The organism is Niallia sp. Marseille-Q9988 (genome assembly GCF_976954375.1).
In genome coordinates this window covers 346,028-403,698 of the sequence record NZ_CDRJSZ010000003.1, presented here as the reverse complement: position 1 = coordinate 403,698, position 57,671 = coordinate 346,028, and the positions used below count along the sequence as shown (strand labels likewise).

At 36.9% G+C, this 57,671-nt stretch carries 47 protein-coding genes and 2 pseudogenes (2 of these 49 running past the window's edge); 8 read left to right on the top strand and 41 right to left on the bottom strand.

Annotated elements, in window-relative coordinates; translation table 11 throughout:
* The 8 genes from ACWNMZ_RS06125 to ACWNMZ_RS06090 all read right to left on the bottom strand — a co-directional run.
* Positions 1-123, bottom strand: the 5' portion of a protein-coding gene (locus ACWNMZ_RS06125) for a hypothetical protein (protein ID WP_031537944.1). The gene continues 60 nt to the left of window position 1, outside the view; 123 of the gene's 183 nt are visible here — the first part of the coding sequence; its start codon is at positions 121-123; its stop codon lies beyond the left edge, outside the window.
* 32 nt (positions 124-155) lie between these two features.
* On the bottom strand, positions 156-782 hold the full coding sequence (locus tag ACWNMZ_RS06120) for a cysteine hydrolase family protein (RefSeq protein WP_031537945.1): 627 nt from the start codon (positions 780-782) through the stop codon (positions 156-158).
* A 31-nt stretch (positions 783-813) separates the two neighbouring features.
* Positions 814-1,812 (bottom strand): ABC transporter ATP-binding protein, encoded by a 999-nt coding sequence (locus ACWNMZ_RS06115; RefSeq protein ID WP_251629861.1) that lies wholly within the window; start codon positions 1,810-1,812, stop codon positions 814-816.
* Between the two features lie 5 nt (positions 1,813-1,817).
* Positions 1,818-2,720 (bottom strand): ABC transporter permease, encoded by a 903-nt coding sequence (locus ACWNMZ_RS06110; protein WP_031537947.1) that lies wholly within the window; start codon positions 2,718-2,720, stop codon positions 1,818-1,820.
* Positions 2,721-2,732: 12 nt separating this feature from the next.
* Positions 2,733-3,677, bottom strand: coding sequence for an ABC transporter permease (locus ACWNMZ_RS06105; protein ID WP_031537948.1), 945 nt, complete (start codon positions 3,675-3,677; stop codon positions 2,733-2,735).
* A 42-nt stretch (positions 3,678-3,719) separates the two neighbouring features.
* Positions 3,720-5,276, bottom strand: coding sequence for an ABC transporter substrate-binding protein (locus ACWNMZ_RS06100; RefSeq protein ID WP_449598389.1), 1,557 nt, complete (start codon positions 5,274-5,276; stop codon positions 3,720-3,722).
* Between the two features lie 76 nt (positions 5,277-5,352).
* A complete protein-coding gene (locus tag ACWNMZ_RS06095; protein WP_031537950.1) occupies positions 5,353-6,342 on the bottom strand; it encodes an ABC transporter ATP-binding protein in 990 nt (329 codons plus the stop codon).
* A gap of 23 nt (positions 6,343-6,365) precedes the next feature.
* A complete protein-coding gene (locus ACWNMZ_RS06090; protein ID WP_251629854.1) occupies positions 6,366-7,793 on the bottom strand; it encodes an amidase in 1,428 nt (475 codons plus the stop codon).
* Positions 7,794-7,981: 188 nt separating this feature from the next.
* Here ACWNMZ_RS06090 and ACWNMZ_RS06085 point away from each other — a divergent pair, with 188 nt between their 5' ends.
* A complete protein-coding gene (locus ACWNMZ_RS06085; protein ID WP_251629852.1) occupies positions 7,982-8,926 on the top strand; it encodes a LysR family transcriptional regulator in 945 nt (314 codons plus the stop codon).
* A 157-nt stretch (positions 8,927-9,083) separates the two neighbouring features.
* Here the strand turns inward: ACWNMZ_RS06085 and ACWNMZ_RS06080 are convergent, their stop codons facing one another.
* From ACWNMZ_RS06080 to ACWNMZ_RS06070, 3 genes are all read right to left on the bottom strand, one after another.
* Positions 9,084-10,043, bottom strand: a complete 960-nt coding sequence (locus ACWNMZ_RS06080) for a phosphoglycerate dehydrogenase (protein WP_251629850.1) — start codon at positions 10,041-10,043, stop codon at positions 9,084-9,086.
* 98 nt (positions 10,044-10,141) lie between these two features.
* Entirely contained in the window at positions 10,142-11,200 is a 1,059-nt protein-coding gene (locus ACWNMZ_RS06075) for an aminotransferase class I/II-fold pyridoxal phosphate-dependent enzyme (protein ID WP_441994219.1), read from the bottom strand.
* Positions 11,124-11,339, bottom strand: a complete 216-nt coding sequence (locus tag ACWNMZ_RS06070) for a hypothetical protein (protein ID WP_251629845.1) — start codon at positions 11,337-11,339, stop codon at positions 11,124-11,126. The genes ACWNMZ_RS06075 and ACWNMZ_RS06070 overlap by 77 nt, the downstream gene beginning before the upstream one ends.
* A gap of 552 nt (positions 11,340-11,891) precedes the next feature.
* On the opposite strand from ACWNMZ_RS06070, the gene ACWNMZ_RS06065 reads away from it, so the two are divergent.
* A complete protein-coding gene (locus tag ACWNMZ_RS06065; RefSeq protein WP_031537955.1) occupies positions 11,892-12,356 on the top strand; it encodes a hypothetical protein in 465 nt (154 codons plus the stop codon).
* 119 nt (positions 12,357-12,475) lie between these two features.
* Here ACWNMZ_RS06065 and ACWNMZ_RS06060 read toward each other — a convergent pair whose 3' ends face one another.
* Both ACWNMZ_RS06060 and ACWNMZ_RS06055 read right to left on the bottom strand, forming a co-directional pair.
* Entirely contained in the window at positions 12,476-13,774 is a 1,299-nt protein-coding gene (locus ACWNMZ_RS06060; protein WP_269320383.1) for an MFS transporter, read from the bottom strand.
* Positions 13,775-13,889: 115 nt separating this feature from the next.
* Entirely contained in the window at positions 13,890-15,233 is a 1,344-nt protein-coding gene (locus ACWNMZ_RS06055) for an ISLre2 family transposase (protein ID WP_251628168.1), read from the bottom strand.
* A gap of 321 nt (positions 15,234-15,554) precedes the next feature.
* Here ACWNMZ_RS06055 and ACWNMZ_RS06050 point away from each other — a divergent pair.
* Positions 15,555-16,169, top strand: a pseudogene (locus tag ACWNMZ_RS06050) (oxidoreductase); the annotation flags it as partial.
* A 36-nt stretch (positions 16,170-16,205) separates the two neighbouring features.
* On the opposite strand, the gene ACWNMZ_RS06045 reads toward ACWNMZ_RS06050, so the two are convergent.
* The 22 genes from ACWNMZ_RS06045 to ACWNMZ_RS05940 form a co-directional block, all read right to left on the bottom strand.
* Positions 16,206-16,466, bottom strand: a complete 261-nt coding sequence (locus ACWNMZ_RS06045) for an acyl carrier protein (RefSeq protein WP_031536442.1) — start codon at positions 16,464-16,466, stop codon at positions 16,206-16,208.
* Between the two features lie 211 nt (positions 16,467-16,677).
* The gene (locus ACWNMZ_RS06040; RefSeq protein ID WP_031536443.1) at positions 16,678-17,454 is read right to left on the bottom strand and encodes a polyketide synthase; all 777 of its coding nucleotides are present in this window, start codon (positions 17,452-17,454) and stop codon (positions 16,678-16,680) included.
* Positions 17,455-18,213: an enoyl-CoA hydratase/isomerase gene (locus ACWNMZ_RS06035; protein ID WP_031536444.1), complete on the bottom strand. Its 759-nt coding sequence runs from the start codon at positions 18,211-18,213 to the stop codon at positions 17,455-17,457.
* A gap of 44 nt (positions 18,214-18,257) precedes the next feature.
* A complete protein-coding gene (locus ACWNMZ_RS06030) occupies positions 18,258-19,151 on the bottom strand; it encodes a sensor histidine kinase (RefSeq protein WP_031536445.1) in 894 nt (297 codons plus the stop codon).
* Positions 19,152-19,169: 18 nt separating this feature from the next.
* Positions 19,170-19,970, bottom strand: a complete 801-nt coding sequence (locus ACWNMZ_RS06025; RefSeq protein WP_031536446.1) for an ABC transporter permease — start codon at positions 19,968-19,970, stop codon at positions 19,170-19,172.
* On the bottom strand, positions 19,963-20,886 hold the full coding sequence (locus ACWNMZ_RS06020; protein WP_031536447.1) for an ABC transporter ATP-binding protein: 924 nt from the start codon (positions 20,884-20,886) through the stop codon (positions 19,963-19,965). The genes ACWNMZ_RS06025 and ACWNMZ_RS06020 overlap by 8 nt, the downstream gene beginning before the upstream one ends.
* 82 nt (positions 20,887-20,968) lie before the next feature.
* On the bottom strand, positions 20,969-21,649 hold the full coding sequence (locus tag ACWNMZ_RS06015) for a response regulator transcription factor (RefSeq protein WP_031536448.1): 681 nt from the start codon (positions 21,647-21,649) through the stop codon (positions 20,969-20,971).
* Between the two features lie 435 nt (positions 21,650-22,084).
* A complete protein-coding gene (locus ACWNMZ_RS06010; RefSeq protein WP_449598382.1) occupies positions 22,085-24,997 on the bottom strand; it encodes a glycosyl hydrolase 115 family protein in 2,913 nt (970 codons plus the stop codon).
* A gap of 205 nt (positions 24,998-25,202) precedes the next feature.
* Positions 25,203-26,522, bottom strand: coding sequence for an amidohydrolase family protein (locus tag ACWNMZ_RS06005; protein WP_449598381.1), 1,320 nt, complete (start codon positions 26,520-26,522; stop codon positions 25,203-25,205).
* Between the two features lie 12 nt (positions 26,523-26,534).
* Positions 26,535-27,779, bottom strand: a complete 1,245-nt coding sequence (locus tag ACWNMZ_RS06000; RefSeq protein ID WP_449598379.1) for an allantoate amidohydrolase — start codon at positions 27,777-27,779, stop codon at positions 26,535-26,537.
* Between the two features lie 107 nt (positions 27,780-27,886).
* Positions 27,887-29,221: a YjiH family protein gene (locus ACWNMZ_RS05995; RefSeq protein WP_035416227.1), complete on the bottom strand. Its 1,335-nt coding sequence runs from the start codon at positions 29,219-29,221 to the stop codon at positions 27,887-27,889.
* A gap of 85 nt (positions 29,222-29,306) precedes the next feature.
* Positions 29,307-30,581: an imidazolonepropionase gene (gene hutI, locus ACWNMZ_RS05990; protein ID WP_251629256.1), complete on the bottom strand. Its 1,275-nt coding sequence runs from the start codon at positions 30,579-30,581 to the stop codon at positions 29,307-29,309.
* Between the two features lie 3 nt (positions 30,582-30,584).
* Positions 30,585-32,264: a urocanate hydratase gene (gene hutU, locus ACWNMZ_RS05985; protein ID WP_449598376.1), complete on the bottom strand. Its 1,680-nt coding sequence runs from the start codon at positions 32,262-32,264 to the stop codon at positions 30,585-30,587.
* 312 nt (positions 32,265-32,576) lie between these two features.
* On the bottom strand, positions 32,577-34,043 hold the full coding sequence (locus ACWNMZ_RS05980) for a helix-turn-helix domain-containing protein (RefSeq protein WP_251629258.1): 1,467 nt from the start codon (positions 34,041-34,043) through the stop codon (positions 32,577-32,579).
* 83 nt (positions 34,044-34,126) lie between these two features.
* Positions 34,127-35,626, bottom strand: coding sequence for a histidine ammonia-lyase (gene hutH, locus ACWNMZ_RS05975; RefSeq protein ID WP_031536456.1), 1,500 nt, complete (start codon positions 35,624-35,626; stop codon positions 34,127-34,129).
* Positions 35,627-36,479: 853 nt separating this feature from the next.
* Positions 36,480-37,445, bottom strand: coding sequence for a tRNA dihydrouridine synthase (locus ACWNMZ_RS05970; protein WP_235252012.1), 966 nt, complete (start codon positions 37,443-37,445; stop codon positions 36,480-36,482).
* Positions 37,446-37,662: 217 nt separating this feature from the next.
* Entirely contained in the window at positions 37,663-38,682 is a 1,020-nt protein-coding gene (gene fni / locus ACWNMZ_RS05965; RefSeq protein WP_235252011.1) for a type 2 isopentenyl-diphosphate Delta-isomerase, read from the bottom strand.
* Between the two features lie 16 nt (positions 38,683-38,698).
* Complete coding sequence (locus tag ACWNMZ_RS05960; protein ID WP_449598373.1) at positions 38,699-39,775, bottom strand: phosphomevalonate kinase; 1,077 nt, start codon at positions 39,773-39,775, stop codon at positions 38,699-38,701.
* 15 nt (positions 39,776-39,790) lie between these two features.
* Positions 39,791-40,780, bottom strand: a complete 990-nt coding sequence (mvaD, locus tag ACWNMZ_RS05955) for a diphosphomevalonate decarboxylase (RefSeq protein ID WP_031536460.1) — start codon at positions 40,778-40,780, stop codon at positions 39,791-39,793.
* Between the two features lie 24 nt (positions 40,781-40,804).
* A complete protein-coding gene (gene mvk, locus ACWNMZ_RS05950) occupies positions 40,805-41,755 on the bottom strand; it encodes a mevalonate kinase (RefSeq protein ID WP_031536461.1) in 951 nt (316 codons plus the stop codon).
* Positions 41,756-41,819: 64 nt separating this feature from the next.
* Entirely contained in the window at positions 41,820-43,169 is a 1,350-nt protein-coding gene (locus tag ACWNMZ_RS05945) for a tripartite tricarboxylate transporter permease (RefSeq protein ID WP_441994089.1), read from the bottom strand.
* Positions 43,169-43,414 (bottom strand): hypothetical protein, encoded by a 246-nt coding sequence (locus tag ACWNMZ_RS05940; RefSeq protein WP_441994090.1) that lies wholly within the window; start codon positions 43,412-43,414, stop codon positions 43,169-43,171. Before ACWNMZ_RS05940 ends, ACWNMZ_RS05945 begins: the two co-directional genes overlap by 1 nt.
* Positions 43,415-43,735: 321 nt before the next feature.
* Here ACWNMZ_RS05940 and ACWNMZ_RS05935 point away from each other — a divergent pair, with 321 nt between their 5' ends.
* Positions 43,736-44,056 (top strand): hypothetical protein, encoded by a 321-nt coding sequence (locus tag ACWNMZ_RS05935; protein ID WP_414630350.1) that lies wholly within the window; start codon positions 43,736-43,738, stop codon positions 44,054-44,056.
* A gap of 319 nt (positions 44,057-44,375) precedes the next feature.
* Here the strand turns inward: ACWNMZ_RS05935 and ACWNMZ_RS05930 are convergent, their stop codons facing one another.
* Both ACWNMZ_RS05930 and ACWNMZ_RS05925 read right to left on the bottom strand, forming a co-directional pair.
* Positions 44,376-45,086 (bottom strand): GNAT family N-acetyltransferase, encoded by a 711-nt coding sequence (locus tag ACWNMZ_RS05930; protein WP_048719076.1) that lies wholly within the window; start codon positions 45,084-45,086, stop codon positions 44,376-44,378.
* Between the two features lie 856 nt (positions 45,087-45,942).
* Positions 45,943-46,038, bottom strand: a pseudogene (locus tag ACWNMZ_RS05925) (dihydropteridine reductase); the annotation flags it as partial.
* 93 nt (positions 46,039-46,131) lie between these two features.
* Here ACWNMZ_RS05925 and ACWNMZ_RS05920 point away from each other — a divergent pair.
* Positions 46,132-47,709 carry an FAD-dependent oxidoreductase gene (locus ACWNMZ_RS05920; protein WP_449598369.1) on the top strand — a complete coding sequence of 526 codons (1,578 nt, stop codon included), beginning with the start codon at positions 46,132-46,134 and terminating at the stop codon, positions 47,707-47,709.
* Between the two features lie 94 nt (positions 47,710-47,803).
* On the opposite strand, the gene ACWNMZ_RS05915 is transcribed toward ACWNMZ_RS05920, so the two are convergent.
* Positions 47,804-49,240 carry an aminotransferase-like domain-containing protein gene (locus tag ACWNMZ_RS05915; protein WP_449598367.1) on the bottom strand — a complete coding sequence of 479 codons (1,437 nt, stop codon included), beginning with the start codon at positions 49,238-49,240 and terminating at the stop codon, positions 47,804-47,806.
* Positions 49,241-49,349: 109 nt separating this feature from the next.
* Between ACWNMZ_RS05915 and ACWNMZ_RS05910 the strand changes: the two genes are divergently transcribed.
* Positions 49,350-49,823, top strand: coding sequence for a DMT family transporter (locus ACWNMZ_RS05910; RefSeq protein WP_449598365.1), 474 nt, complete (start codon positions 49,350-49,352; stop codon positions 49,821-49,823).
* The gene (locus ACWNMZ_RS05905) at positions 49,735-50,259 is read left to right on the top strand and encodes a DMT family transporter (RefSeq protein ID WP_449598363.1); all 525 of its coding nucleotides are present in this window, start codon (positions 49,735-49,737) and stop codon (positions 50,257-50,259) included. Before ACWNMZ_RS05910 ends, ACWNMZ_RS05905 begins: the two co-directional genes overlap by 89 nt.
* Positions 50,260-50,332: 73 nt before the next feature.
* Here the strand turns inward: ACWNMZ_RS05905 and ACWNMZ_RS05900 are convergent, their stop codons facing one another.
* Together ACWNMZ_RS05900 and ACWNMZ_RS05895 are read right to left on the bottom strand one after the other, a co-directional pair.
* Positions 50,333-54,427 carry a carbohydrate-binding protein gene (locus tag ACWNMZ_RS05900; RefSeq protein ID WP_441994095.1) on the bottom strand — a complete coding sequence of 1,365 codons (4,095 nt, stop codon included), beginning with the start codon at positions 54,425-54,427 and terminating at the stop codon, positions 50,333-50,335.
* 399 nt (positions 54,428-54,826) lie between these two features.
* Positions 54,827-55,906, bottom strand: a complete 1,080-nt coding sequence (locus ACWNMZ_RS05895) for a GntR family transcriptional regulator (RefSeq protein WP_251629269.1) — start codon at positions 55,904-55,906, stop codon at positions 54,827-54,829.
* 273 nt (positions 55,907-56,179) lie between these two features.
* On the opposite strand from ACWNMZ_RS05895, the gene ACWNMZ_RS05890 reads away from it, so the two are divergent.
* Positions 56,180-56,914: a nuclease-related domain-containing protein gene (locus tag ACWNMZ_RS05890; protein ID WP_449598360.1), complete on the top strand. Its 735-nt coding sequence runs from the start codon at positions 56,180-56,182 to the stop codon at positions 56,912-56,914.
* Between the two features lie 408 nt (positions 56,915-57,322).
* On the opposite strand, the gene ACWNMZ_RS05885 is transcribed toward ACWNMZ_RS05890, so the two are convergent.
* Positions 57,323-57,671: the final stretch of a DUF2971 domain-containing protein gene (locus tag ACWNMZ_RS05885; protein ID WP_031536472.1), read on the bottom strand. 539 nt of this gene lie beyond the right edge of the window; the window shows 349 of its 888 coding nt (coding positions 540-888); its start codon lies beyond the right edge, outside the window; the stop codon is at positions 57,323-57,325.

Sequence of the window (57,671 nt, the reverse complement as noted above, 5' to 3'; positions counted from 1 at the left end):
TCTAAGACCATCAAGTACAGGTTGTAATCCTATTGCGTAAACTTCTAATTGTTTTTCTAAGGCTGGATCAAACGTTCTACCATTTATTTCAACACTGATATTCTTTAATAATTCTAGATTCATTTATAACACGCTCCCTATTTTTAAATAGACTATTAAACCATTGATTTTAACTTAGACCAGTAATTAATTATTTCAGTTGTCTCCAATGCCATTCCAAAATTATTTTGAATATTAGCAAATGTAGCTTCATGTAATGCCGGAATATACCCAGCACTAGCATCCTTAACTACTGTTACATGGTAATCGAGCATAAATCCGTCTCTTGCTGTAGATTCCACACAAACATTAGTAGCAACCCCAGTTAAGATAATAGATTTGCAATTTAAATTTCGTAAAATCATATCTAAATCTGTCCCTATGAATCCACTATACCGATGCTTTTCTACAATGATATCCTCTTCTCTTGGAGAGACTTTATAAAATTCTGTTCCCCAGGATCCCTTTTTGCAAATATCTAATGGGTCCGTATATCCTGCTGGTCTTGGACGATTAGTCCATGCATCTGATATCGTATGTTCATCTTGTGTCATTTGAATAAAAACAATGGGGATATTTATTTCTCTCGCATTCTCCATTAATAATTCTACCTGTGGAATAATTTCTTGAGCTCCCGTTACATCACGCCCCATTTTAGAACAGGCACCTTCTTCATGACAAAAATCATTTTGAATATCTACTAAAATTAGCACCGTTTCATTTGGATTTAGATATTGCTTCATAATTAATCCTCCTTATTATCTTTATTTCTACTTAAAGTAGTACTTTTTCTCTCGAGCTGCTTTCATATAAAATACATGATACTTTTTGTCCTGTTCTTATTTCTATTTCTGGTGGGTACATGTTTGAACATTGTTCAATCGCATGAGGACATCTTGTTCTAAATCTGCAACCCGATGGTGGATTCATCGGACTTGGTAACTCTCCTGTAATAGGTGAATTATTTAATGTAGACACTCCTACTTCCATAGATGGAACAGAATTTAATAATGCTCTTGTATAAGGATGATTTGGTGTTTCATATATTTGATTAGCAATACCTTTTTCTACTACTTTCCCTAAATACATGACCATTACTTCATCACTTATATATTCCACTACATTTAAATCATGTGAAATAAACACTAAAGATAAAGAAAATTCAGTCTTTAATTCTTGCAACAAATTCAGTACTTGTGCTTGTACAGACTTATCTAAAGCCGAAACCGCCTCATCTGCAATAATAATTTCTGGCTCTAAAACCAGAGCTCTTGCAATAGCTACACGTTGCCTTTGCCCACCACTTAAACTACTCGGATATCGCGTTGCGTATGATCTCGGTAATCCAACTGCCTCTAGATAATAATTTGCTTTTTTTCTCGCTTCCTGCTTAGAGACTCCATTTTCCCATAAACTAAATGCAACATTATCTATTATTGTTAACTTCGGATTTATGGAGGAATAAGGATTTTGAAACACCATTTGTATTTTTTTTCGAACACTTTGTAACTCCGCTCCAGATAAAGTCAGGATATCTTTTCCTCTAAAAAGGACTTTGCCTTGATCTGGTTCTATAAGCCGCATTATTAATCTAGCCAATGTTGATTTTCCACAACCCGATTCTCCTACTATTCCAATTGTTGATTGTTCTTTTAAGGAAAACGATACATCATGTACTGCTGATACAGCTCCCTTAGTCTTACCTAACCACCCCTTAATTGGAAATGTTTTCTTAAGTTCCACTGCTTCAAGTATTACTCCCAATATTCTCACCTCTATTATTCTTTGATTTCTAATGCATCCCTCAATCCATCTGACACTAAATTAATTGCTAAGGCCGTAATAAAAATAAATAACCCTGGGATGATAGTTAGTAGGGGATTTATAAATATTTGTTGTTTCAAATTATTTAACATAATTCCCCATTCAGGATTTGGTGGAGATACACCCAAACCTAAGAAACTTAGACCGGACGCAAGAACAAGACTTATACTAATCTGTGTTGTACAATACACAAATAATCTACTGAATACATTCATAATGATGTGATAACGGATTATGGAGAAATTTCTTGCTCCACTTGATTTTGCAGCTTCTATAAATTCTTCTTCCCTCACCCCCTTTACTGCTGATTCTGCTATTCTAGCTACTGGGGGAATAAAAACGATAGAAATAGCAATAATTATATTATTTATTCCTTGTCCTAGTGCGGCAGAAATACCAATTGCTAGCAATATAGCCGGAAAAGCATAAAATATATCGAGTGTTCGCATAATGATGGTATTTAAAACGCCCCCAAAGTATCCTGCTACAATACCGAGAAAACTACCAATGAAACCAGCAATTAGTACAGGAACAATACCAGCTAGCAAACTAAGCCTTCCTCCATATAGGATTCTCGTTAACATATCTCTTCCTTGTTCATCTGTTCCTAAAATATGACCTTCTGAACCTATCACTAGCAATCTATCCGTAATCTCTCCTTCAAGAGGATCATATTGTGCTATTAATGGAGCTAAAAGGCAGGAAAAAATTATAATCAGTAAAACTATAAATGAAACAAAAGCAATACGATTCTTACAAAAAACCCTTATTACTTTTTTTGTTGTAGAATCCTCTTTTTCTTTTCTCGTTAAAATTGTTGTAGCAGTATTAATACGTTCAGTATTTTCTGTTATCATTTTTCTCCCTCCTTATGCTTGGCGTATTCTTGGATCAACAACAGCATGTAAAATATCAACGATAAGATTGATTAATACAAATAAAATACTTATTACTAGTACTCCTGCCTGAATAATAGGAAAATCCCTTTGACTTATCCCTTGATAGATTAACTGTCCTACTCCTGGCCAGGAAAATACTGTTTCAACCAATACAGACCCACCTATCAAATACCCTACTTGTAATCCTGCTACAGTTAAAATCGTTGGCGTACAATTTTTCAATACATGCATTAAGATAATAAAAGAACCTGCTCCTTTTGCTTGTAAAGTAATGATAAAATCCTTTTGCAAGAGATCTACTACTGAACTTCTAATCATTCTTGTCATTACTCCTAAAGTAGTCATTCCTACTGCTATGGCAGGTAGTATTAAATGAGTGATTGTATCACTTATGCCTCCCCCTCCAATACCTTTCATTCCTGCTGAAGGGAGCCAACCCAACATAACAGAAAAAATTCCTATTAAAATAAGTGCTGCCCAAAAGTTTGGAATACTTACACCTGTAAGACCAATAATATTTCCGAGAGAAGCTATCCATGATTTAGGATGATAAGCACTATAAACTCCAATTATCAAACTCAAACTGAAAGCAAAAACTGCTGCTCCAAAGGCTAATATAAAGGTATTCCCCAATGCATCAAATAATAAATCATTAACCGCTAACTGTTTAATAATAGACCTCCCGAAATCTCCTTGTAGGGTATTACCTATCCAACTAAAATACTGAACGACCAAAGACTTATCTAACCCTAGTTCTTGTTCAATTCTCTGACGGTCCTCTTCAGTTGCATCAGGTGAAAGTAACGAGTTTACAGGATCTCCTGGAACTATTTGTAGCATTAGAAATACAATAACAGTAACACCTAATAAAGTAGGAATCATGAGCAAGCATCTTTTCAGAATAAAACCAGCCATCTATTCACCTTCTTTTTATTATCTTTATAAATGTATCTTCAGTTATTCAATAGAAATAGTTTTTAAATCTGCAAACCATGATTGTGGTTGCACAAATCCTTTTACATTTTCTGATAACACTCTTAAATTTAGATCATGTACAACAAATATCCAAGGTGCATCATCAGCGACTATCTTTCCAGCTTCTTTTAAGTATTGATCCCTTTCAACTGTATCAAAGGTTTCACGAGCTTTCTGAATAACTTCATCTAATTCTTCATTCGAATATTCCATAATATTTGATCCATTTGGTATAAATGAACTTGTTGCAAAATAGCGGTCAAATACCCAAGGAGCAATTGGTGCTAAGGAAATATTATAAGCCCCTACTTCTCTATCATCTGGGAATCCAGCACGATACTCTGTAATTAATGTCTGCCACTCAATCGCTTCAATTTCCACATTAATTCCTACTTCTTTAAGATTTTTTTGAACAAATTCATTCATTTCTAATGGCCACATATTACCAGAACCACTAGTTGGTACAACAAAAGTTGTATCAAAACCATTAGGATATCCTGCTTCTTTTAGCAGTTCTTTTGCTTTTTCTGGATCATAAGTATATTGTGTAGCTTCTTCGTTATACCAAGGATGCCCCTCGTATAAAACTTGGGTAGCAGGTTTAGCAACACCATTTAATAAAGAGTTTGCTAAAGCATCGCGATCAATAGCATAATTTGCTGCTTGTCTCACCCTTACATCATTCCATGGTTCTTCTTTCAGATTTAACAAATATGGCCAAATGTGTGGATAGTCATTTAATAAAACTTGGAATCCCGATGACTTTAATTGGTCTATAGATTCTGTTGGAGGTATTTCTGCCCAGTTTACTTGGCCTGATTGTAATCCTGCTAATCTAGAAGAAGCATCTGGCATCGGCTTTAAGATAACTTGATCTACTTTCGGTATCTCACCCCAATAGGATTCATTTTTTTCCATCACCAACTCTTCCCCTTGACTCATGCTTACGAATTTAAATGGACCAGTCCCAGATGGGTGACTTACATAATCTTCCCCATATTCTTTTACTGCTTCCGTGCTAGGAATTAAAATAAACGTTAAATCATAGGGTAAAAAACTGTAGGGTTCCGTTGTTTTAATTTGAAAAGTATAATCATCAATTTTTTCGTAACTTTCTACATACTTTAAATAAGATAAAACTCCACCAGCAACACTTGAATTATAAAACTCTGAATCTGGATTACTTATTCTATCAAAGGCAAACACAACAGAATCAGCATTAAACGGGCTTCCATCATGGAATGTTACATTCTCACGTAAATGAAAAGTCCAAATAGTAGGATCCTCTTCAGATGTTTCCCATGACTCTGCTAATCCTGCAGTTATGTCTGCTGGTTGTTCACCTTGTGTTAAATCCCAACCTACTAAACCATCATATAGTTGGTGACCAACAAAACGATAACCTTCATACCCTTCCGTAGGTGTAGTATCAGGGCTTGGTATATTAGAAGCAGACATTGCAATTACTAAGCTTTGAGTTTCATTAGAACTTGTTGATTTATTCCCATTACATGCTGTTAAAATTACTACTGCAATCATTACCAGTAAGATACATCTAAAGTATGATTTAGTATTATTAGGCCTCATATGATTTCCCCTTTATTGTTTGAATCAGTTAAACATGTACGATTTCTTTCGGTAACCCAGTATTTTCATATAATAAACAAGCGACTTCACTATCATTCGGCAATTTTTTCAAGTTTGGATTTAATGTTCTACAGGAATCCATTACATTAGGGCATCTATCAGCAAAAGCACATCCCTTAGGCATATTTGTTATTAATGGTGGCTTTCCATGAATAGCTGTTAGTGTACCTTTCTGACCTTGCCTAGGAGTTGCTGCAATTAATCCTTTCGTGTACGGATGGTTGGGTCTAGAAATCACTTGTTTCGCTTTTCCATACTCTACGATTTTGCCAGCATACATAACTGCTATATCATCAGCCATCTCTGCAGCTACACCGATATCATGTGTTACTAATACAATTGACATCCCATATTCAGCTTGTATTTGTTTAAAAAGGTTAAGGATTTGTGCTTGAATCGTTACATCCAAAGCAGTAGTTGGCTCATCTGCTAGTAATATTTCTGGCTGACAAGATAGAGCCATCGAAATAACAGCACGTTGTCTCATACCTCCACTCATTTCATGTGGATATGCTTTTACTCGTTGTTCTGGAGAAGGAATTCCTACTTTTCGGAAAAGCTCTATAACTTGTGCTTTCGCTTCACTTCGCTTTATTTTTTGGTGAGATAGAATAGTTTCTTCTATTTGCTTTCCTACTTTGTAAAGCGGATCAAACGCTGACAGAGAATCTTGAAAGATCATTGCTATTCTATTTCCTCTTATAGATTGAATGTCTTTTCTAGTCTTTTTTAACAAATCCTCCCCCTGATATTTAATGGAACCTTCTATAACTGCTCCAGGAGGAGTTAAGCGTAAGATGGAACGCAATGTTACACTTTTACCGGAACCAGATTCACCAAGTATTACCAGAGTCTTCCCTCTCTCAACAGAGAGGTTGACTCCTCTAACGGCAGGTACTAGACCCTCCTTGGTAGCAAAATTAGTAACTAACTGCTCCATTTCTAACACCTTTTCCATTATAAAATCGCTCCTTCCAATTTTTAAACGACTACTCCTCTATCAGATTTAGCAACTTCATATGCTTTCTCAAATGAATTGGCTGCTCTGAACACCAATAACTCTTCAAATGGTCGACCTTGTAATTGTAATCCTATTGGTAATCCTGATTCTGTAAAACCACACGGAACAGAGATTGATGGGTAACCATTAAAGTTACTTGGAGAAGTTCTAGCAAGTACTCCTAAATCTCTTGGATTTATTTCTTTGTTTCCAAAAGTAATCGTTTCACAATTAATTGGAAATGCTGGAATAGCAGTAGTTGGTGCGAGTAGTAAATCAATAGTTTTATATACTTCATTCCAATTCTCTTTCGTTTTTTGTCTTAATCTTTGTGCCTGTATGTAAGCCCACGCTGGAGTGTATTGTCCCATTTCTAATCTAGTACGTATATTTGTACCATATTCTTCATATCGTTCCTTTAAGAAACTAGAATGATAACTATATGCTTCAGCTGTAGTAAGGATACTTTGAAGTTGAACTGACTCAGATAAAAACGGAAGTTCTACTTTTACAATGGTTGCCCCCATTTTTTTAAATAATGCTATGGATTCACGAACATTCTTATCTACTTCTGGATCTAAATTTTCAAAATAATATTCTTCGCAAATTCCAATTGTTACACCTTCTAAGGAAAGGTTATCTTCTGTAAATGCTTCAAAGTAATTTGGAACTTCTTTTTTTGATGAACTAGCATCCTTTGAATCATAACCAGCCATTACAGAAAGAACGGCAGCAGTATCCCATGTTGTTTTTGCCAAAGGACCTGCATGATCGAGAGACGAACTTAACGGTAATACTCCATTCCTACTTACTCTCCCATAAGTTGCTTTGATTCCAACTACTCCACATAACGCTGCTGGTATCCTAATGGAACCACCTGTATCTGTACCTAATGAGAAAATAGAACTTGATGCTGCTACAGTTGCTCCTGACCCACCACTAGATCCACCAGGAATCATGGCCGGATTCCACGGGTTACCAGTTGGCCCAAAATGTTCATTTTCATTCGTTCCTCCGTAAGCAAACTCATGTAAATTATTTTTACCTACCAAGATAGCTCCTGCGTTATTCAATTTTGATACAGAGGTCGCATCAAAATCTGGTACATAATTTGAAAGGATTTTAGAGCCAGCTGTTGTTTTAACTCCTTTGGTTGTATACAAATCTTTGGCTGAATATGGTATACCATGCAGTACTCCTTTATAATTTCCTTTTAATATTTCCTTTTCTGCAATTTTGGCTTTTTCTTTTGCACTATCCTCTAAAACGGTAATAAAAGCATTAATATTAGGCTCTGTTATCTCAATTCTCTCGATGCATTGATTGACTAACTCAACTGGCGATACCTCCTTATTCCTAATTAAAGGGGCTAACTCCTGAATTGTTTTTTTCATTAGATTTTCTTTCATTACATTCCCTCCGTTTTTAGAATATTCTGTTTCTTGTAATTACTATAATAAATTTTATGGTAATAGTGGTAATAGAAAAAAACTATGGATAACAATATTGAAAAATACTAAATTTTCTGATAAGTTATATGATAAGTATGCATAAATATACAAAAATACAATTTAATATTAATGAGAGGTGAAATGGATTGGATTTAAATTCGCTAGATTCTTTTATAACTATTGTTAGAGAAAAAAGCATTACAAAAGCATCTCATATGCTTCATATCACCCAGCCAGCTTTAACTTCAAAATTAAAAAAATTAGAAACTGAGGTAGGGGTCCAACTAGTTGAGAGAAGTAAAAAAGGAGTGGAGCTTACCATACCTGGAACCTCCTTTTTAGTAAAAGCTCTCAAGATGGTTCGGGAGTTTGATTCAGGAAATATACTCGATCAAGACGGTGATTTTTTTCATTCTACGACTTTAAATAAAAATCTAAAAATAGGTATAACGAGACCACTTGCTACTTCCCTTTTGCCTGATATATTATCTAGTATTAATGAATTTGACCCAAACCTAAAATGCAATATCACTTCAGAATTAACAGATTTAGTATTGGATCTAGTCTTATTTGGCGAATTACATTTTGGAATTGTTTGTTATTGTAAGCCACAAGAAGAGCTTGAATTTATTCCTATTTATAAGGATGATATTGTCTTAATTGGTCCCAAAAGTGATTCAAATCCATTAGATAAAAAAAAATTAGTAAATAAACCTTTTATTCTTTTTAATAAATCTTTACCACTCAGACACGATGCAAATGAAATCCTACTAAATATGTTAGGTGAAATTCCTGAAAATATTCAAGAAGTAAATGATACCTATGCACTTATCAGCATGATTTCAAGTGGTCTAGGTTATAGTTTTCTCCCTTTATCCTTCATCTTAGATTTTGTTCAATTAAGAAATTTCAACAAAACAGATTCTTATGACATGCTTCCTTTCAAAATTACCAATCTAGGAAAATATTCACCACCAAGATATATACATATTGTTTATGCTAAAAATAGAAGTACTAATTTACCAATAGAAAGATTAGCCGAATATATCAAATCCTCTAGGGATAGACAGAAGAATATGTATATATCATAATAGTTATTGCTTTGTTCTCTAACAACATTAGAGAAAGATTTGCAGCTACCACAAACATAATTGCATTACGTCTTTGCTTATAAAACTCTATAAAAAAATAACAAATAGCCCTCCGTCTTAAGATGGAGGGGCTGATTTAAAATCATATAAAAGAAAGTTACGTTTTTTGCTTCGGAACCACAACAAATTCAAGCTCTTCCTTAAGAACAAATTTCTTTATATTAGCTATAGATAAGTCACCTACTCTTTTTATAGATTCAAAGGTGGCTCCTCCAATATGCGGGGTCGCAACAATCTCCTTTCTTCCCGGTAAATCATTAATAGGTGGCTCTACCTCAAATACGTCTAATGCTGCACCTTTAATTCTTTTCTCCTCAAGCGCCTTGACTAAATCTATTTCGTTCACTAATGGACCCCGAGATATATTGATGATGTAAGCAGTTGCTTTCATTAAACTTAATGTTTCACTATTAATCAAATGCCTATTTTTATCGTTTAAAGAAGTGGCAATAATAAGATAGTCAGCCGTTTTAAACAATTCTTCTTTATCTACAAATGTTATATTTAATGGGTCAGCTATCGTTTGATTTGGATAGTTCGTGTATACTATTGTTTCCATATCAAACCCGATTGCACGTTTTGCGATTGCCTTCGCAATGGACCCAAAGCCTATGATACCTAGCTTCTTCTGATAAATTTCATTGCCCATTGACAATTCCCAGTTTCCTGATTTTATCTCTTGATCTTTTTTAGGAATATTTCTTGCAGCTGATAACATCAAACCGAACGCAAGATCAGCGACTGATTGGGCATTTACACCAGGAGCATTTGTTACTAAAATTCCTTTTTCATAGGCATAATCGACATCAATATTGTCATAGCCAGCTCCATATTTTATAATGTATTTTAAATTCGGGGCAGCTTCTATTACTTCGCTATCAATTTTTACTACTGCAACAATAATAATATCTACATCTTTAACTTCCTTTTTCAATTCCTCTTTCCCAATTCCATGATCGGTATATAATAGTTTCACTTCACCTAGTTGCTTTGCATCTTCTATAAATTTAGGATTTGCTTCATAGAAAGCATCTCTTAACATGATTAAAAGCTTCAAGTTTTTGACCTCCAGATAAACATTTAGTATCTCCTAGTAGTTATTGCGATTGTATTATGATTTGAATTTCACATTTCGAAATCTAATGATCTACATAACTAGCCTTTTACTGTTAATTTTTTCAGCGCTTCTCCTAGTCGATCCATTGCCTCATCGATTTGCTTATACTCCGTTGAATAGGCCATGCGGAGATAACCCTCTCCATAGTTTCCAAACGCAGATCCAGGAACACAAGCAATCTGTGCTTCTCTTAAAAGAAAGGTCGCCAATTCCTTTGACGTCATGCCAATCCCCTTGAAAGAAGGGAAAACATAAAAGGCTCCTTTAGGAACAACACAACTAACATAATCTAATTCCTGTAATCTATTAACTAATAATTGACGTCGTTTATCAAACTCTTGAACCATTTTAAAAACAGGTTCCTGAGTCCCCAAATAGGCAGCAACCGCGCCATATTGTGCAAACGAAGTAGCGCTAGAAGTATTATATTGATGCACTTTCATAATTGGTTTCATCAGCTTTTCAGGACCAGCTGCATAGCCTAATCTCCAGCCATCCATCGCATATGCCTTGGAAAAGCCGTTTATCGTAATTGTCCGCTCAAACATACCTGGCAATGTAGCAATGCTTATATGTTCTGCATCTTCATAAATTAATTTTTCATAGATTTCATCGGATAAGACTAATAGATTATGATTAATCGCAATGTCAGCCAATTCTTTTAAATAAGCCTCTGGCAATACTGCCCCTGTTGGATTATGAGGAGAATTTAAAAGAATCATTTTCGTTTTACTTGTTATCCTAGCTCTTACATCCTCTGGATTAAGTATAAAGTCCTCCTCTTCCCGTAAAGGAATCGACACGGATACCCCTCCAGCAAGCTCGACGATATATTGATATTCAAGCCAGGCAGGATCTGGAATCAACACTTCATCACCAGGATTAATAAATGCAAGAATCATGCTGACAATGGCTTCTTTACACCCAACCGAAACAACTATTTCTTTATTAGGATCAACATGTATCTTATTTTCCCTTTTTAGCTTGACTGCAATTGCTTCTCTCAATTCTTGAATACCGTTATTTGCTGTATAATGAACAAATCCCTCTTGCAATGCGGCATTTGGCAGCTTCTTTAATATGTATTGGGGGATCAAAATCTGGTCTTCCTATTTCCATATGTGTAATATTTATCCCACTTTTTTGCATCGCATTTGCTTCATCAAAAATTTCTCTAATACTTGAAAAAGGAATATTGGTTAAACGGTTAGCTACAGACCTGATAAGTTCCTCCATACGGTTTTAAATTTAGCTATTGATTTGATGGTTTTAAACAGATAGTCTAAAAACTATTACTCTATTGATGAGCCTCACTATTGGTTACATTCCTTTTCATATTAACTGGAAAGATACTAGGTTCTGACCAATGTAACGATTACCTAAAATATTCTGTTATCTGTTTTATCCAAGATGTTAATTTATAAGGTATTTAATTCTTGGTTGTTTTTTTATACAAACCATAACTTTATATGGGTTATAATATCCCTCTATTTACTGCTTGTAAATGTTATTTTTTTATTTTTTTAAAATTCCAACTACAATACTCAACCAAATTTCATTTATTTATATAGAATCTTGAAATGTTATTCTCTATTACTATTTATGAAATTAACAGCAATTAATCTCGTATCCATTCGGGATATCTCCCCATTTAGTAATCACCTATTCGCTTTCTTTTCTACATGTTATGAATTCTTGACAAGTGAAAAACAATATTAAGTATTTTTTGATGATGTTTGGATATTTTAATAAGGATACAAAACAATTCTAGTTGAGGTGAATTTCGTAATGGCAACAAATAGGCATAAGCTTTTTAATTTCTTTATCATTTTGATGCCGTGGTTATCTTTATTGTTTATAGGAAAGCGCAGTATGAATCGCTACTCCATTGCCGGTGCTTTTATTGTATTGTTTGAAATTATTAATCACCTCTATGGACATAAGAAAAAATGGTGGAAATTTTACGACAAACGTAGATCCTTTGTAAGGGATGAGCTTCCCTTTGATATTGGCCCTTATATGCCTATGTCTTTGTGGATACTAAAATATTCATACGGGAATCTAAAAAAATATGCTCTTATGAATGCTATTGCCAATGGGATATTTACTTTTATCGGTATGCCTATTCTAAAAAAAATGAAAATTATTCGACTCTATCGCTTAAATTATTTGCAATTTTTTATCTACATACACTATAAACCGTATGTATTATACGGATTTCAGTATTTGTATGAAAAAATAAAAAACAAATAACAATATGTATTTCTCCCTTCACTTTTAAAGTACTTGGAATTAATATTTAAATAAAGGAAAGGGAAATCTCTAAATTAGGATTTCCCTTTCCTTTACTAACATATAAACAGTTTAAATTACTATTTACTTCTTCTTGCTAAAAGCTCTCTTTCGACTTGTGGATAGATTTTATCTAATTTATAGAATAATAGTAAGATGGATTGTAAAACATAGGTTGCCAGTGGCAGGTAAAGGAAAAGAGCATTAATCCCAAGTAACGCTTCATCTGGCTGAACTGCTGCTCCACCAATATATCCCGTCCATCCTAATACCCATCCTACTAAAGCTGCTCCGAAGCCAACACCTATTTTCTGTCCCATACTGCCGGCGCTATAGACCAAGCCTTCATTTCTAACCCCCGTTTTATATTCCCCATATTCAATCGTGTCAGGCAAAAACGCCCATAAAGCACCTGTAAACGGCGATTTTCCTAATCCTCTTATGATTTGCCCAATTATTACGAAATAGATATTGGTAATATCAATCATGATAATCAATGTACCAATTATGGAAATAACTGAACCAGCTAATACTACATTTCTTTTCCCAAATCGCTTAAATAGAGGTGGCATAAAGAAGAAGCCAACAATAACCGGAATAGTAATGGCCATTGTTAATATACCTGTTAAAGTTTGATTATCAAGTAAATATTGGGCGTAATAAATGGTACTTCCTTGCCATAGCGCAGTTCCCATGCTGTAAATAATAAAGAAACCGAATATCATCGCCCAATATTTATTTTTTAATAACGCTTTCAAACTAACTTTTAATGGTATCTTTGCCTCTGTTTTTTCTTGTGTGATTTGTACTCGTTCTTTAGTTGCTTTAAAGGTATATAAAAACAAACAAATAGCGACTATCCCATACACAATATATGTCATAATCCATCCAGTTTGTGTCCCACCAAAGAGGTCAACCAATGGAAGTGTCAAACTACTAACAAGAATAACCCCTATTTGAGCAAGGAACATTCTAAAAATATTTAAGAGAGAACGCTGATGCTGATCTTGGGTTATCAATGAATTTAGTGTTCCATACGGAATAACTACTGCCGTAAAGGCTAATGTCAGTATATTATATGTGATAAACGCATAAATAATTTTCCCTGTATCACTAACATCCGGCACCGTAAATAACAAAACAGTCAAAGCGGCAAATGGTACACACATCCACAGAATCCATGGTCGTGCTTTACCATGTTTGGATTTGGTTCGATCCACTACTATTCCCATTGCAACATCTGAAATCCCATCTAAAAAACGGGAAACAAGCATTATCGTACCTACAACAGCAGCTGAAATACCCACTACGTCTGTATAGAAAAAAACAATAAACATTCCCATCGATGCCCATACAAAATTGACAGCTAAATCGCCGATTGAGTCAAGTTTTTGTGGGAGTTTTTTTTAGCTCCCTTTTTATAAAATAAAACTTTTAATTTTGTATCCGCTTTCTAAACATTTTCTTTCATCAAAATTTCGTTTTTTTCTTTTTTTAAAAACCTTTTAATCCCTGTAAGGCAAAGTGAATGGGTTTTCCAATCGCTTGATTTAAGTATGGCAGGTTCTGACGCACGGTTTCTGTTACTAATTTTCTGGATATTTTTCTTTTCGGTTGATGTTCTTTCTTTGATGTATTTAGGCTTTTTTCTTTCTCCCATTTCCCATATATCGTTTGGATGGATAGGTCATCCTTCAATCCAATCCACAAACGTGCCATGCTCATGACGCCTTTTTTGCTCCATGCTCTTCCATTTTTTAATCGTTTGGCTAATTGATTCATCATTGCTTCTGCACTTCCCATTGGTCGATACGCTGTCGTATCCACGCCTTTCTCCTGTAACCAACTACGATAATCTTTTATGGTTTCCTGATGATGCGTTAAAAAGGCGAGGAAATGCTCTAGTTTTTCTTCTTCTTCTGGTGTATCCATTGTTCCTACTGCACTATTCAACTCTAGAAGTAATGTTTCTACCTGGTAGTTTTTTAACGCTCTTCTCATGTAGCGGTATCGAGGATGGCTCTTCATTAGCTGTTTCATCGAACGAGCTACATGAAACCGATCCATGGTGAAAAAGGCGCGTTCCCGAAAATACTCCCGACATGCCGTTATCCAGCCTGCTCCATCGCCATTAATAATAAGCAAGGTTTGGGTAGGATCATACGCATAATTATTCTGTAAGAATGTTTCAAAAGCTTCCCAAAAGGGTTCTTTTCCTTCATAGAGAAAATGCCTTTTATTTCGGAGTCTGACTCGCTTTCCGTTTTCTTTCCATCCCTCATGTACAGCGGCGAATTTCAACTCCCATCCACGCTTTTTCTTTTCTTGACTCTTCACATATAATCCATCTACTTCGACAAACAATACCTTTTGAAAAGGGCGTTTTTCCTTAGCGGGAAGTACGTTTGTTTGAAGAAGATGTTGCCGTAATGCTTCATGGCTCATCGCCGAATAGCCTAAAAATTGTTCGAACGTTTCCACCGCCTTTCGATAGGAGGAGCCATTCGTCGCTAGTTCTAACCCCCATTCTTCTAGTAGTGGACTAAATCCCTTATTCCCCTGAAACTGTAAATAGTGATCTAATAGACAAATATATTTTTTGGTCACACGATCGAAATAATAATTACGCTTCAGCTCCACAGCTCCAAACGCTGTATCTACTCGTATTTCTCGTTTATCACGTAAAGCAAATCTTCTTTTGTCTCGTTGCTGGGCAATCTCTTGATCCCAATTTTCTAACGTTTGAACAAGGATTTCTTGAAACGTCATTTGGAGTGTTCGAAATAAAGTTTTTTCCAATTCTTTTAATGATGGCATTTTTGTGTTACATTGATTCATGAGAGCCTCTCCTTTTCGTAGTTTTCGCCAAATTCTACTTTACAAAAGGAAGCTCTCTTTTTTAATGCTTCATTTTTTCCAGCTACCGCGCTCTCGCTTGGTGGCCTTTTTGTCTAGTTGGGGGACGAGTCCCCCAACTAGACAAAAAGGATATTTATTCTCCCACAAACATTTTACTCATACTTTCCTGAAATCCCTGAAAAATTGTTTGCCACGTTTATTCAAACTAAAATCCGGAAAAACTACCAGAGCAATATAATTTACAGAATGGATTAATTTGTTTATGATTACGCTTATACTTTTAAAAAGGAGCATAAATAGATGATTAAAAATGAGCTATTATCTTCGTTTACCTTGCCCAATGGAGTAACACTTAAAAACAGAGTAGTTATGGCTCCAATGACCAATTTTTCTTCCAATCAAGATGGGACTGTTACAGAAGCAGAAGTGAACTATTATGCACATCGTTCTCCGGGAGTAAGTATGGTCATTACTGCATGTACAAACGTTACGCGTAATGGCCAAGGTTTCCCAGGTGAATTTGCTGCCTATAGTGACGACTTTATCCCTAGCCTAACGAAATTAGCTTCACGTATTAAAGAACAAGGCGCAAAAGCAGTTCTCCAAATTTTCCATGGTGGCCGGATGTGTCCTCCTGCCTTAGTGAATGGGGATGTTGTGAGTGCTAGTAACATACCTGCTGAAGGAAGCGGAAATCCAACTCCACGAGCTTTATCAGTATCGGAAGTCGAAGCAATCATTGATGCTTTCGGGGAAACTACACGTCGTGCGATTGAAGCTGGTTATGATGGTGTGGAAATTCATGGAGCAAATGGCTACCTTATTCAGCAATTTTTCTCTCCTCAATCCAATCATCGTAAAGATCGCTTTGGCGGAAGCCTTGAAAAACGAATGACTTTTCCATTGGCGATTATCCATCCATGACACTCCTAACCGAGGCTAATATCAGATTTATATTTCAACATGTGATTCATTGATTACAGTAGCTATAATGTCTACAATTTCATTGATATTCTTAGCTTCACCAAATTTAATCATCGGAATAGAAGCATTGACTATCTCTAATGTGTTAATAATAATCTCAGCACGGTCAATCGAGTTTGCTCCTAATTCTTGTAAGCTATCCTGAATCATAATATTTACACCCTCAAGTTCAGGAACAATCTCATAAATACTTTCTTTAATAACTTTAAATATTTCGTTTTTTAGCATATTCATCTACATCCTTTTCACTCAAATTATTTGTACTAAAAGAGTATATAGAAGCATATTTTATAATATAGGAGATGCATTCTTTGTTTGTTGTAATAGACGTACTTCTATATGTTAATTAGGCATTATAATTGATTACTTAAATATCTTCGAAAATAGGTTAAAAGAAACCCATTTTAAGCTAAACAGTGAAAAAATCCGATTTTTTTCATTATACTTGTCTAGGATTTATGTATAATTTCTCAATTTTTTCTTTAACTTCTGGACGATGAAAGGTTATATCATGCATTTTAATCTCTTGTTTAACAACTTCAGAAATTTTTTTTCGATGCTCGTTGACAAGTTGATCCTTTAATGAAACTAACGATATTCTAGGTTTTTCTGCAATGATTTCAGCAAGCTCTAGTGCTTGATTTAATACCTCTTTACGTGGATATACTTCAAAAGGGATACCTCTTTTTTTTAGCTCCTCCCCACGAAAGGTTCTAGCACTCATCAAAATGTCTTCAGCCAGAGCTATTCCAAATTTAGCAGGGAATATATAAGTTGAACCAAAACCTGGTGTAAATCCGAAATTCATAAAGTTAGCAGTATAAACACTTTCTTTTGAAAAAATTACGAAATCCGAAAACATCGCAAACGCTAAACCGCCACCTATTGCATGCCCCTGTACAGCAGCTATTACAGGAATTCTACAATCTAAAGGAAGGCTATAGATATTAGTAGTTCCAGGTGAAATTTTATCAAAATTAGCCTTTCCTTCCTGAATAGCTAATAAAGCATCCTTCGTGCCCCCTGTCGCAAAGTAGTTATCATAACCAGTAATAACCATTACTTTATATTTAGAATTTTTATCAACTTCCGCAAATGCTTCCCTAATTCCTAGTAACAATTCATTTGTAAATGTATTTTTGTTTTCTCTGTCTTGCATTTTTATTAATGCAATTCCTGGTTTGATTTCCTTTAGCTCTACTACCGAATTCATTATTCAACCCTCCCATGGATACACTCCATTTTCTACAAATTGATAAATCCGACTTAAGTTATCTTTATCTGTAAATATCTGCTGATTAGCAGTAACAGCACCATTCTTACTCTTGATAAGCATGTCATTTAGGTCACCCATATAGTTTTTATAATGTTGAATTGCCGATTTAGGCAGCTTAGTTAGGCGAGTAAGATGTTGTTTTAAGAGCACATTACTTTTTGCCTGATATGCATCAACTAATCCCCAGTTATGAGCTTGCTTTACATCTATGCCATTTGTTTTAAGAGTTAAATAATGTGCTCTTTGATAACCTATTTTACGTGTCAGAAAAGGTAGAACCATTGCTGGGTATAAACCAAACAATAACTCGGACAAGCTAAATACAGCAGTTTCGTCAGCTATAACAATATCGCTTGCAGCAACAAATCCCACTCCCCCAGCATTGGTAGTTCCACGTACATGTGAAATGGTAACAAACGGACCATTCGTCATTTTCAACCACAAGTCATAAAGTATATCTGGTCTATAGGCTTGTTCACTACTTTGCTTCATGTCTACTTCTTGTAAATCTGCACCAAAACAGAATACTTCTGGGGAACCTTCAAAAATAACGATACTACTTCTTTCTTTACATATCTTCATAACCTGTGTACATTCTCTTATCAGTACCTCATTAATTGTATTTTTTGCCTCTGGACGATTAAATTGTATAAAACAAATAGGATCTTCAAACCGGACTTTTAGTGTTTTCCACTCCAACCTTATACCCCCACTTGAAATTTACTTTACATTAACCTGCATCACTAATTCGTATACAGCGGTAAACTCACCCTAATTTCTAATGTATTATTCTGTATGATTGCTTGAGTGCTTCCACCCATCTGTTCGGCAAGAAGCTTTACTATAGATAGCCCTAGACCGCCAGATTTACTTCTTGCTTGATCCCCAGTATAGAAACGTTCAAAAAGCCGTTCCCCCTCATTTGCTGTCAAGTTTTCTACCTGGTTTTTGAAGGAAATAATGGCATTTTCCTCCATAAGTAAACTTACTTGGATTTGCCCTTGTGAATGTTGAATACAATTATGAATAAGATTTTTTATTATTCTTTGAACCAAATGTTTATCAGCTAAAACGAAAATAGATGGTGTCTGATTTAATTGAATGGATAATTTATTTTCTTCCAGGTAGGGAATAAAAGTCACAAGACATTCTCCTACAAGGCTATTAAGGTTTGTTCGTTCTAAATTAATCATTGGCTCAGCATTTGAAAGATAAGAGTACTCAAAGAAATGTTGAATCAAATTTTCTAAGTCTTCTGTATGTTTTTCAGCAATTTTAAGCCTTCTTATTTGCTCTTGAGACAACTCTTCTCGTTTCATTAATTGTTGATAGCCCTTAATTGCAGTAAGTGGCGTTCGCAAGTCATGAGAAATATTAACGATTAATTCCTTAAACTTCTTATCTTCACGTATACTTTTAAGACGAATATTCTCTTCGACCTTTAGATATTTGTTAACAATAGTTGTCAGTTTATTAATGTCTTTATTTATTAATTCAACACTTACAGGCTGACGGGTATGTTCTCTTAAACGTTTTTCAAGCTGCAAATTTATTTTACGGAGTTGTAGTTGCATAAGTCCGATATAGATGACTAATACAAGAATTATTACTATTAAAATAACAACTACAATATTCACTTCTGACCAGCCTTCCAATTATTTAATTTCTGACTTTCTAAAAACTCCATTTGTAATGCTAAGCATCCATACAATAAATAATAGGCTGACACCAATAGCTTTTAAAATATCAGCTATTTCTGAATCCATGAAAAGATCCTGATTATTTACAGAAAACGGTGTAAAAGAAAGGATATTTTCTATAGCCGAAATTTCAGTCCCCAAACCTCCTAGTATTTGTAAAACCATGATAATACCGAAGCCTAAGAAGATAACTAACGAAGTCTTTCTTACGATAAACGCAAGAAGTATACCTATACTCATTTGGGAAGCATATGCTAACATCATAACAAGCATAATAACAAGCATTTTTCCTACTACTGCTCCTGTTAAATTTAGTTCTGTCTGATTTGCTAAAATATGAAGGAATATCGATGCAGAAAACGGTTCGGAAAACTCCGCTCCAGTGGAAAACGCAATGATTGTAACGACCGTGTACGGTAAAATCATAAGGAATACTAATAAATATAAAACAATCGCTTTACTAATAATTACAACGCCTCTACTATTGCCACAAGAGGAAATCGTATCATTTATTGATTTGTTACTAAAATCGCTACATATATAGATACCTGCTAAAAATGGTCCAACAATTGCTATTGTCATAACATCACTTAATCCTGATATGGGTCCACTTATTTCAGCACCTACTTTTCCTTGAGCCACTAAATAGGATACTAATGTCACAATTGCGGCGGCAGCCCACATAATTAAAAACAATATTTGAATAGATTTAGACTTTTTTAATTTATATAGATCAGCCTGAATGATATTAATCATTTTTTTCACCTCCAATAACAGAAATAAAATAGTTTTCTAACGTATCTCCCTCTACAGAAAAATTTGTTGCAATAATTCCGTTTTCAAAAATAGTCTTGGCAACTTTTTTCTTATCATCAACATAGCTATAAAGTTTTATAGTCTTATCAGGCATTATTTTATAATTGGTAGTGCCTAATTCTGTTTCTAATATAACTAGAAGATCCTCCGGGTTTTCACATTCAATAAGAAGATGTCTCTGACATTTATTCTCCAGCTCTTCTAGCGTTAAGGTTTGTTTGATTTCTCCATCATGGATAATAATATAATCTGTTGCTACCTGATATAACTCAGGGAGATTATGACTTGAAATAATAACGGTTATATGTCTCTCTTCACATAGCTTCTTAAGTAAAACTCTTATTTCTTTCACACCAATTGGATCTAGCCCATTAATTGGTTCATCAAGAATAAGTAATTCAGGATTATTAATCAAAGAAACTGCAATTCCCAATCTCTGCTTCATACCAAGTGAAAAATCTTTAACCTGTTTTTTTCCTGTATCACCCAATCCCACTAACTGTATTAGTTCATCCTCAATTTCTTCATTCGAAATACCTCGTAAAACTCTATGATATCTGATGTTTTCCTTTGCTGATAGACTGAGGTTAACACTCGGTGATTCTATCATGCACCCAATTCTCTTACGTTCAGCTTGAATATCTTTAGGACTTTCTTTCCCAAAAAGCTCCATTTTCCCTGATGTCGGAAAACTTAGACCTGCAATAATCCTCATTAAAGTACTTTTACCAGCCCCATTACTTCCAATTAATCCATATATTTTTCCAGATTCTATTGTAATGGAAACATTTCGTAACGCATCTGCCTTACGAAATGTTTTGGTAATATCGCTTGTTTTTAACATATAATCTATCATCCATCATCACCTCAATTCCAAATATAATATCTAAAAGTTAAGAAAAGGTTAAGAATAAAAAAAGGGTTAAGAAAATTTTTTCTTAAGCCTTATACATGCGATATCCTAATCCCCATACTGTTTCTACATAGTCGATATCAGGGTTAACCGTTTTTAATTTATTTCGCAAATTACTGATATGTGTTTTTACTGAATTATCATCTCCTAAATATTCTTTATTCCATAAAGATTCATAAATATTACTTTTCGAATAAACTTTTCCAGGATTCCGCATTAATAATTCCATGATGAGATATTCCTTTGCAGTTAGGTCTAATTTTACTCCAGATAAAGTAAGTTCTTTATTCGTAATATCTAAGTTTAAATCTCTATACTTCAATACATTATTTGCTTTCTTCTGACTATTATAATGACGTAGGTTAGTCATTATTCTAGCGGAAACTTCTCCTAAGTTAAATGGCTTTGTTATGTAATCATCGGCACCTAATCTTAATAAGTCAATCTTCGTTGAAACCATATCTTTAGCCGAAATAATGATTATCGGAATGTCGTGAAATGCTCGAATTTCTTTTAAAATTTCCTCGCCACTTTTATATGGAAGCATGATATCTAACAAAATCAAGTTGTATTGATTCTTTTTAGCTTCCATTAGACCTTCCATTCCATTAAGTTCAATGCTCACTTCATATCCTTCATCTTTTAAAAACTCTGCTAGCAATCTACTTACATCTTCATTATCTTCAATAATCAGTATTTTTTCCATTTGTGATTAATATAGAAGTAGTGCTGTTTTCCTGCACTTTACTTCCAACTGTATGTGATCCTAAAATACAGTTTCTCCTTTCCTTCATTTTCTAGTTTATAATTAAATAAAAATTGCTACTCTGAAAGTCTCTTGTTGTCCGAATTTTAAACCTATTAAGCTATTCGACCAAAGGATAGTATAACCCTCTTATTTCTTTATTTACTAAACAAATTGCTTCTAAAGTTTTATAAATTTAACATCATTCCCTTACCCCAAGTCCTATATTGTTGCTATTTTGTTTAAACATACCAAGGTACTAAAGAGAATTCATAAGAAGTAACAAATAAATAAAGAGGATGTTTAAAAAAATAGAACACCCTCCGTTACTGAAATTCATTTGTTAGATGACTCTTCAAAACTTTCATAATAGTAAATATTCTTAAAATAACTTATTCACTTTCCAACATAATAAGTTTCCGTCGGCCCTAAATAGCTAGCTGCCGGCTTCTTACCTTCTGGATAGATTACTAGCTTTTCTAATACATATCCTGGGCTTACTGCATAAATTCTTAGTGTATTCAATCCTGCTTTACACTCGATTCGATGACAGTATCGATGGATATTATTCAGCACATCCACTCCCCAATTATCACTTTCCCCAACGATATATTCTTCTGGGATAATATTAACAATGTTGATGTCATCCTCATTTGCTTGGATACCACAGAATAACATATTATCCTTTGTAACTGGATTAGAAGGCTGTAGATATAATTCTACTTCATAGGCTCCAGCTTCCTGTATGACAAAATGATATTCCAGATAGGGTGCATCCTCCCCTACTGAAAAATGCTTGGTTGTTGGAAAAGCCTTCACGGCAGATAATGTTTTGCCATAGCCTTCAAGCACTTCAAATCGATACATGTCCCCCTGTTGATTCACTGCTTCCTTGTTTAGAAAATAATGCTCGGCTTCTATCGAAATATAGCCATTCGTATCTATAAAAGTCCGCTCAGGGAATTCTTTGTAATCATTTTGGGCTGCGTATACTAGAATGGTACACGTACCACAAGGCATTTCTACGACAATACGCCCCTCTGAATCGTCTCCCATTTCCTTACGATTAATGCTCACCTGAATGACTTCCGATGTTTTATCTCTACCATCCAAACTACCACTCGTTTTCGAACATGTTAGCCATTGGTTTTCACAAGTAATCATAAACTCTGCATTTTTTTCACTTAAGCTAGAAATAGTGAATGTCGCTTCCTCTATATGCGGCTGTAGAAATGCATCTAAATACAGTGTATTATTATGCCATGCTGGGCCTTCCGAATGCTGATTCGTCCCATCTATGGAAACAATTAATCTCGGTTTATTAGCGGGGAACACTTGCATAAGAATTGGGTTTTGACATCCTTCTTCATTCCAGTTCGTAAAACCGATATGCTCAGACATCCCCATTCCATACCACTTCCCATTATCAATGGTATGATATTGCTCAACCAGTTCTCTATCTCTGGTCAAACACGCTCTAATTTGTTCCGCTAATTTGTTTGCTTCCATTTTACCAAGCTTGGCATCATCATGATTTTTCCCGGTAAGAAGCCACATCTTCTGCAAGTTCAAGTTTCCTACAGCAGGATAATAGACTAAAGAGAAAAACTTTGGTAATTTCTCTGAATCCACTTGTTTATATAGTGCCTCTGCAGCCTTTAAAAGATAATCGATTTGCTGTAATGTCTGATCTGTTTCCCTATAATGAACAGGATGATAGACTTCTGCATTCATATGCTCTGGTCTGCGATTATGTGCCATTTTCGTGTAGCCTGTTAGGAGTTCAAAAACCTTCTCCTTTTTCACTTCATTAAATACACCGTCAAACTGGGTATCAATCCATTTTCTCGTATAATCATCTGTCTTATTTTTGGCAGAGGTTCCCCATTTTTCAAAGTCATAAGCCAAATCTAAGAAATAAGATAACGGGAATTCCTGTGTAGCAATATCTCCTACATTTACAATCCATAAATCCCGAACACCAAAATCGTAAGCCATTGTCATCTGTTCCCATATCTTCGGAAGATACGAACTATTTATCCATTCATAGGAAATGGGTCCACCATGATAATCAAAATGATAGTACATCCCATAGCCACCTGAATGGCTGCGCATTTCTTCTGTTGGCAATGTACGCAGATTTCCATGGTTATCATCACAGAGCATAAGAATGATATCTTCAAGCTCCTCCGATCCGATTAAGCCAGCCGTATGTTCATCCCCATAAAAGAAGGGTTCTACTTCTTTATATAAAGCTAGCATTCTTGGAACTTCGGAAAGATTTGGATTGATATTTTCTCGGATTAATTGATTTTGCGTTTGGATGACATTTCGCAGTAATTCGATATTATCTGCAAGGGTAGCATCTTTCCCCATAATAGTTGTATCCGCTTCCCCACGCATCCCAACCGTAATGACATTTTCAAAGTTTCCGTTCCGCTTCAGACCATCTTTCCAAAACTTCGTAATGCCTTCTCTATTTGCAATAAAATTCCAGGCGTCTCCATAAATAGAGTCCTTCCCACGCAAATATTTATATTCCTCTCCATTTCGCAAACAAGGCTCATGATGGGACGCCCCCATGACTACCCCATATTCATCTGCTAATACTGCATTTAACAATCCTGGTCCATCCTCGCTAAAACGAGCAGACCACATAGCTGGCCATAGATAATTTCCTTTCAATCTCAGCAATAATTCAAAAACATGGTCATACATTTCCGCATTAAAGCCGCCAAAATTCTTCGTCGTCCAGTTTCCAAAAGCAGGCCATTCATCATTGATAAAAAAACCACGGTAACGCACAGACGGCTCTTTCGAAAGATATTTTAAATCTCCACTCAATGAGAATGACTCTTTATGCTTTGGTTTAACATCACACCAATCCACCAACGGAGAAACGCCAAGGAGCTCTGATAAATGAAATAGCCCGTAGATTGTTCCACGCTTATCACTCCCAGCGATTACTAGTGCTTTTTCTACATCTTCAAAGGGATTTTCAATGACTTGAAATAAATAAACTTCCCTCTTTCCTTTCACTTCTGACAGATCAATCAGCTGTTTCTCTTCCAATTCATGAAGCATTGGGCTATGGTTCAAGGTTCCATATAAAACAGCATGCTTTCCAAGCTTCTTTCTATCCGAAGTCGCTTGTGGTGCATAGCCAAACACTAACTCCACATCCCCCATAACCTTTCTAGCAATTTTATGTATTCCACTAAATGCCTCTTTTTCTTGGTAAATTAAGGAGCCAGTATGATCAACTGCTGTTACACTTTTTAACATGTCTCTGTTAATCGTAAATTCCATATAAACACCTCTTCTATTGGTTAGGTTTATGACAGATTTTTTACTAGTGGTTGATATAATTGTAAGCGATTACTATTAGTTCTATAATAATACCATATTCTATTTTCCAAATGTGCAAAAGAATACAAATTACAGCTTTCTATTAAAAAAACAGTAGGATTCCCTACTGCTCAGCACTATTTATTTCATCTTTTAGATCCTGAATTCATTCATCTCTAGTCTTTTCAAAAAAAGTATTCACCCGCTTCCCAATAGCCTCCTCTGAAACCGTCAAAAGCTTACCATCACCGACAATCTGCTTCCCTTTCACATACACATCCTTGATAGCATTTGGCTGCATCGAATAGACAATATTTGCAATTAAATTAGTTTTTGGTAATAATGACAAATCATTCGTATCAATCGCCACAAAATCAGCTTGCATTCCCTGTTCTAATTTTCCGATTGGTAAACGCAGGATTTCTCCAGCATTTTTTGTGCCCATATCAAATACTTGCTGGGCATTTACAATCGTTCCATCCAATCTATCAACCTTTTGCAAAATCGAGCACATTCTCATTTCCTCAAAAACAGAAATGCGATTATTGCTACATGCACCATCTGATCCCAATGTAATGTTCACACCTGCCTTCACCAAATCAGGAATCTTTGTAATTCCATCAGCTAAAAACATATTGCTAGATGGACAATAAGCAAGAGATGTGTTTCTAGAACCAAGGAGGTCTATTTCAGCTTGTTCTAGCCAAACCAAATGAATCGCGATCATTCGCTCATCCACTACTCCTAATGAATCTAAGTAATGGACTGGTCTAAGCCCATATTTCGCTAGCGTCTCTTCCACCTCAAAGGGTTCTTCTGCTACATGAATATGGAACGGTGTTTCAATCTCACAAGCAAGACGATGCCCGGCTTTAATCATTTCCGGAGATGCAGCATGTGGACTATGCGGCGCTGGTTGGATATGGATCATCGAATTGCCTTGATATTTCTTCGCAAGCGCATAGGTTCTGGAAACAGCATCATCAATTGTCTCGATATACGCTTTTGGAGCACCGTCCCAATCATACATTGTTCGTGCTAACACAAGTCTGATCCCAACATCCTTCGCAGCCTGGATAACTGCTTCATCATATGCTATCCCATTGTTATGCACATAGAAAAAGTCACTGACCGTTGTCACCCCATAGCGGAGCATTTCTCCAAAAGCAAACAAAGCACCAGTGTAAATCGCCTCTTCATCTAAGTAAGGCGTATATTTATATAATGCCTCATCTCGCCATTCCAAAAATGGTCGATCGACCGCAATCCCTCTCAGTAAACTTTGAAAGGAATGATTATGCGAATTAACAGTGCCTGGAATAATCGTTTTTCCTTCTAATGAATGAACCATAGCCCCTTTATACTTTCCCTTTAACTGCCCAGTCGGACCAATTTCCTTAATCACTCCATCTTCCACATATAAGCTATATTGTTCTTTAAATGTTCCGTTCGTATAAACACTATCCCCTATAAATAAATTCCCCACCGATTTACCTCCTTAAAGACTATTATCCAATGCCAAAATAGAATGCAGTAAAACATTGCCGACTTTTTCTATGTCCTCCATCCTGCTCTCCTCTTCAGGACAATGACTTTTCCCAGCTAAACTCGGAACAAATAACATACAAGCTTCGGTGACCGATGCCATATGGGCAGCATCATGGCCTGCCATGCTCCCTAATCGGTAAGACGGAAAGCCAAGATTAGCCGCCTGCTCCTCACAGCATGTCATTAACTTTTCACCCATCGGTACAGGCGATTGATCAAGCTTTACTAAACGCTTTATCTCCACCTTTCTATGTCTATGAATAATTTGCACCTTCTCTTCCCATTTTCCTAATACATCCTGAATTTTCTCCCTCGTTTGCCCTCTAATTTCTAAAGAGAAGGTTACTTCGCCTGGTATAATATTCGTTGCATTTGGCTGTACGAAAACCTGGCCAATTGTCCCAACAACCTCTTCATCAGGGTAGTTTCGTAAAATATCTTCTAGGGCAAGCGCCATGCTTGCTGCTGCTAAAAATGCATCCACTCTATCCTTCATTAGTGTTGTCCCTGCATGATTCGCATCCCCTCTAACCGTTACTTCTTCACGGTAAATCCCAGTAATACCCGTTACAATTCCAACTGGGATATCACGTTGCAGCAACCTTTTCCCTTGTTCAATATGAACCTCCAAATAAGCGGCAAATTCACGAGGGCTTCTTACTGCATTTGCAAAATTATTTGGATTTCCCCCTGCATCTTGTAAAGCCTCTGTTAATAATCTTCCGTCTGTATCTGCTACACCTATAATATCTTCAGCTGTTAATTTTCCAGTTATCGCTCTACTGCCAAAAGTGGAGAAACCAAATGGGTTAGGCTCCTCTGCGCTGAATGAAACTAGCTCTAATGGATGCATTGTTTTTACGTTATTTTCTTCTAACACACGCATCACTTCCAATGCGAGAATCACTCCAAGCGCTCCATCATAGATGCCGCCATTTGGAACTGAATCAATATGAGAACCAAATGTAAGAACAGGTAATTCTGGATTAGTCCCTTCTTTTCTCCCCCAAATATTTGCTGCTTCATCTACATGGACAGCTAGATTCAAGGAATGAAGCTCCTGCTTTAACCAATTTCTCGCTTCCATTTCAGCGGGAGTAAATGTCGTCCGATCCATCCCTCCATTTGCATTACGACCAATCTCCCCTAAAGCAAACAGCTTCTGTTCTATTCTTTGTTTATTTACATTAAGCATTTTCCCCCTCGCTCCCTCTCGTAATTCTTTCAATCTATGATTAACAACCAAACTCCCCTAACCAAAAGTCAGGAGAGTTTTAGATTGTCATTTCTTAAAAAAACAAACTATAAAAGCAAAAATGCCAGTGGCGTTACAATAATCAGCGTCAGGATTGTTCGCTCAATCCAGATGACAAGTAATTTAGGAATACTTATCGGAATATCTGTTGATAGAATACAAGGAACGAGAGAAGAGAAAAAGATAACGGCTGAAACGGATAACGTACCAATGACGAATCTAGTAATTAATTCCGCCTCTGCTACAAGCCCTGCTGGCAAGAACATTTCTGCAATCTCAACGGCTGATGCTTTTGCAGCTAGCATCGGATCTGGAATTTGCAGGATCCATGTAAATGGATAGAAAATCATTCCGATAATATCAAAAACCGGTGTATATTCCGCTAACACTAAGCCGAGTAACCCAACAGATAATATCGATGGCAAAATAGCCATTGTCATAATAAATCCATCTTTTAAATTACTAACGATATTTTTATAGATTGGTAATGAATGATCAACAGCCTCCATCGCTTGTTTCCATGCATGTTGAAATCGCTTCTCTTTAATGACCTCTTCTGGATTCGCATTTCCTTGATAATACTCCTCACTCATTCTGTTAAGTGGCCATATGCGCACCGTGATAGCTGTTACGGCAAATGTTACAACTAACGTAACCCAGAAATAAATATTCCAAATGTCCATTAAACCTAGTGTTTTCGCCACAACGATCATAAAGGTGGTGGAAACAGTAGAAAACCCTGTTGCAATAATTGTTGCTTCTTTGATATTGTATTTTCCTTCTTTATACACTTTGTTTGTAATCAACAGACCAATCGAATAGCTTCCTACAAAGGATGCAACAGCATCAATCGCAGAACGACCTGGAGTTTTCCAAATAGGGCGCATAACTGGCTGCAAAAGGACTCCAATAAATTCTAATAATCCATATCCAGCTAATAATGCTAAAAACACAGCGCCAATTGGTACAAGCACCCCAACAGGAATCACTAGCTTATCAAATAGGAATGGTCCCATTCCTGGTTCAAAAAACCATGCAGGTCCAACTTTAAAAACATAAAATATCGCAAAAACAAGACCGATGATTTTGAAAAAGGATAAGACGATATTGACCGCATTTTTTTTCCATGATTTATTAACAAATGGATAAATAGCGCCAAATAAGATAATGAGTAATGCATAATATGGTAAGGCCGCTGGAACGGATTGTTGAACATAGGTGACTAGATGATCGAGTGGAATTGTGGAGCTGTCATTGATGGTAATAGGAATAAAAAATGTAAAAATACCGATTAAGCTATAAACAATAAACTTAAAAACTTTTAGACTATTATTTGGGCTTTTTTCTTCTGCAAAAGGGATTTGTTTTTCCGTATTTTCCATGTAAGTTCCTCCATTTTATGATTTTTTATACATCTTGCTTTTGGTGGAGAAAAGGCTAGTAATCTCCACCAAATCATTACCACCTTCATTGAAGCTGTTTTTGTATAACGACTGGTATTCCTTTTTTTATCACAGTATCCACATGGTTCATTCCATACTGATAGGATAGGGTTAGGTAATTGGGTACATCGAAAATGGTTATGTCTGCTTGCTTTCCTTTTTCCAAGCTCCCTATCGTGTCAGCACGACCAATGGCATGTGCTGCATTGATAGTTGTTGCGGTTATAACTTCTTCTGGTGTCATGCCCATTTTCAAGCATCCTAAATTCATAATGAATGGGAGTGATAGGGTTGGCGAGGAACCTGGATTGGCATCTGTTGATAGGGCTACAGCAACTCCTCTATCTATCATTTTTCTTGCCTCTGCAAATTCTGCCATTAGGAAAAATGCGGTACCTGGTAATAAAACAGCTATGACATCACGCTCTGCCATCTGTTCAATCCCTTGACTAGAAGCTCTTAATAAGTGATCTGCAGATATCGCACCTACTTCAGCTGCTAGTTCTGCCCCTCCGTATGGTTCAATTTCATCGGCATGAATTTTCGGAATTAATCCATGTTCCTTCCCAGCTTCTAAAATGCGACGTGATTGTTCTGGTGTAAACACACCACGCTCACAAAAGACGTCATTAAAAGTTGCTAAGCCCCTACGTGCCACTTCTGGAATCATCTCGTCAATGACTTGATCAACAAATCGTTCTGGATCGTCTTTATCTGCCAGCGGGATGGCATGTGCTCCCATAAAAGTAGAAACGATATCCATGTGATGATTCTGCTGTAGTTTTTTTGAAACCTCGAGTTGTTTTATTTCATGCTCTAGGGACAAGCCATAGCCACTTTTAGCCTCTACTGTTGTCACACCATGGGTTAAAAATTTATCTAATCTAGCTTTTGACTCCGCATATAATTGCTCAAATGATGCTTCCTGTGTCGCCCGAGTGGTGGCATGAATCCCTCCCCCTGCGTTCATAATATCCATATAGGTTTTTCCTTGTAGACGCATCGCATATTCATTCTCTCTTGTTCCTGCATGGACTAAATGTGTATGGGGATCAATTAAACCAGGGGTTACCGTCTTATTCGTCGCATCTATATGATTTGCAGTCGCAATCAATTCTGAATATTTTGCTTCGATTGCACTTGTTTCTCCAACATCAAGAACCTTACCATCCTGCACGAGTACTGCTCCATTTTCTATCACTGTAATCTCGCTCATTGCTTGTTTTTTAGCTGGCTTTTCAGAATGACCTTCCACCGTAATTAGTTGTGCTGCATGTTTAATAAACAATAGATCCGTCAAGCATCACACCTCCGCATTTTTTAGCATCGGAATATGGATTCCTTTTTCTTTCGCAGTTTTCACAGCAGATTCATAGCCTGCATCGACATGTCTAACTACTCCCATACCTGGGTCTGTCGTCAATACTCGTTCGATTCGCTTTTCCGCATCTTTTGTCCCATCTGCAACAATGACCATGCCTGCATGAAGTGAGTAACCCATCCCAACACCGCCACCATGATGAACACTCACCCAGCTAGCTCCACCGACACTATTGATTAATGCATTTAGAATCGGCCAATCTGCTACCGCATCACTCCCATCCTTCATTCCTTCTGTTTCACGGTTTGGTGATGCAACAGAGCCAGAATCTAAATGGTCACGTCCGATAACGATTGGTGCTTTTAATTCTCCACTTGCCACCATATCATTAATGATTTTTCCAAACCTTGCCCGTTCCCCATAGCCAAGCCAGCAAATGCGGGATGGCAAGCCTTGGAAACTGATTTTGTCCTGTGCCATTTTGATCCACTTACATAAAGATTCATTGTCGCTAAATTCCCTTAAAATAACCTCATCTGTTTTGTAAATATCTTCCGGATCACTTGATAATGCTACCCACCGAAACGGCCCTTTTCCTTCACAGAATTGAGGACGAATATACGCTGGGACAAAGCCAGGAAAATCAAAGGCATTCTCAACCCCTTCATCTTTTGCAACCTGGCGAATATTGTTTCCATAGTCGAATGTTACTGCCCCTTTAGCTTGCATATCTAACATTGCCTGCACATGTGTTGCAATACTTTTTTTCGCTAATATGGTGTACGCTTCTGGATTGGTATTTCTTAATTCTGCTGCTTCTTCAAGCAACATCTGTGCAGGTACATAGCCGTTCAACGGATCATGGGAAGAGGTTTGATCTGTTAGTACCTCTGGAATAAATCCTCTCTCCAACATTTGGGGTAAAATTTCAGCAGCATTTCCGAGTAAGCCAATCGAAAGAGCACGACCTTTTTGCTTTGCCTCTTTTGCCATTTGGATAGCCTCATCTAAACTATCTGTGGAAATATCCAAGTATTTCGTCTCTAGTCTGCGGTCGATACGATGTTGATCCACTTCTATCGCAATACAAACACCTTCATTTAAGGTTACTGCTAACGGTTGAGCTCCACCCATTCCGCCAAGACCAGCAGTTAGTGTGATTGTTCCTTTCAGGCTGGATCCAAAATGCTGACGGGCACATTCTGCAAAAGTTTCATAAGTACCTTGAACAATCCCCTGGCTGCCGATGTAAATCCAGCTTCCAGCAGTCATCTGCCCGTACATCATTAATCCTTTTCTATCTAATTCATTAAAGTGGTCCCAATTGGCCCATGCAGGGACAAGATTGGAATTGGCAATTAACACTTTTGGCGCGTCTTTATGTGTTCTAAACACTGCAACTGGCTTTCCTGACTGAACAAGTAATGTTTCGTCCTCCTCCAATTGCTTTAATTCCTTTACAATCGCTTCATAGCATTCCCAGTTACGAGCGGCTTTCCCTATACCTCCATAAACAACTAATTGATCGGGATTTTCTGCTACTTCTGGATTGAGGTTATTATTTAACATCCGTAATGCTGCTTCTGAGATCCAATTTTTCGCGTGTAATGTAGTACCTGTATATTGTTCGACTTGTCTTTTTATTTGTGTCACATGTACCATCCCCCTAAATGATTAAATTTTCTTATAATTTAAACTTTATCAAAATTAATAAATTATAATAGGTAATTAACTTATGAAAAAGGATAGTTATTTACGGGTTATATCTGACAAGCATGATGAAAACGGTTAAATTTATGATAATTATTTTGGATTCGATAAAAGTATTAGATATAGAACATATCTAACTTTTTTAGGAGATATAGTTCGTTTCATTTCTCTCCATTGCAATCTCGATTTTAAATGATGATAAAAACACAAAAAATCCAAGGATTCTCTAGCAATCGATTTCTCAAAAGGAGAATCCTTCGAATATTAAAGTGTTTGCTGCCTGATAAATTCTCTTGGGGATAGTCCTGTTTGTTTTCTAAAGATGCGGCTGAAGTAATTTGGGTTATTAAAGCCGACTAATTTTGCTGTGTTTTGGATTGGTGTATCGGAGGTGCTTAAGATGTCCTTTGCCTTTTGAATACGGATATTTGTCAGGATTTCTCGAAAGCTTCTATTGTTTTTGTTTGTTAATAAATAGCTGAAATAGGATGGACTACGACCGATATGATTTGCTACTTCGACTAACGATAAATCAGAACGATAATAATTTTTTTCCATATAAGTAATCGCTGCTTCCATGATGTCCAGCTTCGGTTTTTCTACTCGTTGATTTTGGATATCAAATAAGTAATCAATAAACAAAATTATTTCCTGGACAATTCGATAAAGAACACTATAATTTAAGATTTTATTAAAAACATCCTTATAATAATTCTCACTGCTGCTATCTTGCAGTCCGCTTTTAATCATATAGCGACGAACCTGTGCAAGAATACTCGTTAACCTTGTTCGAAGCATACTAGGAGAAGGATAAGGACTTTTCATACTGAAAAATTCTCCGTACATCCATGCCTTAATTTCACTAATTTCCTTTTCATCAAGCATATGGACCCAATCCCGTTGCTGTTCCATCGTTAAAAAAGGATCTCTTTCGACCCAATCGTGAAAATCATTGGCGAGAATTACTTGGCGGTATCCTGTATAAAACGTTACGTTAATTGCTTTTCTTAAGTGATTATATGTCTGGTAGAGAGAATGCTGGTCGCGATGACTAATCGCAATTGCAAGAGGCGCATCATGCTCGATTTCCCATTCTCTTAAGAAACGCTTTGCTTCATTGATTTCATCCTGCAGTTCATGTTGAAAGGCAAGGACAAGATGATCACTCGTTGAAAAAATAACAGGCTTGTAATAAAAATCAAATTCATTACTAAATACTCTTATTTCATCCAATGCATCATTCCATTCACTTTCTATGAGAAATACTGGATATTCATACGGAATCATATCATCAATAAACAGTGCTTCATATTTCGAGTCATATGCTGTTCTCGAGGTATTTTTTTCATCGTTCAAAAGGGGTAATTGCATGCGCATTAATTCTTGAAAGGCTTTCTTGACGAGATTCGGCGTTAATGGTTTTACCAGTAAATCAACTGCTTTGACGGACATCGCCTGCATTGCACGCTCAAATGTAGTTTCAGCTGTAAGAGTAACGACCTTCTTTGCATATCTATTAATATAGGATTGAACCATCTTCCAATGGGTGTCTGGAATCATATCTAATTCAATAAACAAAATATCCGGTAAATCTGTTTCAAGCACTGCTAATACTTCTGCCAGTTCATTTCTTTTTTCCATGATAAAATCTGGGGATGAATATTTTGAAACAAGCCATTCTATTCCATTCACTTCTTGCCTGTCACGATCTGCAATCAAGATTTTAAACATAAAAACCTGCTCCCTTATTCATAATGACTTTGACACTATTATAACAGTAGACAGGCATTAGAATAATGCTATAATTTTCATTCTTAAATCTCTGAATCGATTTCAAATGATTCCTTCAATGCTTTACTTAACTTTTCGATATCATCCGCGAAAATCCGATCCTCCTCAATTGGAGCAACATAGTTTCTTACTTGCTCCACTACCTTTTTCGTAAAAGCTCCCATTCTATCTTTTCCGCGAATTTCCGCAGCTTGAGTCGCACAAATTAATTCAATCGCTAACACTTTTCGTGTATGTTCAATAATTTGATAGGCATGCCTCGCACCAATGGTCCCCATACTAACATGGTCCTCCTGATTTGCAGAAGACGGAATCGAATCCACACTAGCTGGATGGGCAAGAATTTTATTTTCCGACACCAATGAAGCTGCGACATACTGCATAATCATCGCCCCAGATTGCAATCCAGGCTTCGAGCTTAAGAATGCTGGCAAATCATTTAATTGAGGATTAACTAATCGTTCAATCCGCCGCTCCGAAATATTCGCCAATTCTGCCATCGCAATCCCCATAAAGTCCATCGCAAGTGCAATCGGCTGACCATGAAAATTCCCGCCAGAAATAACCTTTTCCCCATCGTTAAAAATTAAAGGATTATCTGTCGCTGCATTCATCTCTATTTCTAGTTTATGTTTCACATACTGCAACGTCTGCCAAGTAGCACCATGCACTTGGGGAATACAACGAAGCGAATAAGCATCCTGAATACGTAGTTCCCCTTGTACCGTTATTAGCTTACTACCAGCAAGATATGCGCGCATTCGCTGAGCGACATCAATTTGTTCTTGATATCCTCTTGCTTGGTGCACGTCATCATCGAATGCATCAATAATTCCCCTTAATCCTTCCATCGTAACTGCGGCAATTTGTTCCGATTGATAGGCTAGCTTCTCCGCTTCTAAGTAAGCAACAGCACCCATAGCAGTCATTGCTTGTGTTCCATTTATCAGTGCTAGCCCTTCCTTTGCGGAAAGCCTGATTGGTTCTATGCCTTCAGCTTGTAAAGCTTCCAATGAAGGTCTTCTTTTTCCTTTATAAAATACTTCTCCTTCTCCGAGAAGTGCTAAGGCAAGATGAGATAAGGGCGCAAGATCGCCGCTTGCTCCAAGGGATCCTTGCTGTGGTATGACGGGATGAATGGCTTTATTGAGAAGTGCTAGTAATCTATCAATAATGAGCGGTCGAACTCCTGAATATCCTTTTAGTAAGGCATTCGCCCTTAGAAGAAGAATAGCTCTTGAAACCACTTCAGCAAAAGGTTCACCTACTCCACAAGCATGGGAATGGATTAAATTGAGCTGTAGTGTTTCTACATCTTCCTTATCAATACGGACGTCGCTTAATTTGCCGAAGCCCGTATTAATGCCATAAACCGTTTTTCCTTGGTTTACGATTTCTTCGACGGCTTTTCGACTGTTTTTTACTTTTGTTAGGCTTTCTTTTGATGGTTGGACGGTTTCGTTGGTGTAGAGGATTTTTTTTAGGGTGGGTAAGGTTAGGTTGTTGCCGGTTAGGGTTAGCATGGTGGGTTCCTCCTTTAGGTTTAATCGGGTATAATACAAAAAAACTAATTTCTATTTTCAAGAAAAACATAAGTATTTGATTATTAAAAATTAAGTATATGGATTTCTATCATCCTTAAATTATATCCATTAAGATAATATATAGTGGGGAAGGGATTTAAATACCTTTACCCAGTAATACTTAGTAAAATAGTTTATGACTTCCTTATTAAAAATTAATCGCTTTTCTTTTTACAGAGTAATTTTACTTTCACTTTAAATATATGATCATTACTTTTAAAATAACGTAAAAAAACCTCTACTGTTAGAGTAAAGGGCTCCGTTTTGAGGTGCTTTTCTTTAAATATGTGCCGATTTGATAGTGGCATTGGTATATAAAATGGGAATCTTTCCATTGGAATTGGCGAGTTTCTTTATTTGAAAGGCAAAATCCTTATTTATATAAGAACTCACTACTTACTTTTGGTACGATTAACCCTAATGCAGTTAAAATGAGAATCTCTTGAACTCACTCCCTTTTAAATAAGATGTTTTGTCCTGAATCGAGTAGTGCGGACCTTCTCGAACCCTCGATATTCTCTAATAATCCATGCATTACAAATAAATTCATAAATTTCATCTGTAAGTACAAATTGTTTCTTAGACTTTGGACTTGCAAAGCCACTCACCAAATGTTCCGGAGGCTTAATTTAATGATTCCCCCCCAAAATTTATGTAATATGGACTATTAATGTTTTTAGAAACGCTGACTTACAAGTTTCAGCCAATGCAAAAAATGGGTGTGTGAGTTTTATACAAAACACACATACCCATTTAATATTAGCCTATATATTTGGAGGATCGCTTTAGTCTACTATCCAACAATCTCAAACCCATCAAGCATCGCACGCACTTCATCCGTCGACTTTGTGCTCATCAATTGATTTCTCAATTCGCTCGCTCCTCTAAATCCTTTTACATATATCTTAAAAAAGCGATGAAGAGCTTGGAATGGACGTGGCTCTAATTCACTTGAATATTTATCATGAAGATCAAGCTGCAATCTTAGGAGATCCAAATATTCCTTGCTGCTATGCTCTTTCGGTTCTTTTTCAAAGGCAAATGGATTTTTGAAAATACCACGCCCTATCATAATTCCATCCACACCATATTGCTCGGCTAGCTTCAAGCCCTTTTGACGGTCAGGAATATCCCCATTGATTGTCAAAAGGGTATCTGGCGCAATGCGATCACGGAGCTTTTTGATTTCTGGGATAAGCTCCCAATGGGCATCTACTTGGCTCATTTCTTTTCTTGTACGCAGATGAATGGAGAGATTAGCGATATCTTGTTCCAGTATATGTGCTAACCAATCGTGCCACTCTTCTATCTCCGTATAACCAAGTCTTGTCTTCACACTTACCGGTAATCCTCCTGCTTTTGCCGCTTGGATTATTTCTGCAGCGACTTCTGGACGTAGGATAAGGCCGCTTCCCTTCCCTTTAGCTGCCACATTTGGTACAGGACAGCCCATATTAAGGTCAATCCCCTTAAATCCAAGCTCCGCCATACCAATACTCATTTGGCGAAAATATTCGGGCTTGTCCCCCCAAATATGGGCAACCATTGGCTGTTCATCTTCGGTAAAAGTTAGTCTTCCACGTACACTTTGTTTACCCTCTGGATGACAATAGCTCTCCGTATTTGTGAACTCAGTAAAAAACACATCTGGTCTCCCTGCTTTACTCACTACATGACGAAAAACAACATCTGTCACATCCTCCATTGGTGCAAGCACAAAAAATGGTCGTGGCAAGTCACGCCAAAAATTCTCTTTCATATCTATTCAAATCCTTTCAAAGGGACAAGGGGACAGACCCCTTGTCCCTAATAAGTACAAATTTCATGATTCTTTTACACTTATACCATTTTTCAGTACCTTTTATCAAACTAAAGAAAATTTTAACATTATATACTATGTTAAAAATGTATGAAGTGCCTATTTAATATAGTATAGATGACAGCCAAAAAGGAAGCAAAAGAACTCCCCTGCTTCCTTACCTAATCCTATCTGTTCCCTTCAATTCCCCAATAGTAGCTGCACCAATTCCAAACATAGTCATCTGTAATTCCAGCTCTCGAGTCTCAAAAAGTTCAATTAAACCCTCTGGTGATTCTGTAGCCTCTTTTAAAATCGACCGGGCAAAGCCAACCATATCTGATCCAAGCGCGATAGCCTTAGCAGCATCCATTCCATTTTTGATTCCACCACTAGCGATAATCGGTTTGTCAATTGCCTCATTAACAGATACAATACATTCGGCAGTTGGAATCCCCCAGCTAGTAAAAGCTTCGGCTGCTATTTTCTTAATCTTCTCTTTGGAGCGTAGTTTTTCCACTTGGCTCCATGATGTACCGCCTGCACCAGCGACGTCGATAAATGAGATGCCAACGTCGGTCAATTTTTTCGCAATGGTGCCATCAATTCCGAAGCCCACCTCTTTTGCACCAACGGGAATATCTAGCTGTGTACATACTTGCTCAATACTCCCCAACAAATCTTTAAAATTCCGATCTCCTTCTTGTTGTACAATCTCCTGAATACTATTCAAATGAAGAACGAGCATATCCGCTTCCGTCATCTCGATAATTTGTTTACATTGTTCGATTCCAAAGCCATAATTAAACTGAACCGCACCTAAATTAGCGATGATTGGAATGGTTGGCGCATATTTTCGAATTTGAAAGGATTCTCGATATTTTTCATTTTCAATCAGTGCTCTTGTAGAACCTAAGGCAAATGCCCAACCTCTTTCCTCTGCAGCAATGGCCAGATTTCGATTTATCGTCCCCGCCATTGCTGCTCCACCGGTCATCGAGCTTACCAAAAAAGGCGTCTTCATTTTTTTACCTAAAAACGCTGTATCTAATGTAATCTCATCAAAATCAATTTCCGGCAAGGCATTATGTAGAAAACGATACTTTTCAAGACCAGTCGATATGTTATCACCTGTTACTTTTTCATTTAAAACCAACTCAATGTGCTGGGCTTTTCTTTTATCAATTGAATCAGTCATTTTTCCAAACTCCAGTCTAATTATATTTGGTTGCAGGGAGGATATCTAATGGAACAATACCAGCATCCTGCCATTGTTTATGTAATCGTTCAAGCTTGTCTGTACTTGTAAAAGCAATTCCACAATCACCGCCACCTGCACCAGACGATTTTCCGGCGCCATAACAATTAGCAATGGCAATCAATTTTTCTAAATAAATCGTTTCAATTGCGCCACCAGTCTCTTCACTTAATTCTAGCAATGCCGATCGATTAGCGGATAAGCTAGCCATCATTAGTTCCATATCGTTCTGTTTAAACCCTTCTACCATTGTCGATACAGCATCACGACTTTTACGTAAAAAAGCTCCATAAATAGTAGAATTGTTCTGTTTAAGCGGCTCAATCTTCTTTATTAAAGAAGCTGTTTTAGCAGAACTACCAGTCCAGCCGACAGCAAGTACTAATTCTTCAGGGGCTTCTAGTGGCTCGATCTGTAGATGTGGCCACTCTTCTTCTACCAATGGAGTAATAGATCCGTTCTCTTTCAGCCTTTCTTTTAACCACCTCGCTTTAAACGCTGTATAGTGGAGCCAACCACCATATGTCGATGCTGCCACATCTGCACAAGAACCACTCCCTTGTGTCTGATAATGAGCGATTGCAGCTAGTTTGAAAATAAGGGTTTTCGAAACAGGCAAGAAATCTCTATACAATGTTAAAATAGAGGAAACAACAGCGACAACTACGGCTGCACTTGACCCTAGTCCATATTTCCGGCCAGAATCGGCATCATCCAATTCACTCGTTATCGTCAGGGAAAAAGGCTTGGTTTCAATAGACCTTTCTTGTAAATATTGATGCACCACAGCGATTGTATTTTTTATAAAATCTAATCTTGTGTCTTCCTCTTCAAAAATGACTTGTCCACCCTCAAATCGACAAGCAACATTAGGAAGACCCAGCTGCGGCAAAGAAAGAGTCTGTTGTTCACTCTTTGTAATCTGTGCTGTAATAAACCTATCAACTGCTACAACAATCGCCGGATAACCAGGTTCTAATACCGCATATTCTCCGGCAATAAATAGTTTCCCTGGAACTTTGATTTCATGCATCCAGACTCACTCCCTTTATCCATTCCACTCTGATAAATATTCAATCCCAGGTCCTGGATGACATACAATCACATCACGGACAGAAGGCAAAGCAGCAAACTTTTCTTTAATTATCTGTTCATTCTTCGGTTCACAAAGCACTTTTACATTCGGCCCTGCATCAATGGTGAAGTAAGCTTCTATGCCTTGTTGGCGCAATTCCATGACCTTCTGCATAACGTCAAACGTTGCACTTTGCCAATATAAAAATGGCGGCTTTGCTCCTAGCATTGTAGCGTGCATTTTCAGGGCATTCGCTTCTGCGATTTCTCCTAGCTGCGTAAAATCGCGCGCTTTAATGGCTTCCTTTATCCCCTTTAAATCCTCTTCTATTGTTGCTAACCAGCCATCATAGAACGGAGACGTATCTACAGTCCGCTGCATGCCATCTCTGCTCGAAACAGACTTCGGCCCAGCTTCCACTACCACAGATAGAACAGTCACATCCCACGCTTGTTCGTCTATGATTTGTGTCGCAAACGAATCTGTTCCGTCCGTTTTCTCTCCTTTTTGCCATTCAACAAATCCGCCAAAAATAGAGCGAGAAGCAGAACCAGAGCCTTGACGAGCTAAAGCAGACAGCTCTGTGCCTGATAAATCTAACTGTAATGCTTTACTTGCAGCTGCTGCTAATGCTGCATATCCGGAAGCAGAAGAAGCAAAACCGGCAGCTGTCGGCACGTGATTCACCGATGTCACTGTTGCAAAGGTTTTAGTCCCTGCAATATTGCGTACATGATTAAGAAAAGTGGTTATTTTCCCTATCTCCTGATCCGAGACTTGGTTTCCATCTAAGACAAGAGAATCCTTTTCAAACTGATCCGAAAACTGTACCTTTGTTTCCGTATAAAAATGATCCAAAGTAATCGATAAACTACTGTTCATTGGTAAAAACAACTTAGAATCGCGTTTCCCCCAATATTTTATTAATGCAATATTCGTGTGCGCACGAGCGATCGCTTCCATTAACCATACTCCTCATTAATCTAATTAGCATTTAGCTATTGTGTATTGCCATGTTTGAGTAGCACCAGCTTGAACCAAGGCATCTGCAACCTTTTTGCCGATAGTCTCATTTTCTACTAGTGCCAAAATACAACCACCACGGCCACCACCTGTTAATTTCGCTCCTACTGCTCCAGCAGTTCGAGCTGCTTCTACTAGGCCATCTAATCCTAGATCACTGACACCAAGTAAAGAGAGCTGTTGATGTGCTTGATTTAATTTATCGCCAACCTTTTGATAATCACCAACTGCAAGTCCTAACCGTACATCTTCTGTCAATTTGCCAAGTAATGTAATGGATTCCTCGATTTGTTTCGGCTTCCTTTCATACTTGTCTCGAATCGATTTCACTGCTGAATACGTATCGCCAATCCTGCCACTATCTGCTACAACCAAATGAAAGGGAGCACCTATTTTCACCATTTCAACCTCTTGTTGTTTTTGAAACCAAATGGGATTGGCGCTAGATGCTGCCATCATATCGATCCCACTTGGCGTTCCATGAGCAAATTTTTCGGCACGTTCCACCAATGCCATCAGCTGACTATCCTTGAGACTCTGATTGAAGAAAGCAAAAAGACCGCGAACAAGTGCAATCGCAATCGCTGCACTTGAACCTAGTCCACGCCCAATTGGAATCGAGGAGGCAATCCGAATATGTAAGCCTGATGAACGTTTTTCAAGAACCTTCAATGTTTGGATGACACAATCACCAATTCCCTCCATCTTTTCAGGAATCTGTTCAATTGGTCCTTGATAAAAGGGGCTTTCGATTTGGATCGTATTTCCCCCAATCGTTTTCACTGTTACTTTTACTTCTATTTGTTTAAAAGGAAAAGCAATTGCCGGTTGCCCATAAACAACGGAATGCTCCCCAATTAAAATCAATTTACTATGTGCTCGGCCTACCGCAACTTTTTGTGGAGTTTCAAGCATCGATATCCCCACTTTCACTGAATAAATTGGATGTTTACCTAGATGTACCTCTTTTGTCTACATTTTAAAACCAAGTAATGATCCATGGTGCTGAATAAAGGATCATAAACTGAACGCCATAATTCACGCCCCAACGGTGAAGCATACCAGCAAATAACCCGATAACTAGTACACCAATAATATTAATAAAACCAGCGTCCATAAAAGCTAATAATAGCACAAGTCCGAAAAATAGTCCTAGAATTGCTTCATGGGGAACCCACCGAAACACAAAGGCACAAATTTTATGGGCGTATTTGACGGTAACAAAATAAGTGATCGCAAGGGCAATCGTTGCACCGGTAAGCGTCGCCCAGACAAAGTCTGCATTTGATAAGATATGATGCAGGTTATGCTCTGTTGTAAAGACTGGCGGCGCATTAAAAAGGGCATTAGCTGGACCAATCGCCATTGGAGACAAGGGAATACCGAGTGCAATTAAAGGAATCAAGGTTCCAGAAATATACGTAGCATTTGTCAGCCCCTCCATTGATGCAATCGCAACAGATGCTTTTTTCACCGGATCCTTTACTCTACTTGAAAAAAGTTCTCCAAGAAATATAGTCATGCCGACAGGGCTCATAATGAAGGTGATAGAACCGATAAAACTGGCAAGTACACTTGATGCGGTTTCCTGCTTTGTCAATATTTTAAAAGGACTAGGAAATCCTTTAATGGGATTTGTTTGCGCAAAATCAATCGTTTTCTTTGGAAACCTTGGCATACTATCTCGCTTTTCTTTATGTAAAAGTTCAAATATGGTCAAAATGACGGGACCAATTGTAATTCCCAAGAAAAAGGAAATGAAGACATTCGTTCCCTCAGGCACTACTCCGATTCCCCAATAGAGATGGCGCAGGCCTTCAATTAGTAAAGCAAATGGAAGAATCGATACAAGTGCTAACACTTTATTTTTGGTCATTAATGCAAGTAAAACGGCACCAATGAAAAAGAGCGGGTTTGCATATTCTTTGATGACATCAGAAAATGGTATTAAGGCTTGTGCCATAAGTAAGCTTACAGGAACCGAAACGAGCGTCCCAATAACAGAGCCAGATGCCATTTTGCGAATACTGATATCAGGCATACCATGTTTTTTTAATACGAGTGCATGCTCTACCATTGGGGTTGCCATCACCCCGCCAGGAATACCAGCGAGCGCAACTGGAATCGAATCCGTTACTTTATTAGCCACAATCGCAGAGATAAAGAAGGTTAAGACCACAATTGGCTCTACCCCTGCCAATACGATTGCTAACGTCACCGGAGCTAATACAGCTGTTTCATCTGTCCCTGGTGCAACGCCGATTATTGTATATAAAACAGCTGCTAAAACGGCAGCAGCAATCATCTCTATAATTAACATGATATCCATTATTTTTCTCCTGTTCCCTTAAAGTTTCTTTTTGGCTTAATGATAAAACTACAAATGATAAAACCAATAAGAGCACCGGAGAGTCCGAAAAATAGAGGCTTTGGTGCTTCATTTGGCGCAATAAAATAGGCCCCCATTGTGGTTACCGCACAAATTACGATTGCCAACACCAAATCCTTTATTTGAACAAGATCTTCCCAGACCTCAATATTATCGTTTGTATCTTGATTATTTTTATTATCCATACAATCAAACTCCTTGTATTTAATGATCAGAAATGAGCATACTGTTAGGTTCCGCTTCCCCACGAAGATTATACACTAAATTCCATTTGATGAAAACGATTCTCAATTGAATTCTGAAAAATAAGATATGTTTTCATGGTTGTTATACCACAAATTACGTATGGCATAACCACTTCTTTTATTTTAAATAGTGACAGGCACCATAAATAGACAGTTGTCTTTTTATAGTGCCTGTCACCTATTTTTTGTCACCTATTTTTGATATCCATTTTGAGAATATAGGCATATGATATAAAGATTTTAAAGGAAGGGGACAAAAAAATGATGAATTTTAATCAAATAGGCATGAGGTCACATCATGGCGGTGGTGGTCATGCATCAGGTGGCCATGGTGGACACAATAATTGGCATCAACATGGCGGCGGACATCCAAATCCAAATTGGGGAAATGGTGGAAACTGGCATCATCAAGGTGGACATTATCCAGGAGGAGGATTTGCATTAGGTACTCTTACAGGATTAGCACTTGGCGCTGCCGCAACACCAACTCCTTATCCAGTACCTGCTCCTTACCCGTATGCGTATCCTTACCCATCCCCGTATCCTTATCCATATTCGAATCCTTATTATCCAGGATACTAAAGGGATCAGGGGACAGATTTCTTGTCCCCTGAAACATTAATTGTTGAGATATCATTTCTCTCCATTCTTCTAAACCTTTGACCATTCCGTTTGTCCTATTATCGTTAATTAAAACGTTTACCCATCTAACAATTGAATTTTTTCTAATATGACTCTACAAGTTTATTTAGTATATTAAATTATCTGGCTTATCGCATTCTACATCAATGATTGCTTCCACTTGAATTAATCAATCGCACTTGCTTTATTGATTCCTAATTTCAGAAGAAGCTCTCCTTTAAAAAATCTCCAATATGTACCCTAGATGGAACAACATAAATTAATCCCTATTAGCATGAAATTTCAATGTCTTCACCATATAGTCATAAGTGTGACCATTAATCTGTATCTCTTTATCTTCTTGATATCCTATACGAATGTATAACTTTTTTGCATAGGGATTATCCTTGGCAACATTGAGGGATATTCGCTCATATCCTTTCTGTAACGCTAATTCTTCAGCCTTCCTCAACAATTCTGACCCAATTCCATAGCCCTGAAACTTTGGTGAGACAGAAATCGTATCAATATATAAATCTCCAATATCCGCCTCTTGATCAAAGTTAATGTTCTGATTCCTTGTTTTTCTTCTTAAACGTTCAAGTAGAGGCTTGTCCAATTGGTAAGCATCTGTGCCAGAATAAGTTACGATAATTCCAGTTATCTCGTCAAAAATATCCGCAACTATCACATTTTGATAGCTAAGACGATTGTTTTCTTCACGAAAAAATTTTGCAAGAGTCGTATGAATATTTTCCACCTTCGTTTGACCGGTTAACTGCTCAGTGATATCTCCAATTGCAAGATGAATTAGTTCTACAACTTCTTCTGCATCTTTTTTGATAGCTGGTCTGAAATTCAATTCTTCTGGGATAATATCTTCCCAACGAAGTCCAAATGTTGCACCACCATCCGTGTGACCAGCTATAAAATAAAATTCATCGTTTGTATCATATTCAAAATCATCATGCTTGAATCTATTCTTTTTCATTTATTTTACACTCCGAATGTCATATTTGATGACATAATTATAGCAAAGTAAGAAGCTGGGACCAAACTAAATAACTAATCTTTAAAGACGAACAATCTTTAATTTATCTCTTAAATAAAGCTACTTTCTCATGATGGTTATCTATGTTTTTAAATCTAGATAAGTGTAAAAACCAGTCGTTCCATTGCGCTACGGACGCACGATGCGCCGGGGAGGAAGCTAAGCTCCTCGCTGCGCTGCGGGGTCTAAAGCGTCTCTATTTCCCGCAGGAGTCGAGCGTCCTCCGCTCCATTTCACTTCGTTTTTAAACCTTTTTCTAAAAAACAAACACGAACTATAATGTAACTAAATTACATTATAGTTCGTGTTTGTTGTTGATTGAAATACTTATGTCCCAGCCTCTTTGTAATTATTTTATAGTTTTTTTATTAATATGTTTTGATGCTATTAGAATATCCCAACAATTATAGACTGAGAAAATTCAAACCCTATAACATGATTTCCAATACACAATTAATAGATTTTAAATTTCTCACTAACCATTTTGACGAATTGTGCCTAAGTCTCTCGTAACTAAATTTTAGCTCTTTAGAAGTTAGCGTTTTATATTTGTTGCAAGTTAATCCCCTTTGTTAAATAAAAAGTCCATTCGGTAATGAGCGATGAAGAAAAAAATGAAAGGCTAATCTAGATTACCAGATACTGATTGTTGATGTTTTCATCTCTTGTTACCAACTGCCTATCTACATACTATACCTAATTTACTTTTAAGCTTCTTTCCTTTGCGTAACGGAAGTCGTTACGATGAAAATGGTGAGTAAGGGAAAAATAGAAAAAAATGGTGTCAGGCAACAACCTTCCATATAAAGTCTTCCGGGCGGTCAAGTAGGTATATTTTAACCTCTAGCGTTTCCTCAATAATCTTATTTATTTTTGTCCAGTATATTTGCATTGTATATTCTCCTTACTCCATTATTTGCAAGTATCATCCTTCTAGTAAATGGAAATAATAACGGTATAACCTATTAGATGGAGGATTTATATAGTGACCACCAACACTAATTACAATGGAAAATTACCCCCTAACGCAGAATCTTATTGGATAAATACGGCTCATTTACCAGAGTACCCCCGCCTTGAGAATGACATGCAAGTTGATGTCGTTATTGTAGGAGGTGGCATTACAGGCATTACTTCCGCCTATCTGCTGGCGAATGAAGGGCTGAAAGTTGCTATTATCGAAGCAGACAAATTACTGAACGGGACAACAGGACATACCACAGCTAAAATCACTGCCCAGCATGATTTAATCTATGATGAACTAATCCGCTATGCTGGGAACACGATGGCAAGATTATACTACGAGGCAAACACCGATGCTTTAAACTTTGTTCAAGAAACGATCAATAAACATCAAATTGATTGTGAGTTCACTCAGCAAGATGCTTATGTTTATAGCACAACAGAAGAATATGCACTTAAACTAGAAAAAGAGGCAGATGCCTATAAGGAGCTTCTTATTGAAGGCGAACTCGTAAATAAACTCCCTTTCGATTTAGAAATATTTAATGCACTTGTTATGAAAAATCAAGCACAATTCCATCCACTTAAATACTTGGCTCATCTTACAAAAATAATTACCGAAAAAGGTGGATACATCTTTGAAAATACAACAGCTGTAGATATAGAGACTGGCGAACACCCCATCGTTCTTACTCGTGGAGGAGCTCGAATTACAGGAAAATACGTTCTTGCCTGTTCTCATTTCCCTTTTTATGAAGGAGCAGGACTTTACTCTACAAGAATGCATGCAGACCGTTCCTATATTATTGCTGCTAAAATAAAAACAGAATATCCAGGTGGTATGTATATTAGTGCCGATGAACCGAAAAGGTCTCTCCGCTATGCAACAATCAATGGCGAAGAAATGATTCTTATTTCTGGGGAAAGTCATAAAACAGGACAAGGAGGGGAAACACTCAAACATTACGAGGCCTTGGAGACCTTCGGCCAACAAGTATTCGGCATTGAAAATATTACATACCGTTGGTCAGCTCAAGATTTAGTTACACTGGATAAGATCCCTTACATTGGCGAAATTACCCCTGGTCAAAAAAATATATTAATCGCTAGTGGATATCGGAAATGGGGGATGACAAATGGAACCGCAGCTGCGCTTTTATTCCGAGATATCGTACTAGGAAAAAAGAACAAGTACCAGGAATTATATTCTCCTTCCCGTTTTCATCCGAATCCAAGTCTGAAAAACTTCTTAACGGAAAATGCGAACGTTGTTAGTCATTTAATTAAAGGGAAATTAGAAATTCCTCAGAAGAGTATCCATCATCTAGCCAACGATGAGGGAGCTGTTATTGACATTGATGGGCACAGAAAAGGGGCTTATAAAGATAAAGAGGGTATGCTTCATATCGTAGATACAACTTGTACTCACATGGGGTGTGAAGTGAAATGGAATAATGGTGAACGATCTTGGGATTGCCCGTGCCATGGTTCTAGATTCTCGTATACAGGGGAAGTGCTGGAAGGACCTGCCGAGAAGCCATTACAAAAATATGATTATAAACTGATAGATAATCTTACCTCAGAAGACTCTGGTTATTAAGTAAATTAAGTAAGCAAAAAAAACAGCTAAATATTGTTTAGCTGTTTTAGTTTGTCGACAAAAAGGTAAAATAGCTAGAGAAAACATCCATTTTCTATTTCCCTGAAATAGCACCTCTTCCCCTTATTTCTTTGGCTGTAAAATCATAAATATTCATTAACTCTCGTATTCCATTCTTAATTTCTAGTTCATTCAGGAAAGAATAACTAAGCCTTATATATGGGATATCTCTTCCATGCGGGTCGCAGATAGATCCTGGTACATACGAAATAGAACTTGCTAGTGCTCTGTTTTTCAATAAGCTTTTATCCATTTCTTCATCAATACGAACCCATAGATTTAATCCTCCACCCGGGCTATCCCATTTAAAATGATTCTTGAGCGCTGCTTCCATTCGCTCTTTTCTTAACTGCAATGCTATTCTTAGTTTTTCCATATGTATACGGACCCTATCCGAAGTAAGGTAAAACAAAAAAGCTTTCTGATTAAGCAAGGGAGTTCCATTATCCGCAAGCGCCTTTCCCTTAATGAGCCATTTGACAAGGCTTGGATGGGCGACCATTGCACATATTCTCAATCCTGGCGCCATATATTTACAGAAACTGCGTAAATAAATAACATACCCTCCTGTATCATATGAAAATAATGGCGGTGGAGGAGTTTCGTGGAAATAGATTTCATGAAAAGAATCATCTTCCAAAATAATGCATTGGTATTTTTCCGCCAAATCTGCGAGTTGCTTTCTTTGTTCAGCTGGCACCGTATAACCTGTCGGGTTGTGATAGGTTGGATTTGTATAAAAAAGCTTTGGTTTATACTTTTTCATAAGCGATTCTACTTCTTTTAGGCAAAAACCTGATTCTGTAATAGGGACGGAAATGAGTTTTGCTCCCCTATTCACAAATATATCGATTGCTCCGCTGTATGTAGGACTTTCAATCATCACATAATCATGCCCCTGAACAAACACCTTTGCAATAATATCAATACCCTGCTGTGCCCCAGATGTAACGATAATGGAGTCTTCTTCTATGTACAGTTTGTCATACTTTTGGAAATAGGCAGATAATCCTACAATCAATTCATCATCTCCCTTTACAGGTGCATAAGTCCCAAGCAAGTGAGGGTATCGATCAAATATCTCTTTAACATGTTGAGAAAGGTATCTGTTTGGCAATAATGTTGGATCAATAACTGCAGCAGAGAATTTATAAAAAGTTTGCTCACGATGAATTTCTGATAAATGGCTATTTTGAATATAGGAGTGGATAGCAGGCTGTTCTCCCTTTTCACTTAAATAATTGCTATCTTTACAATAATAGCCTGTTTTATCTTTTGCGTAGACATAACCTTCCTCCTTTAGAAGTTGATACGCTTTTAAGATTGTCAACCGATGAACCCCTAGCAAATCTGCAAGACCTCTTACGGAAGGAAGCTTTCTGTCTTTTTCCCATTCTCCTGTTTTAATACGTGTCAGTATATATTCATAAACTTGCTTGTATAAGGCAGTATGTTCTGATTTTACAACCATTATAATCCCTCCTCATCTGCTATTATTGTACCATTTGCTTAAATCTGGTCTATATAATTCCATCTGGTCTATCCAGCCTATTTTACAATTAATTGCAGGAGGGATTACGATGACGGTAATTATGTATTGTATCATGTGTTTTATTTTTGGAACTACTTTTTTGGCCATTAAGGTAGGAATAGATGAAGGCTTTCCGCCCTTTCTATCTGCGGGAATACGGTTTTTAGCAGCAGGTGCCATCCTTTATTTTTTTCTTCTTATACGCAAACGAACATCCTGGAAACTACTGTGTCGCAAAGAACTTATGTTCACAGGATTTTCTTTAACCTTTATTACCTTTGCTAGCCTTTATTGGGCAGAACAATTTGTTTCTTCAGGAATTGCAGCAGTACTTTCGGCTTCAGGACCAATTATGATTATCCTAATTCAGACTGCATTTTTACGAATAAAGATGAATCTATCCAGCATTTGCGGAGTAATAATAGGTTTTATTGGTGTCTTCTTTCTTTTTCTGCCTGGACTTACAATCGATCGATTGGAGCATCCGTTGGATATTAGGATGTGGAATTATCCTCCTAGGTGAAATCGGCTATGCAGTCGGTACGATTTATTCTGGAAAAATTATTGGCATATTTAAAGAGGAAAGTCCAATGGCCATGAACGCTGTGCAAATGGTTTATGGAGGGATATTCTTGCTACTTCTATCCCTATTTACAAGGGAAACAGCACCTGCACTAACAATCCCGAGTTTTTTATCTATCGTTTACTTGACAATTGCGGGATCAATGATTGGCCACACTATCTATTACTACCTAGTGGCAAAGACCAATGCCTTTCTTCCCTCGACATGGTTGTATGTATCACCGCTAATCGCTTTAACTATCGGCCATTTTTTCTATGAGGAAAATGTCCACCCAATCATGCTTATTGGAGTTTTTCTAATATTAAGTAGTCTTGTGTTAATAAACATTCGGAAAATCATAGAATTCATTGGAATCAAAAATATGGCATCCTCTTAAAAAAATGGTGCCAAAAAATGGTGTCAGGCACCATCAAAAGACAACTGTCTTTTTACTGTGCCTGACACCCACTTCACAATTGCTCTATCAATCTTTCTATATCCGCCTTCAAGCTTTCCTTTTTATCAACAGGCAATTTCTCAGTTTTGTCGTTATTAATCAGTTTAATCATATCTTGCAGAAATTTAACTGCTTGATCTTCTTTCCCCTTCTCTAGGTGATTTTGGGATTGCTTCAATTTATTGCTTAAGCTTTTATAAAGACTATCCTTTAGCTCCCCTGAACCCTTATACATATCCAATAATTCTTGAATGGACGAATGATCCGCTTCGTATGATCTAACAAAGAAATTATCAAACTTCGTATTATTATAATTGGATCTTACCCCTACTTTTCCTTGTGTAAAGGCAGTACGACTATTGTCCGTAAAATTGATTTTCGGTGTCGTCATATCATCCACATACACTTTAATCGTTGTCCCATTCACTTCAATCTTCATATGATGCCAAGTGGATGTTGGTTCTTTAAGTGAAGCACCATCTAGATACTCCCAATTATAATTTTGCTTTCCTAGGTGGACTCCGTCTTCATTTATATAAGCTACATATCCTTGCATAAAATCAGCATTATTTTGGCTAAGCTCGATTCCATTAGCAGGATTGTTTACTCTAAAGATGACTCCTCCGTCTCCAGAACCTTCTGCCACTTTAACATCCGCTTCTACAATATAGTCTTTCCATTCGTTTTCACCGATGACTGATTTGGCAAATGTCTCACTACTTGCATTGTACTCCCCTATTATTTGTGGCTCTGTTACTTCGATTTCCTCTAGGAACTCAAAATAGTTAAAATCATATTCCCCTTTTACTATTTCTACTTTAATCGTATGCTGCCCAGCTGGTAAGGAAACATCTTCCTTAATAACATTTTCCCAATTATTCCAATCACCAGTACTAGGCACATCAATAACACCTGTTAAATCAATCGAATCATCAAGCCATAAGCGGATTTGACTATCTTTATAGGTTGTAGCTACATTTATGGCCAAATCGTAAGTACCGGCTTCTGCAATATCAACATTATACTTTAACCATTCTCCTGTTTGATTCCATCCAACATTGTAGCCACCTTCAGGGTTAACGCGAATATCTACTGCATCCTGTCGATACTCGCCCCCAATATTTTCGCTTGTTTTATCGTGATACGCTACTCCTTCTCCACCGGTAATATAGTCTGCTGCCATTATTTTACCTGGAAGCTTTTTGTGCTTATCAAATTGGTGGAACATGAACTTCGAAAGCTCAAAGTCCCCTTCTACAGCAACCACTTTTAACGTATGCTTGCCTGCTGGTAATGCTATATCCTGTAATGATACATTCTTCCAAGTGTCCACACTTCCCGTTTTCGGCAAAGCAATTTCATCTGTTACATCTATCTCGTCATCTAAAAGAATTTTCACCTTCGCTCCATCGCTTACAGAGGAAACAAGTAAATCAAGTCCATAGCTTCCTTCTTCTAAAATATCTACATCATACATTAACCATTCTCCCGTTTGAATCGAGCTAACTGCATAATCCCCTTCAGATAATTTTCGAATATCCACATCATCGTTGCGGTATTGTCCACCAGCGTTTCCTTCTGTCTTATCATAATAAGCTACATTTTGGCCACCAGTGTTATAGTCTTCCGCTTCAATGAGCCCAGGGAGTGATCTAGGAATATCAAAGGATGATAATTCCATTTTTGTAAAATCAAATTCCCCTTCCACGAATTCTAGTTTCAATGTGTGATTTCCCTTAGGCAAAGTAATTCCATTTTGAATAACAGGCTTCCAATTGTTCCAGTCACCAGTGGCCGGGACATCAAATACGCCCGTTAAATCTATTTCATCATCTAACCATAAACGTGCCTTGGCACTTGTGAAGGTTGTTGCTACATAGAGCTTGAGATTATATTCGCCAGCTTCTTGCACATTTACATTGTATTTCAGCCATTCACCAGTCTGATTCCACCCAACAGCATATCCGCCGCCTTCCGGATTTGTTCTTATATCTACAGAATCTCTTCTGAATACGCCACCAATATTCTCAGCCGTCGTATCATGATAGGCGACTCCTTCACCGCCAGTGTTGTAATAGGCTGCATTAATTACCCCAGGAACCTTTTTGTATTCATCAAAATCAATATTTTGCTCTTCAAAAGGACCAACTTTCCATGTTCCCTCTATTTCGTCCCATCCTTCTGCATCCCCGTCATTAAAATCGTCATATAAACTGTCAACTGCTTTGTATCCTTGTACTTTAAAGCTTGAAAAATCAAACGACCCCTTTACCACTTCCATGGTTAAAGTATGCTTTCCTTTTGGTAATTTAAGCTTTTCGATAGAGAACGTTCTCCAATCCGTTGATTGCGGAATACTTACATCCCCAGTTATATCCGTCTTTCCATCTAACAAGATCCTTACCTTAGCATCCTTGGAAGATGCGCCTACACGTAAATCCAGATTATATAAGCCTTCTTCTGCAATATTTACATTGTATTTCAGCCATTCGCCTTTTTCATTTGATTCAACATAATAACTGCCGTCGGAATCGTCAGCAATATCCACATCGTCTTGTCGATACGGATTAACCGCTTCTTTTCTTGTTTTATCATGATACCCAACACCTTCTCCACCAGCATTGTAATGAACCGCCTCAACTTTTCCTGGTAAAGGCTTATAGGCATCAAAGACATTACTTCCGTCTACTTTATTACTAAAAGCTGTATAGCCAAAAGCTCCGTGAACATCTGAAGTAGTGTAGCCAATGCTACCAGCACCAATTTTACTAACCTCTCGCGTCTGTTTTTGCATGCCATCCACAAAGATTCTGAATGTATCTTCTGCCTTTTCTACTCTCATTTGATGCAGCTTTGTGTAATCATAGCCTTCTGGTAAATCTGCGTACTCCCAGCCTTGTTCCACACCATCAACAACAAAATTTGTTTCCAGTCGATTATGCTCTGGACTCAAGACAGCTGTCCCGTAGTTCTTTTCATCAGTGTAGGAGAAAACTACACCAAGTCGAGGATTTTCACTCTCCCCTTTTTCTACCATTTTCAGATTAAATTCTGCTGTATATTCCTTATCTGTAGATACTTTACTTACTTGTCTATACCATTTCGTATCACCCAAAGTCTTCTGTTCAAGCCAATTAGAAGAATCATCTGTAATACTCCATTTTCCTCCATTTACATTTTTCCAATCTTCTCCGATGGCAGTGCGATCAAATCGATCACTAAAATCCGGTAATGCAGGATCTGGTTGGTCAGAGGTTGTTGGCCCTAACACTAGCATTTTATCTCCATTCCACGCTATGCGGTCAAAGTTTATGTAACGCCCAGGGTTTGCATGACTATGGTACACAATGTAGTCAGAATCAAGGTCGGGTCCTCGGACAACTGTGTTATGCCCTAACCCTACATTTTCTCCTTCTGTATTTAATAGAAGTGGATTTTGCTCTTTATTTGCTGTAAAACCAGTATTGGGTGAATCACTTACTCCATAGTCAATCCGGTATGCTTTATTCCAAATATGATTTCCCGTATATGTCATATAGTATTTGCCGTTTCTTTTCAGTACAGTTGCTCCTTCTGTCCAGCCATTCATTTCTGCACCAGTATCTGTTGCTTTGCCAAATTCAGCTGGCGATGGCATGGAGCGTGCATCTATTCTGTTTGATCCCGTACTATAAAAGTACCATTTGCCATCATCATCAATAAAAACATGTCCATCAATTCCCATTCCAAGGTTATCCGTTTGTTTTTCAAAAGGGCCTAGAGGACTTGAACTTTTATACACATAATGCCCATTTCCACCTGGAGATGTATACATATAGAATTCACCATTCCAGTAAACTACTTCCGGTGCATAGGCAGCCTTTGTAGTAGGTTCTTCTGTAACAAGACCAGCATATTTCCAATCCATCAAATCTTCAGATGTCCAAGCTTTCACACCACTTTTATCATCTACCGTACTAACATAAAGATAATAAATACCATTGTGCTTTAGAATAAATGGGTCCCCTTCTCCATAATACTCCCCACTATCCCATGTCCAAGATTCTGGTAAATCCATTGGGTTGCTGTATGCGAATGCTGCATACGGTAAAGAGAGCCATAAACTCATACATAGTAATACTTTTCCTAACTTCTTCAGGTTAATCCCCTCCCCATATTTTTAACAATAGTTGCACTACCATTTATATAAAAAGGGTATACCTGATCAGCTATAAGTTGATTTGTACACCCTGGATACCAGTAATCTAGTAAAATCTCAGAAGTAAGGAAAACTATTAAGCTCCATTTAAAAATGTTGTTTCGTCACTTTTTTAAAAGCGCTTACAAACATCTTATATTATCCCAATCCACAAACATATACTAAACTTAGTATATAATATACCTTTTATACTTTTTTGATTGAAAAGTCCTACTTATTAGAAAAAAAAGGAAAGTATTTGAACGGGAGGAAGGGGACAATTTTAAGACAAAAAAATAGCCACCATGAATGAGGTAGCATACTCTTTCCTTATTTTTCATTTCCTGCAGCAAGCACTACATTTACCGGGATAAAAATTCGTTTCGGATCGTATTCGCCAGCTAGTTGTTGCATCAATAATTTCACCGTATCCTTGCTGCATTGCTGAATATCCTGTTGTACAAAAGTTACACCTTCTATTCCAGGCCAATCAAAAGTGACTAACTCTATTGGACGAAAGGACTCTTTTTGGACTTCTAAAATAGCGCGATATGCATACTGTGCCAGTTCTGCATTCATCGTAAACAGGCAAGCCAGCTGATAGTTTTCCATTAAAAATTGTTTAATCAGTGCAGGCGTTTCATCAGCCGATATTTTATCAAATGGCAACGTTAGCCAAAGATTTTTATCAATTGTAATTCCTTTTCTTAAAAAAGCTTGTTCAAATCCTTTTGCCCGTTCTTCCGTCACCGTGTTTGTTATTAATGGAGAGATAAGTGCAATCTGTTCATGCCCTTTATTCAACAGATAAGAAATAGCCTCAAACGCTCCTTGCGTATTTTCTGAACTTACACTATAGGTAGAAATATTCTTCATATATCGATCAATCAATACGAGAGGAAACTTGTCTAACGTAAGTCGAAGAACCGCTTCATTATACGTTTCTTTTTCTGCTGGAAAAATAATAATCCCTTCCACCCCAATAGCACGAAACGTCTCAATAGCCTCTGCCTCTTTTATCTGTGATTCTCTAGAAATCTTAATGACTAAGTTATACCCTCGTTCCGTCACATACTGTTCAAGGAAACTAACAAAATCCTGTTCCACCTTCGTCTTCATCGTTGGAATAATTAACCCAATCAACCCACTTGAAGTTTGATTCTGAGCCATTGAACCTGTAAAACTACTTTCAATGACAAACGTCCCTTTCCCCTTGATCCGCTCCACAATTCCTTTATCAGCTAAGCCAGCTAGTGCATTCTTGGTAGTAATTTGGCTAACATGGAATTCATCCATTAATTCCTTTTCAGAGGGAACTCTGTCTCCTACTCTCCATTTTCCTTCCTTTATTCGCTCTATTATTTTGTTTTGAATTTGCTGATATAATGGTTCATTTTTGATTGTACTCATCCTCCAGGGCTTTTTTGTTTATTTATTGGATAATATATATTTACTATACTAAGTTTGGTAGGAAAGAGAAATGGGGAGTATGAAAGAGTTGTTTTTTTGGAAGTAGTGGAGTTATATCTTTCTTTATTCCCTCCAAGTTTAAGAAATAATAATACAAATATATTAATAGTCAAAAATACTGGATTTCCTTATTAAGCATACCTCTATTCAAGTTTGTCCATGTAAGTCGATATTAAAGTATAATGAAATATTTCCCATAGAAAGAGGCAGATCATGTTTTTAGATTTTCTATTTAAAAATAAGAAAGACAACATTAATAATAATATGAAAGAAACTCCAATCCCTGTAAAAAAGACAAACAACGCGACAACAAAAAAAAAGGACGACCGAACTGCAGTTAGAAAAGGTGAACTTGGAGAATACAAAATCGATATTCAACTATCCCAACTATCTAAAGATTATATGTACTTAAGTGATTTACTAATTAAAAATCCTAAATCATCAACGGGATATTCCCAAATTGACCACATCATCATAACCCCTTATGGTTTATTCGTAATTGAAACAAAGAATTATCAAGGCACTATTTATGGAGGCAAAAATAAAAAAACTTGGTTAATCAATGGTAAGTTTAAAATGATGAATCCTTTAATGCAGAATTATGGTCATATTCAAGCTCTCAAAAATTTTATAGAAGATAAATACCAGCAATACTTTATTTCATTGGTTTCCTTTACAAAGAGATGCACTTTTAAAATTGAGGAAGAATTGAGAAAGATTCATTCTAATGAATTGGTAATTTATGACGTTGAATTAACTCATTTTATTAATAGAAAGGTGGCTGTTCTTAAATTACAATACAAAAAGCCGATTTTTCTAAAAAATGAGATTGAGACGATATACAATTCACTTTTGAATGCTAATATTACAGACGCTGCAATTAGAAAGCAGCATATAGATATTATCAAAGAAAAAAGAACATCACTGATAAAAAGAAAAGGAAACTAAATGTATAGTCTGTCAGAAACCAGTATCTGATAAAGTAAAATCCTTCTGTTTATCTAATAAGAAGTTCCAAGGAAAAATTTATTGTTTTGAGCATCAAAAAAGTTTATGAAATAGAAGGAAAACAGAAGTTAATATCCATTTAGATAATAGAATCATTAGTCTAAATGGATACTTAGTACAAAAGGAAACTAAATTTTTTGATACTGGTGGTCGGGGTCGATATAGTTTGATAGTTATTGAGTTTATAAGGTTTTTTACTAGTTATGTGTAAAATTTGTGTAAAAAGATTTAGATGAGCAAAATTTATTCAAGAAAGGTAAGTTTAATATCTTAAAACATTCATACCTATTCCCTAAGTTTATTTGTAAATCATAGTATTAGGAAAATACTTGATCCACGCTTTGCGTTTTATAAAGAAATTATTTTTGGTACAAGTTCAAAGTCTTCTGAGGTTGGATTTAATTCCATTTTATAAATTGGAATATTTAAAGTAAAAGCAATATTAACCAATCGGACTATATGTTCGTCTTTGCATTTATAACCAATATAAATTGCTGATGGGTTTGCTCTCATATAATCAGCCTTAAGAACATTTGCAGGTTTCATTACTCTAAATTCTTGTTCGTATTCCCACTTCTTCTGTTTAATGTAACAAGTTAAGATTTGAACCCATAATAACATTAAATTATCAATTAATATTTCATTTTGTTGTTCTTTAATAGCATTTGCGTAATTATCCTCTACATTAATTAAAAAG

What these genes read in the sequence shown, in the direction of transcription:
- ACWNMZ_RS05930 (WP_048719076.1), bottom strand. Translation starts at nt 45,086, where the DNA reads ATGAAAAAGAATAGATTCAAGCATGATGATTTTGAATATGATACAAAC.
- ACWNMZ_RS06020 (WP_031536447.1), bottom strand. Translation starts at nt 20,886, where the DNA reads ATGATAGATTATATGTTAAAAACAAGCGATATTACCAAAACATTTCGT.
- ACWNMZ_RS06120 (WP_031537945.1), bottom strand. Translation starts at nt 782, where the DNA reads ATGAAGCAATATCTAAATCCAAATGAAACGGTGCTAATTTTAGTAGAT.
- ACWNMZ_RS05895 (WP_251629269.1), bottom strand. Translation starts at nt 55,906, where the DNA reads ATGAGTACAATCAAAAATGAACCATTATATCAGCAAATTCAAAACAAA.
- ACWNMZ_RS05935 (WP_414630350.1), top strand. Translation starts at nt 43,736, where the DNA reads ATGATGAATTTTAATCAAATAGGCATGAGGTCACATCATGGCGGTGGT.
- ACWNMZ_RS05890 (WP_449598360.1), top strand. Translation starts at nt 56,180, where the DNA reads ATGTTTTTAGATTTTCTATTTAAAAATAAGAAAGACAACATTAATAAT.
- ACWNMZ_RS06100 (WP_449598389.1), bottom strand. Translation starts at nt 5,276, where the DNA reads ATGATTGCAGTAGTAATTTTAACAGCATGTAATGGGAATAAATCAACA.
- ACWNMZ_RS06105 (WP_031537948.1), bottom strand. Translation starts at nt 3,677, where the DNA reads ATGGCTGGTTTTATTCTGAAAAGATGCTTGCTCATGATTCCTACTTTA.
- ACWNMZ_RS05910 (WP_449598365.1), top strand. Translation starts at nt 49,350, where the DNA reads ATGACGGTAATTATGTATTGTATCATGTGTTTTATTTTTGGAACTACT.
- hutH (WP_031536456.1), bottom strand. Translation starts at nt 35,626, where the DNA reads ATGCTAACCCTAACCGGCAACAACCTAACCTTACCCACCCTAAAAAAA.
- ACWNMZ_RS05915 (WP_449598367.1), bottom strand. Translation starts at nt 49,240, where the DNA reads ATGGTTGTAAAATCAGAACATACTGCCTTATACAAGCAAGTTTATGAA.
- ACWNMZ_RS06025 (WP_031536446.1), bottom strand. Translation starts at nt 19,970, where the DNA reads ATGATTAATATCATTCAGGCTGATCTATATAAATTAAAAAAGTCTAAA.
- ACWNMZ_RS05945 (WP_441994089.1), bottom strand. Translation starts at nt 43,169, where the DNA reads ATGGATATCATGTTAATTATAGAGATGATTGCTGCTGCCGTTTTAGCA.
- ACWNMZ_RS06055 (WP_251628168.1), bottom strand. Translation starts at nt 15,233, where the DNA reads ATGAATCAATGTAACACAAAAATGCCATCATTAAAAGAATTGGAAAAA.
- ACWNMZ_RS05970 (WP_235252012.1), bottom strand. Translation starts at nt 37,445, where the DNA reads ATGAAAGAGAATTTTTGGCGTGACTTGCCACGACCATTTTTTGTGCTT.
- fni (WP_235252011.1), bottom strand. Translation starts at nt 38,682, where the DNA reads ATGACTGATTCAATTGATAAAAGAAAAGCCCAGCACATTGAGTTGGTT.
- ACWNMZ_RS06000 (WP_449598379.1), bottom strand. Translation starts at nt 27,779, where the DNA reads ATGCTTAATGTAAATAAACAAAGAATAGAACAGAAGCTGTTTGCTTTA.
- ACWNMZ_RS05960 (WP_449598373.1), bottom strand. Translation starts at nt 39,775, where the DNA reads ATGCATGAAATCAAAGTTCCAGGGAAACTATTTATTGCCGGAGAATAT.
- ACWNMZ_RS05940 (WP_441994090.1), bottom strand. Translation starts at nt 43,414, where the DNA reads ATGGATAATAAAAATAATCAAGATACAAACGATAATATTGAGGTCTGG.
- ACWNMZ_RS06070 (WP_251629845.1), bottom strand. Translation starts at nt 11,339, where the DNA reads ATGGAGGAACTTATCAGGTCTGTAGCTAACCGTTTAACCAATATTCCT.
- ACWNMZ_RS05980 (WP_251629258.1), bottom strand. Translation starts at nt 34,043, where the DNA reads ATGTTTAAAATCTTGATTGCAGATCGTGACAGGCAAGAAGTGAATGGA.
- ACWNMZ_RS06015 (WP_031536448.1), bottom strand. Translation starts at nt 21,649, where the DNA reads ATGGAAAAAATACTGATTATTGAAGATAATGAAGATGTAAGTAGATTG.
- ACWNMZ_RS06110 (WP_031537947.1), bottom strand. Translation starts at nt 2,720, where the DNA reads ATGATAACAGAAAATACTGAACGTATTAATACTGCTACAACAATTTTA.
- mvaD (WP_031536460.1), bottom strand. Translation starts at nt 40,780, where the DNA reads ATGGAAGCGATCGCTCGTGCGCACACGAATATTGCATTAATAAAATAT.
- ACWNMZ_RS06065 (WP_031537955.1), top strand. Translation starts at nt 11,892, where the DNA reads ATGGCAACAAATAGGCATAAGCTTTTTAATTTCTTTATCATTTTGATG.
- ACWNMZ_RS06095 (WP_031537950.1), bottom strand. Translation starts at nt 6,342, where the DNA reads ATGGAAAAGGTGTTAGAAATGGAGCAGTTAGTTACTAATTTTGCTACC.
- ACWNMZ_RS06010 (WP_449598382.1), bottom strand. Translation starts at nt 24,997, where the DNA reads ATGGAATTTACGATTAACAGAGACATGTTAAAAAGTGTAACAGCAGTT.
- hutU (WP_449598376.1), bottom strand. Translation starts at nt 32,264, where the DNA reads ATGGTACATGTGACACAAATAAAAAGACAAGTCGAACAATATACAGGT.
- ACWNMZ_RS05900 (WP_441994095.1), bottom strand. Translation starts at nt 54,427, where the DNA reads ATGAGTTTATGGCTCTCTTTACCGTATGCAGCATTCGCATACAGCAAC.
- ACWNMZ_RS06045 (WP_031536442.1), bottom strand. Translation starts at nt 16,466, where the DNA reads ATGCTAAAAAACGAAATATTTAAAGTTATTAAAGAAAGTATTTATGAG.
- mvk (WP_031536461.1), bottom strand. Translation starts at nt 41,755, where the DNA reads ATGCTTGAAACTCCACAAAAAGTTGCGGTAGGCCGAGCACATAGTAAA.
- ACWNMZ_RS05995 (WP_035416227.1), bottom strand. Translation starts at nt 29,221, where the DNA reads ATGGAAAATACGGAAAAACAAATCCCTTTTGCAGAAGAAAAAAGCCCA.
- ACWNMZ_RS06090 (WP_251629854.1), bottom strand. Translation starts at nt 7,793, where the DNA reads ATGAAAGAAAATCTAATGAAAAAAACAATTCAGGAGTTAGCCCCTTTA.